This window comes from Paenibacillus xylanexedens (genome assembly GCF_007680605.1).
In the GTDB taxonomy this organism is placed as follows: Bacteria; Bacillota; Bacilli; order Paenibacillales; family Paenibacillaceae; genus Paenibacillus; species Paenibacillus xylanexedens_B.
This window is the reverse complement of sequence record NZ_VEIO01000008.1, coordinates 115343-173013: the sequence shown is the minus strand read 5'-3', so window position 1 is coordinate 173013 and position 57671 is coordinate 115343. Positions and strand designations below refer to the sequence as shown.

Genomic DNA, 57671 nt, shown 5'->3' with positions numbered 1-57671 from the left:
CTTCGGCTGGAATGCGGACAACTTCTCCTGAATCACCGGAAGATGCATGGGTACTCCACCCTCCAGAGCGATACCAATCGTTGCATTATAGGTCTTGGCCAAGCTTGCTGCTTCCGCAGATTGACTTAAGATACCTTCTTTAGGAAAATAAATTTCTTTGCCGAGTTGTGACAGCATGGAGTAGACGTGACTGCTGCCGGCCTGAATACTTTCGTTCAACTGTTCAGCCAGTGGATTCATTCTTTTCATCCTTCCAAGTCTTTGTGATTCACTGCCTAACATTATAACACCTTGACATGGCCCCGTCACGGAAATTACGCAATATGACAGTTATATCACTTCACCGCGTTGTTGCGCGGGGTCAGAATGCAACATTAGCATGAATGTAAGGCCGGATTTGGACGAGTTACTCCTGATGGTACGGGCAATACTTTCGCATCATTTCAGCCGTTTCATGATCCCGGCCTTCGTTTCGTTTATGCAGTTCATCGCTGATATGATCAAATCGTTCAGGTGTCAAATTCTGCCCGAATTTAAACTTGGCACTGAGTCGCTCCGGTACGATTCGAACGACAGCAACAGCTTTGAGTTGCCCGGTGTAGCGTGAGTCCTGTGCATCAATCGGTACATAACCGCCTTGCGGTTGGAGTTTCTCCATAAACCGCTGCAGTACCTTACCTTTAATATCAAGATCTTCTACACGCTCTGCCAGACCGGATGCCATGACACTTTTGAAAAAAGAGGTTGCAGGACAGGCCAGTTCAGGGTCACTGAAAAAAGAAGGAATCAGCGAGAATTCCTCCGCCACGGTAAAGCTGACAGACGAGTTCTGTTTGATCTGTTTCATTTTTTCACCGGCTAAACTTCCATGAAAATAAAAGCAACCATCCATATATACAAAATTCAGCGGTGTGACTCTCGGTTCTCCATCCGGGCTGACGGTACCCAAAAAACCGAATGAGCACTGGTCCAGAAATGTAATGATTGCCTGTTCTTCTTCTACCGAAAACTCTTTGCGTCTCATGTGATTTCCCCCATTATTGTAGAAATTGTTAGGACAGGTCTGAATGTAGAAAGCCATTAGAACATGTCAGAAATATGATTACAGTATTGCATTCCATGAACATAACCATAAAACGAATATTGACAGTAAAATAGATCCAATTTACATTCATTTTTATAGGCCAATTGGAATAGAAGATGATTTTAAGCAGGAAGTAAGACCAGGAAAAGATAGAAGTGAAAATAGAATTAAAGATCAAGAAGACATGTTAAGGGGGGAATCGCATGGAATTGTGGCTACCACTTGATTCATACGAGCTCCAATATCGATACAAATATCAAGCGTTATATCACGCACTGCGGGATGCGATTCATTCAGGTGCACTGGAAGCGGGAGCACGGTTGCCATCTACGCGTTTACTGGCGAAACAGTACGACATGTCGCGCGGGTCGGTAGCCCAGGTATACGATATGTTGCTTGCGGATGGATATGTCCGTGCTTATCCGGGAAAAGGAACCTATGTTACGGAATCCTTGTCCGTGCATTACAACGATCATAGCGAAGCGGTGTTGCCTTTATCTCCATGGGGAGAGCGTCTTCGCGCATTAACGGCAGAACACAATCGTTCACGTGTAGAGGTGCAACTGGCACAGGAATCAGTCATCAATTTTCGGATGCAGCGATTGTTGCCAGAACATTTTCCAAAAGCCGAGTGGAAAAGCGCACTCGCTGCGGTTCATCGTAGTGGCTGGCGGGATGCAGGTGGTGCAGCCGGTGATCCGGAGCTGCGTGAAGCGATTGCCGCACATCTTCGCCGGACACGTGGTATTCAAACGGAAGCTTCACAGATCGTACTGTTCAGTGGATCGATGCAAGGCATTACGCTGTTATCCCAGTTACTCATTGATGAGGGAAGCCCTGTGGTGCTGGAAAGTCCGGGTTATCAAGGCATTGTACATGCGGTCAGATCTTGCGGCGGTCAGGTAATACCCGCAGCGGTTGATGAAGGGGGCATTATCCCGCAGCATTGGCAGGCAAAGACATTATTTGTCACGCCGACTCGTCAGTTCCCGACCGGAGCGGTGTTAGGGCTGGAACGAAGGCGTGCCTTACTGAACTGGGCATCAAAACAAAATGCCGTTATTGTGGAAGACGATTATGACAGTGAGTTCCGCTGGGGTGGACGGCCGATTGAACCACTTAAGGTGCTTGATCGTGAGCAACGCGTGATATATATCGGTTCCTTCTCCCAAACGATGCCCGCTTCGTTCCGGCTCGGTTATGCGGTATTGCCGAGCAGTCTGGTCGAGCCATTGCTGGCTGCCAAGGCTCTGTATGAACCGGTGTCACCTGCGTTGCTGGAACAACGTGCACTAGCCAGATTTATGACACGAGGTGGATACATGCGGCATTTACGTCGATTAACCCGGCTATATGGGGAGCGGCATGACTTTTTTGTGGAGGAGATGAATCGGTGGTTGCCGCAAGCATTCACCATGCAGCCAGGGGATGCCGGTTTGGCCATTTACGCGATCTGGAACGGTGACCAGGCAAGTTATGAACGGTTTACCAAAGAGCTTCATAAGCAAGGAGTTTTGTTCCGGGATGTAGAGCAGTATCGCTTGATTCCGGGGCATGCTGCGATTTGTTTCGGGTTTGCTCATCTGCAAAAAGAGGAGATTCGTGAAGGGATACAGCGGATGCAAGCTGCGTGGGAGAAGTGTACATTTTCGTTTCAGTGAATTCCGCTGTATAATGGGATAAGTGTTTAAAGAGATTAACTGTCAAGGGGGAGTGGCGACATGCTGCAGGCATCGCCGTCATCATTTGTAATTTTGCCCGCTGTCGCCAAAATAGTCTGTGAGCCGGGCTGGAAATGGCAGAAGCGTGAAAAACCGATGCAAAATTATGATTTATTTTACGTGTGGAGCGGTGAAGGCACGGTTATTTTGAATGATCAGCCTTACGAGGTTGGCAAAGGGAGTTGTTTCCTGTTTCGTCCGGGAGACCATACAAGCGCAACGCATAACAGACAGAAACCACTGGTGCTTACATATATTCATTTCGATGTGGACGAGCCTGTTGTGGATGTACCTCAGTCTTACCGTGAAGTGCAGGAGACCGTGGAGTTCGAGCATTTGCTTGCACGTTACGTAAGGCTGTTTTTGTCCGATGTGTATGGACGTGATGAAGAGAGCAGGCTGATTCTGAAGCAGTTAATGATCCATTTGCTGCGTGCGGATACGGAAGAACCTGTGGAGAAAAAGGTAAGTAATCAGTTGTCCGATGTGATTCAGGAGGTCGCGAATTATGTTCGTCAGCATCCCGGAATAACTCATCGCGTAGAGGATCTGGCCGCACGAGCCGGTCTGTCGCCGCGTTATTTTTCAATCAAGTTCAAGGAACTTGTCGGATCATCGGTACAGTCCTATATTATTCGTATGCGCATTGAACGGGCAGAACATCTTCTGGTGCATACCGGTATGAACGTGACCGAAGTTGCGGATGCACTGGGCTATCGGGATATCTTTTTCTTCAGCCGTCAGTTCAAGCAATATACGGGCAAAAGCCCGTCAGAGATTCGTTAAAGACACGCCCACGTCTCGTTCGCAAACATCACAACGTTTCAATGCTGGATGGCTAGGGTAAGTAACTACCATTCCAGATGACCTTACAAGGAGGAACATGTGATGATGAACGGAAAAAGACGGGTTCGTAGCCGTAGAAATTCCATTAAGGGATGCAGTATTTTTCGGAAACGTCTGCGCCGGCTGAAACCCGTTGAGGAACTGCAGGACGTATGGTTCTAACGTTTGCAGATATGGCTATTACCTTCTTATGAACAGGCGATTCAGCCGAAGAGAGGCCACGCCATGCGTGTATACATGAAATGATATTGAGATAAGTATTCAGATGGGTAACATTCATATCATGAATCATAGGCATTTATGATAAAGAATAAAGAGGATGACATAAGACCTGATTGCAGGTGCTACGTCATCCTCTTTATTTTGCGTATGAGATTAAGGTTGTTTGGGTTTCAGACGACCAAGTAAAGCGCCCATTTTAACGGAATCTCCAGGTTTCAAATCAGGGAGTGGTTCGAAGGTATCGGTCTGCATAAGCAACACAACGGTAGAACCGAACTCGAAATAGGCCAGGTCATCTCCTTGAGCCCAAGCTTGGGTGTCGATATCGGCATATTGAATACTGCTGACATTCATTGCACCCACTTTGACGACAGCTACTTCGCCATATTCATGCTGAATATACGTAATAAGCCGTTCGTTGCGGCTCAGCACGGACTTCATATGGGTGAGTCCGAAATCATTCACAGGATAAACTTTGCCTTTGATATGTTCGCTCTCCATCTTACGACCGCTGACAGGTGCATGGATGCGGTGGTAGTCGCGCGGACTGAGATAGAGCACAAAACCATAACCATGCTTGTACTTCTCCAGATGTGGAGAATGGTTTAACAATTCAGCAAGTGTATAATCTTGTCCCTTTACATTCAGAATGGTTCCTGCGGAAATCGGGCCAGCTGCCGTAATTTTGGCGTCGACAGGGCTGATTAACGCATGTTCCGAAACGTCTAGCGGGCGCATCCCGGGTTTTAATTTGCGAGTGAAGAAATCATTCAGGGAACGATATTCTTTCCAATCCTTCTCGGCTTCCTGTACAGGGATGTTGTAGGTCCGGACAAAATAAGGGATAAATGCTTTGCTTCCCCGGCTTTTGGAGAAAGCTCCCACGGTCCGGGAGATCCATTTGCGCGAAGAAAGCTCAGTCATTAATCGCAACAGCGTTTTTGCCATGAATATCCCCCTTAGGGTTAATACAAACTTCAAGGCCGCAAAAGCGGCCATTCTGCATAATATTGACACAAATCACGAATGAAATCAATACAATCCACGATCATAGGTTTGTGGCTGTCTTGGAATGCTGGAGTTGTGATTGACCAGTAGCCGTCCGTACGCCATTGGTTTGTTATATGTCATCTGCCAATGTTCCTGCATGCCAGCTTTGCGAAAACCATATCGCTGATCCCTGCCATTGCATTCAATAAAGTAAATTCCTCCGTTTGGGGTCACGCCGAGGTCGAGGCCCAGATCAGCCAGATGAGGCAAATTGGAAGCCAGCGTGTGAGCAATGCGAAGGGCAACCATGGTTATCCGGGCTTGCAGCTGGAACAGTTCCGTACTCGGTTCAGCCAGACCAAGTGCTCCAGCAACAGTCATGACTTTGCCGCCTTGCGCGATATTCGTAACAAACGTATGCACCGGGGCTGCCTTGGCAAACATGCCAGTGACACTCCATAATCCATCTCTCCCGCGCTGCACGGATACTCTCAGATCAACAGGCCTTCCCTCATACCGGATGAGCGGAATCCGTTCTTCAATCAGATAAGCATGGCGGAATATCCGCCTTAGTGTAGCGGAGGGCAACTGTCCCCGGTTCAACTTGAAGGTGGCCCAGCCTTTACGCGATGCCCTCGTTTCACAGGTTATTCTCCAATTTCCCTCCTGCTGGAAGAGACGCATAATGCCGTGACCGATGCTGCCGCTACACGGTTTAATGACGAGATCCTTATGATGTTCCATCATGTAAGTGAGGGATTCGGGCGTTGCTTTGACCGCGTGAGGCAGATGATCTTTTAAGAAAGGGTCTTGCCGCAGCATATCATGCACATGGTCCTTCCGATAACGATTACGCACGTTATACACCTGTATGCCTTGCAGGAGCAAACGTGTAATCTGTTGCTGCTCCGCACGGCGAAGCTGGAGCGCGCGGTTATGGATCACGGAAGGAAGGGGGATACGTTCTCGGACGTATCGACCTTCTTTTTTCACATAAGCTAGACATGTTTTACGATCCAGATCGATATCCTCCAGCCTTAAAAAACAAGGCGTTAATCCGTAACAGGCTGCAGCCTGTTCATAATTGGCGAGTGATTCCTGACCGGTCCTTCCGGCCGGTATCCCCCGGTACATGCGTGAATCGAACATAATGCCGATCGTTTCTTGGAGCATGACCGTTCCTCCTTCATTGTTATCGCGCAACCATGATTTTTTTCAGTATGCCGGCCTGTCAATGCATGGTTTTAACATCGCGATAACGCAGACCGGTGTGCAGACGCATTTTTATACATCCGTTGATGTCCAGACATCTTATCTTATGAAACGAGCGGATGCGGGGCGTGGACAGCCGCCTTCTCTCTTCACTTCGTACAGCCTAATTACGCCAAGGCAGATGTAACGTTAACCTGAGTAGACAGGAATCTGATCAAGGATGTGCAAAAGTAGGGTCATAAAAGTGGCAGATGCCCAGCTCAAAGCATATGATGCCGGAGATGAACGTTAGGGGAAGGAGCTGGCCTCATGAGTAAAAAAGGCAAGAAAAAGGTTTTGACGCCTAAATTGCGTCATATCAGTCCCAAATTCAGGGAGCTGGATTTGATGGATCGGCGACTGGAATTCAGCAAGCCGGAAAAAACAGTGAAAAAAGAGGAGGTTTCGACTTCCGATAGAGTTGTCTCCAAGGAAGTTATTGCTGATACCGCAGTAACATCCGAACAAATCACGTCCGATTCATTCATTAATAAACCCGATGTGGTAGTTGAAGTGCAAGATGCGGAGCAGAAGCAAAAGCAAGACCAAGACAGAAACCAGGTGCAGGAGCAGCAAATTTCCCCTTTAAATGCAGAAAAAAATAGCGTGGAAAAAGAAAGTGTAGAAAAAGAGCTTCAGATCAGAAGCGTTGCTCACCTTCCATTAAATGAACACGATAACCAAATCCGTTTAACAGGCAAGCATCGTCTTGAACAATTAAACCAGAACCAGATGCCAGGCTATGAAGGGCAGTATATTTATACAGATGACCTCAGTGAGTTTGCCGTCACGGAAAGTAAGCTGGCTCCTTTTTCGGTGGACGCCTCCAAGCTGAAATCAGGAGCTGTAGGAAGCGAGGCGCTTCAGGATTATGCAGTAACAAGTATTCATATCGCGGATGGTGCAATTGTTTCTGCTAAGCTGGCCGAGGCTTCGATTGCGGAGGAACATCTGATTGATGGCTCTGTATCAGGTCACAAAATCAGAAATGCATCCATTGCTGGAGATAAAATCCGGGATGGGAGCATTACCTCACAGAAGCTGGGTAATCAGGTCATTGATGCAGCCAAAATAGCGGATGGCTCCATCGGCACAAGGCATCTGAGTCGCCTGCTCGTTACAGAGGAATTAATCCAGAATCAAGCTGTTACTAGTGAAAAAATCGCGATTAGCGGGATAGAGACCCGTCATTTAGCTGGTGGGGCTGTCCATACCTCGAAACTGGCGGATGATGCGGTCACCAGTGCCAAAATACGTGATGGAGCGGTGACAGGCAGCAAGATTGAAGAGCAATCGATTGATGCACGCCATATTCAGGCCGGTTCGGTGAAACAGTCTCATCTGGCTGAAGGTTCCGTTGGACGTAATCAATTGCTGGCAAGCAGCATCGGTAGCGAACAGATTGAGGATGGCTCGATTCATACAAGGCATATTGCCGAACATGCCTTGAATGGACGACACCTGGTGGATGGTTCGATCGGATCAGTCCAGATTCGAGCTGCTGCTGTAGGGAGCGAACAGATCGGCAATGCCGAAATCGGCAGTGAGCATCTGGTCGATGGAGCCATCATTAGCAGCAAGCTGGCAGATCAATCGGTGGGAACAGCAAAATTGCTGGAGCAAGCGGTGACGGCTTCGAAACTGGCAGATCAAAGCGTTGTCGCTTCCAAAATATCAGATGAAGCCGTGCTCGGGAAACATCTGGCTAAAGGCTCGATTCGCGGAGAACATATTGCCAATCGAGGCATTACACCGGTTCATGTGGATAATGGTGCTATTCATTCCATACATTTGGCGAGTGGAAGCATCGAGACAACGCATCTATCCGAGGGAAGTGTATCTGCGGATGCGCTGGCTTCAGGTGTTGTGCTGGAAAAACATCTGGCGGAATCTGCTGTAGGCTCATTCCAATTGCAGGATGAAGCAGTCACAACCGCAAAGCTGGCATCAGAGAGTGTAACGGCTGATAAACTCGCTCCAAGTGCGGTTACAAGCAAAGCTATAGCCTCAGGTACGGTCAATTCGTCCCACTTGGCCAAAGCAGCCGTATCAACGGCTCATCTGGCTCCCGGCAGTGTTGATTCCGAAGCGCTAAGGCCGTATGCAGTGAAAGCCGAGCACCTGACAGAGCATGCCGTAGGTGCCCCTCACCTGCAGCCGGGCAGCGTTCAGTCCGAGGCCATATCACGTGCGGCGATTACTACCGACAAAATAGCTCCGGGCAGCGTGACTTCAGCGCAGATGGCAGGCGGCTCCATCTTCCCACCGCATCTTACAGACCATGCTGTGACATCACCTAAACTCTCACCGGAAAGTGTCTCTACAGATAAGCTGGCTGATCTATCGGTTACCTCGGCCAAACTGGCTGACGGCAGTATCACTTCCGCCAAAATTATGGCCGAAAGCATCGTTGCCAAACATATCCCTGCGGAAACGATTCGTGGATATCACCTGAAGCAGCATACGATCTCGCTGGAGCATCTGTCCGATGAGGTGCGTACGCCGGAATTATTTGCAAACGGCAGTATCCCTGGCAGCAAGCTTCGTCAAAGAACAGTGACGACAGAACATCTGGCCACCGACTCGGTATCCGGCGAGGAATTGCAATACGGGGCAGTGGGGAGCGAACATCTGCAACGAGCATCCGTTGATTCCATGCATCTCGCCGAAGGCAGTATAAAATCAGATCATTTGACTGCCCAGGCTGTCGATAGTGTTCATCTGAGAGAAGAGGTCATTCGCGGTGAACATATCACCGAGCAGGCGATATCTTCCAATCATCTGATGGCCGGAGCGGTGCACACAGAACATTTGGCTCCGCTCTGTGTAACAGAAGCACATTTACAGCCAGGGCTGATCAGTGGATTGCATCTGCAATTGGAATCTCTGGGGGCTACACACCTGCAACAAGGTGCAGTTCATTCTCGTCATATCCAGGATGGAGCTGTTTTCGCCCATCATATTCAGGAGCGGAGTATTGGAACAGAACATCTGGAGGAAGAGTCTGTCCGATCCGTCAATTTACAAGATGGTGCAGTTACTACGTCTAAATTGGCAGATGGCAGTGTGGACGGCAGTAAACTGACAGAGGGAGCGGTAACCAGCATTCATTTAACCGAAGAGAGTGTGCAGTCTGACCATATAGCAGAAGGTGCAATTCGTGCGGATCATATAGAGGATGGTAGCATTACGGCAAGCCATTTGAGCGAAGAAGCTGTAAACACTGCTCATCTGCAAAATGGTGCAGTCACTGCTTCTAAACTGGCGGATAGAAGTGTGGACGGCAGTAAACTGACCGAAGGAGCGGTAACCAGCATTCATTTAACCGAAGAGAGTGTGCAGTCTGACCATATAGCAGAAGGTGCAATTCGTGCGGATCATATAGAGGATGGTAGCATTACGGCAAGCCATTTGAGCGAAGAAGCTGTAAACATTGCTCATCTGCAAAATGGTGCAGTCACTGCTTCTAAACTGGCGGATAGAAGTGTGGACGGCAGTAAACTGACCGAAGGAGCGGTAACCAGCATTCATTTAACCGAAGAGAGTGTGCAGTCTGCGCATATCGCAGAAGGCGCAATCTGTGCGGATCATATAGAGGATGGTAGCATTACGGCAAGCCATTTGAGCGAAGAAGCTGTAAACACTGTTCATCTTCAAGATGGTGCAGTGACAGCGTCTAAACTGGCAGATGGCAGTGTGGACGGCAGTAAACTGACCGAAGGCACGATATCGTCTGTGCATCTCGCTGATCGTGCTATTGATGGCAGCAAATTAAGTGAGCAAAGTATCACGTCCAGTCACTTAAATGATGGAATTGTTGGTACATCACATTTAAGTGAAGAGATCTGGAATGCGATTCGTCAGGTCAGTGCAGAAACGCTGGAGCAGCTTGCGGAGTTCAAACGGCAGGAAGCGATGCAGGAAGTGCAGCAGTTTATGCAGTCGGTAGGTCTGCCCAATGAAGGCCTGTTTGCCTGGGGAGATGATGCGGAGGAGTCTTCGGATACGCCAGTTGAGCTCCAAGCCGGAAATCTGAATCTTCAGGAGCTGCTCGGGCTGCGCAATGATTTGGAAGTAGATGAAGTATCAATAGAACGCGAGTCAGTTGCGGAAATCACCGAAGCTGGAGATGCATTGGATGGAGAACATGCGTTATCGCTGGATATCGCTGACACAGAATTCTCCGATGCTACTGCGCCTCAACAGTCTGATCCTGAGGTGCCAGCCACCTATAACCTGGAGCCTCAGTCAGTGACACAAGAGCATTTGTGTGATGGTTCTGTAGGCAGTAAACAGTTGCAGACAGGTGCTGTTCAAGCCGAACATCTGGCATTCCAGCCGGTACGTAGTGTGAGTAAACAGCCTGCTGTGCAGCAGTTTGGCATGGAAGCTTTTGTGTTGCCAGAGAATGAAACGTGCACCGAAGTGACCATTGTTTTTGAAGAGTCGTTTGTTTCGGAGCATTATGTCATTGTAGCCATGAGCAACGATCGTGGATTCCAGGTATCCCTGTTATCCCAGAGCGAAGATGAAGCTGTCCTGGAAGTAACGCGAACAGCAGACTGCAAGCATACGTATGGTTTGTTGTCCTGGATTGCAGCCGGGCCATCGGCATAAAAAATAAACAGAAGCGGTGTCCAGAGTTTGTCCCGGACACCGCTTTTGCTTGGCAAGTCTGACCGTTCGGACATGAGGGGTGTCGGAACGATGCTGTTTTTTTAATACAAGGATAATTGCAAAAATAATAAGTTCGGCATTACATTTTTATGGATGGCTATAGGCGCTGCAATGATCGTTAACGATAACGATTACAGTCCTACAGCTTGATAGGCTTTAGTGATTGCCGTTGCCTCGGCAGAATTCGCGCCGTAGAGGTCTTTGGCAGCTTGAATGGTTGCCGTTTTGGCTGCTGCGAATTTGGATGTCGGTGTCAGGTAATTCACCAGTGTGCTGTAGAAGATACGTACCGCTTTATCCCGGCCGATGCCGCTAACCGTTACACCGTTATGTGTACCGCCTTGGGCTGCAAGGTAATAAGCTTTGTTGATAATACCGCTGTTGGTATGCACACCGCCGTTATCCGCACTACCTGTGTAACGGTCACTATATTTGTCGGGCTGACCATACAGCGTAGGGTTAGACAAGGAGCGTAGCGCGTCACCTGGAATGTTAGGGGTATAGATATCGTCACCCAGCAACCAGTTTTTGCTCTCGATGGTGTTCCCTATAATATCGGCAAAAGCTTCATTTAAAGCGCCCGGTTCATTACGATATTCCAGATTGGCCGTATACTCGATGACCCCGTGTGTTAATTCATGACCTACAACATCCAGGTCAGCAGAGAATGAACGGAACAGTGAGCCGTCGCCGTCACCAAATACAATCTGTGCCCCGTTCCAGAAGGCATTATTGTAGTTGGAGCCATAATGTACTGTGGAGCGAATTAACAATCCATTGCCATCAAGGCTGTTGCGGTTAAATTTATTTTTGTAAAAATCGTAAGTAGCGGCAGCATAAGCATGTGCATCTACAGCTGCACGGTCTGTCCATACGTTATCGGAATCTGTGAGCAGCGTGCCTGGCAGAGAGGAGCGATTATTCGCTGTGTAGGTTTGGATGCCTTTACCCCGAGTAGTATCTTTCAGTTGGTAGGTACTGCCGGATTGCGTTGTAGTCAGCGTTTTGGTGTCACCCAGCACGCCTGTACCTGTGCCTGTAGCAAAGTTGATGATATCAAACTGGGATACGATGCTTCCGTCCACGGCGTTAATAAAATATTTGGTTCGCAGCGGGGCAGGTTCAAGTACGTTCACTTCGGTAATGTAAACCAGATAGGTCTGGCCGTCATCTTCATGATGATAAATATTGAGTTCAGCCTTAGGCTCAAGCTCCGGTGCACCTAACTCGCCGATTCGGGATGTTGCTTCTTCCGAAGCCACTTTGATCGCGTCTTCTGCACTGATACCAGGGACTCCATCATTAGGAATCGCTTGTTCTTCAACAGGCGGAAGTTCACCGAGAGCAGAAGTCACAGCACCCGTCTTGTCCAGATGGAGGGTCTGCTCAGCACCGTAGACCGGAATGCCTTTGATGTACTGTTGCAGACGGAAGTGCCTTACACCGGAAGTGTCCGTGTTACGTTTAATGATTTTGAGCTGGCTTTTGATATCAGAGTTCAGGAACTCTTCCTGTTGTCCAAGGTAATTATAGATCGTTTCGTCAGGATTGTTGTTCAAAAGGATGCTCTCCTCGGAGGCATAAGGGGCCTCAAGTGGAATAGATGGATCAGATGGCGCTGCAGTAGCAGAGGATACGGAAGCGAGCAAAAGAGCTCCTCCAAGAATTGTTGGCATAACTTTGGCAAATTTCATTGATAACTCTCCCATTCTCATCTAAATTTTTGTTGAAAAAAAGGGTTTATGCCTAACTCGGCTGGGTTTCCGTCTGCATCTGGCAGGGCGGAGTGAGGGGCTGAAACAGAAGTGTGTTGAAAGAAGCAGGGGTTGTCCCCCTAGTGATTGTGGCAAACCGAAGGTTCTATATAGAACCGGGATGTTCAATCCGTGTGTGGCATGCGCGAAGAAGAAAGCTGGCTTGGGAACGGCATCACTCCTTTCAAGTTCAGGGCTGGGTTAGTGTACAAAACGGAGGAGATCAAACGTCTTAACTAACCGAAGGTCAATAAAAGGATAGAAAGAAACGAAGGGGAACTTAAGTTCTTGGTAAGGTTAAAAATGTAAATTATGTGGCTTGAATCGTATAGTATCACAGTGTAAAAGTTTGGAAAAGATGCAATTTTAATTTTTTTTGAAAATTGTGTCTAAGGACAGGGAAGAAGTGTCATTTTTAAAAATATTGACGAATATTGTCGGATCATAGGGTGGCTGTACTTACATCTCCGCCCAGAAGCTAAGCAGGATAAGGACATACGCCGTTTCCACTGCTCCACGAATACATAGAATAACGTGTACTCCCTTGGCATGATCAGGACGGATTGTGGGAGGTGAATTTGTTGCGGAAACAACGTAATAGAGCCAGTTTTGCAACAAAAACAAGAAAAAAGCGTACCAGACGGGTATCTGAAAAAAGACGAATCCAATCGAGAAGGAAAAAGGGTACAAAGACCTATGTCTTCTCCTTACCACCTAACCACTCATTTCATTCGAACGATCGGAGAGAAGCACATGAGATGGTTGGGGAAGTTACTGAGCAAGACAGAGAAGTTATCCGGCAACCTGTGCTATCAGTAATTATTCCAGCGATGAACGAGGAACGCACCATTGCTACTGTAGTCCGTGAAGCGACACGTATATGCCGCGATGCGGAAGTATTGGTTATTGTAAACGGGTCAACCGATGGCACAGCAAATGAAGCTGAACGGGCTGGCGCACGGGTACTCCATTATCCCGAAGCTCTGGGACATGATGCAGGACGAAGAGTAGGGGCAGCATCAGCCCGAGGGCAGATCCTGCTGTTCACGGATGCAGACATTCCGATCCCGGCCGAACACCTGGCACCTTACGTTCAGGCAGTACTAAATGGAGTCGATGTTGCACTGAACAATTACAACGGTCCAGTGACACGGAGCCCTGTTCATCCGGTCATTGAAGCGAAACATGTGTTGAACAGTCTGCTCTCCAGATCCGATCTTGGTGGTGCTTCTATGACAGCCATTCCTCATGCGCTCAGCAGGCAGGCACTTGAGATCATTGGCGTATCTTCGTTGGAAATTCCGCCACTTGCTCATGCCAAAGCGATATTTGGCGGTCTGAAGGTGCAAGCTGTGCATCATGTGCCTGTAGGCAAATGGAATGCTGTTCGCACAAAAAAACGAGGCGGTGCTGATCCGCTTAGCCAGCTCGTACTGAGCGATCATCTGGAGGCGGTCCGCTGGATTGCAGATACACGGGGGCCACGGGGGGGTTACCCTGATCTGCAACGTGTTCGCAGTCTGGCTCAATAGGAAGTTGTAACCGTCAGAACGGTAAAACTTAAGATCGGTAAGTAAGCTGAACTCATTAGCCTAGCCGTGAAGAAATAAATGATGATGTGATAGAGACGGCAACATGCGGAGGTGATAGCGACGAAAACAAGATCAGGAGTAAGGGCATATAAACTGACGGGAGCCAAGCGAATGGCGGCGACTGGACCCCGGAGCAGAAAGCAGGCTGAGGGGAAGCGCGTGCCACGTACCCGGCATCCCCGGCGGAATGTCCGGAAGGTGATGCCGGATCTGCGTCCATTTTGGCGAGCAGGCCAGCTTGCAGGCAAACAATTCAGGGGAGATACCGACAACCTGAATAAACACGCTTCTGATGCGTGGCAAGTACACGCGGCGAATCTGCCGGAACAGATCAGTTGCGAAGATACATTGCAGGCAGGCAGGGCGTTTATTCAAGGCTATGTGAAGTCCTCAGGCCATGTACCAGATATTGTACCGCTACCCCTCCGACATGTTGCTGCTGCCGTAGTCTGTGCCTGTAATGAGGAACGCACACTTGATCAAGTCTTGGTACAACTAGGGCGTCTACCCCTCCGTGATATTGTAGTTGTACTAAACGGCACGACGGATAACAGTCTGGGGCACGTGCTTCAACATCCCGGCATTACACTTGTGTATGAACCGGAACGAGCAGGGCATGATGTGGGGCGGGCGCTTGGAGCCAAGATGACAGAGGCGGAGACCGTTTTGTTTGTGGATGGAGATATGGTTATACCTGCGGAACATCTGGCACCGTTCCTGTTCGCGATTGACCGGGGGCAGGATGTAGCCTTAAATGATCTGACTTCTTTGCTTCCTCCTTTTTCCAAGCAGGACGAAGTCAGCCGAATCAAAGCTTATTTGAACCATACATTAGGTCGGCGGGACCTTGGTTCGAATTCGATGACCGCTGTTCCCCATGCCCTGTCGAGACGAATGATTCAGGCTGTAAAACCTGCTTCGCTAGCCGTTCCGCCGAAGGCGCAGATGCTTGCAATCCAGCAGGGACTCAAGGTATCCGCTCCATGCCAAGTGGATGTCATCCGCTCAAACCGACTGCGTGCCGGGAACACGGGTAGCGGTAATGATGTTGCCAGATTGATTCTTGGGGATCATCTGGAAGCACTTGCGGCGTGGATAGGAATGAGTGAATATGCCCTTCGGACCAACCTTCCTTCCCGTGCAGAGGTAGCGTACAGGAGGAATGTGAGATGACGCTGACAAGCATCATTATACCCACGTATAACGGCCTCTCATTACTGAGGCCTTGTGTCGAGGCCATCCGAACATACACAGGAGAAGCGACATCGTACGAGATCATCGTTGTAGATAATGGTTCGACGGATGGTACTGCCGAGTATTGTGCCAGGGAGCGCATCCGGTTCGTTCGTTTACCCGAAAATCGGGGATTCCCTACCGCTTGTAATGCTGGACTTCGGGTTGCCTGCGGAGATGAGCTACTCTTGCTGAACAACGATGTTACCGTTACATCACGCTGGCTGGAAAATATGCGCACAGCACTGTACAGTGAAGAGCACATTGGCATCATCGGGCCAGTCACGAATTATGCCAGTGGTATTCAGCAGGTGCATATGACGTTTCGGGATGTGCCACATTTTCAGGAGCTGGCCGCTGTCAATAATGTTTCGGATGTGTCCAGTTGGAAGGAAGTACGCCGAATCGTAGGGCTGTGTATGCTGATGAAACGAAGTGTAGTGGAGGCCGTAGGGTGGTTTGACGAAGCATATTCCCCTGGACACTATGAAGATGACGACTATTGTTATCGGGCAAGGCTTCTGGGCTTCCGTTTGTTAGTATGCGGTGATGTCCTCGTACATCATCAAGGTAGTGCGAGTTTTCAAAAGACAGATCATACGGAATGGAAACAGTTGCTGGAGCGTAACCGTTCCATTTTCATAAATAAGTGGCAAGTCGATCCGCGTGAATTTATGGACATATCCGATGAAGGAGGGAACAAGGAATGAAAGGTGTAATTCTTGCTGGTGGCACAGGAACCAGGCTGTACCCTCTGACCCGGCTTATTAATAAACATCTGCTTCCCGTCGGCAAACATCCGATGATAATGTATGGTATCGACAGGCTTCGTCAGGCAGGGATTGAGGATATTCTGATTGTTATCAACAAACATTCCGCTGGTTTGTATACGGAGTATCTTGGTGGCGGAGCGGATCATGGGGTCAGGCTGACGTATCGTATTCAGGAAAAGGCCGGCGGTATCGCCGAAGCGCTTGATCTGGCATCATCGTTTATTCTTCCGGGTGAAAAATTTGTGGTGCTGCTTGGTGATAATCTGTTCAGCGATGATTTGAAACCGTATGTAGAACGATATGTGCAGCAACCTGCGGGCACGGCGCGTGTACTGCTTAAAGGGGTGGACGATGCACGTCGCTACGGGGTGCCTGTCTTTGATGAGCACCATCCGGAACGTATTGCGTACATCGAAGAAAAGCCAAGCCAGCCGAAGACCTCTTACTGCGTAACGGGCATATACATGTATGATGATCATGTGTTTAGCCTGATTCATAACATTGTACCGTCTGCACGCGGAGAGCTGGAGATCACCGACGTCAACAACCATTATGCATCCGGCGGCGGATTGGAGTATGACATTTTGCAAAAATATTGGAGCGATGCAGGAACATTCGAATCGCTCCAGGAGGCCGCTGTACGTATGAAAGGGCAGCTGCCTTAACCGGAAATAACAAGATAGAGGCGCAGTGCGGTGCCTGAACCGATGATCAGAGCAAATGTTGGAAACAGAAGACGAAGTAAATGCTTCATACCCATGATTGAAGCCAAACTTGCGCCGGAGCTTTCTTCAAGGCTCCGGCGTTTTGCACAGGCAGAAGAAGCGTGTCAATTATTGAGGGTGCAAGAGCATAACGGTGAAAGGAAAGAGCGCAGGGAATTTATGCCGGATGCGCAAGATACGGTGAGAGTAGAGACTAGAAGAGGTCCGGGTCATGCGAGTGGTGTGAAGAGTGGAGGCAGAGCGTTGCAAGTGAATAATGCAGGGAAGTGGGGCATGTGAAAGGTACCGTAAGAGCAGGGAGTAGCGAGGGCAGAAGTAGAGCGGGTGGTGTGATCAGGATAAGTAAGGCAGGCCGTACTGGAGTTGTGTTGAGTAGGGGCAAGGCAAGTACGGCTGGAAGAGTGGGAAAGGACAGTATGGCTGGTAGTGTGATCGTTGCTGGCAGAGCAGGGGTTGGAAATATGGTCAATGTGGGCAAAGCAAGTCGGCCTGGAGGCGGGATTAGGGCGGGCAAAGCTCCGAGGGCCCGGGGTGAGGGGAATGCGGACAAAGCGCGAAGAAGTAGCAGAGCCGCAGGTGAGAGAGCGAGCAGGGCAGGCGGGGCAACGCTCGCCGGCCCTGCAAAGAGCCGCCTGCGCCAAGGCTCCGCCCCGCGCAGGCGCGCTTCTGCGCTGGGCCGGCGCGCCGCGGCCCGCGCCAAGCAGCGCACGGCGATGCGCCGTGCGCCCAAGCCAGCACCGCACGCAAGCTCGCCACAGGCGATGCCTGCCAGCGGTGCTGGCCCCGCCCCGCGCCAGACGACACACCCGCAGGGTGTCGTCGTGCCCGCGGGGCGGGAAGGCGCTGCCGCGAGTGCGAGCAGCGCAAACGGCGTGCCGCCGCCGGCTGCGGAGCATGCCGTGCAGGCGGCAGGGCCCGGCGGTTACGCCGCGGGTTACCGCGACGGCGTATTCGCCGGGGGCGAGGCGCTGGTGGCGCAGCACATCCCGCCGGATCATATTCTGCCCGCTGTCGCGGCGGCAGATTTGATCGCGGCGGGATTCCGCCAGTATGCGCCCAGCCTGACCCGGCTGACCAGCCCTCATGAGATGGCTGGTCACATGATGGCGGCGCTGGATGCGCAGCGCCCCCTGTCTGTCGTTCGCCTCGGGGATGGCGAACTGCTTACGCTGGCAGCAGATACCGTGCTGCCAGCTACGGAAGTGCAAGAGCTGGCACCGTTCCTGCCTTATGCAGGGGTGCCGTGCTCCACGCCCGACATCCGCGCGACGCTCGCGGAAGCGATTCGGGGTGCAGACTGGGTGGGTGTGCCCATCTCACGTGCTCCGACGTTTCAAGGACTATTATTCCCGGTGTTGCGCCATTTCGGGATCGACTGGTCTGATCTGAAATTGACCAGTTCCACGATCAACTACAGTCTGCATCAATCCCGATTGTTGCTACCGATGTTGCAAGGACGGCGTGTGCTGCTTATCGGCAGCCGGGCGGCAGAACTGGGAGCCTTGTTACAACTGCATGGGGTGCAGGTTACAGGCATCATCCCTGCTGTAGCAGGCATGGCCGATATTCCGAGAGTAATGCAGCTAACAGCCGAGCACACCTTTGATATCGCTCTGGTCGCAGCGGGCATTCCAGCAGTTGTGTTATGCAGACGTATTGCGGGCGAACTGGGCAGCGTTGCCTTTGATTTCGGACATTTGGCTGACAAATTAGTGACAGGGGAGCTTCAACTCTAGTGAGTCGTCTGGGGCAGGATCACCGGGACCCTGCCTCTGGCACGAGTGGAATGGAGGAAGCAACATGAAGAAAGCGGAAATACAGTCGCAACGTGCACGAAAAAATACTCAGAGCAGCTTACAGCAGAGCGGTCAGTTTAGAGTAGGTACACAATTATCGGGTAGCCATCCTCATCGTATGAGTACACCTGCTAAGGTTTTTCTTCATGCAGCCGGTGTCCGTAATCGGCGTAACGCCTCACGGAAAGGCAAAAGAAGTCATCGTATTCTTCGAAACACCAAGTTATACAAGCAAGGATATAACCGAGGCTACCAAGATGGCGTTCTTCAGGGGCAAAATTCATTCGGAATTGTGTTTGAAGGGGTCAGCATCATCATTCCCACCTACAATCAGCGGGATTATGTACTGCAATGTGTGTCAAGCATTGAGAAATATACCCCGGCTCCTTACGAAATCATCGTTGTAGACAATGCTTCTCAAGATGGTACGGCCGACGCACTGCTTCGCAAAGGCGGTATGGTGAGGGTGGCTGCATTGGATAAAAATCGGGGATTTGCCGGAGGCGTTAATCAGGGTCTGATGATGGCAAAGGGACGGCATATCGTTGTGCTGAACAATGATACCCTGGTTACACCGGGCTGGCTGGAAAATATGATGACGTGTCTTAACAGCGATCCACAGATCGGTGTCGTGGGTCCTGTAACGAACTACATTGGCGGAGATCAGCAGATTGAAGTACCTTATCGTGAAGTAGAGGACATGTGGTCTTTCGCTGCCAACCAGAATCGTCCCGACCCAGAGAAACATCGATTGACGGATCGGCTCGTTGGATTCTGCTGGCTGTTTTCCAGAGATCTGTTTGAGCGGGCAGGTTATCTCGATGAGGGTTACGCCGTAGGTAACTTTGAGGATGACGACTGGATTGTACGGGTGCGGATGTTGGGATACCAGCTTGCTGTAGCAGGTGATGCCTTTATCCATCATTTTGGAAGTGTCAGCATGAAAGCGCTCGGAGAGCAGGACTTTAACTCAGTGAACAAGGGAAATGAACAATTTTACAGTCAAAAATGGGGAGATCCCCAAGCGCTCATCGCGGAAACCTCCAGACTGGCACAGACTCCGTACTCAGACCCTCAAACTCGATCTCAAGCGAACGTATCTTCGTTAGCGGCAAAAGGTGATTTACGCCAGAGGGCAGGTTCCTCTTCTGAAAACAGTCCTGCAACATCATCTTTCAGACGAAGCAGTGATTTCTATCCCGAAGGTGCATTTCTTGTTGATTTAAAGGGTGATGTCTATGTACTAAGAGGCGGTCAGCGCCGAAAGCTGAACACTCCTGTTCCGCGCGGCATCTCGCCGGTGCTGGTAGCCAAACCTGATCTGCTGGGCATACCTGCGGGTGAACCGCTGGTGTCCGCCGGAGACATTTGGAATGGATCGCTTGAACCTGACCAGCCTCTTGCTGCGACTCCTTCCGATTCCGGCGTGGTAGCTATACACGAAAGCATTGTAGCTACTGTTGACGCACCAGAAAGTTGGTATCTGGTCACCGAAGGCAAACGCAGGAGGTTTGTTTCCACCTATGCAGCGGAACGTTGGGGAATAAGCTCCAGACATGTGCATCAAATATCAACCGAACAACTTCATTTGATCCCGGAAGGATGGCCGATTATTGCTCCGCCCCAGTTGCTGAACCAGGATTTGTGATGAGCACCGCTCGTGGTTTGAAGCAACATGTAAACATGCGGAATGAACAACGCAGCACCTACGCAACTTTTAGGCTGAACGTTCACCCAAATCTGTTTATTCCGCATGAGGTTTCCCGTACAAGGGCTACATAATTAAGCTGATGACTATTCAAGACAAGTCAAGAGAACTGAAAAGAGCCCTTTTGATTGCTTTCTTAATCTTATTCATCCTATCCCTACCAATTTGGAGGGTTCTCTAACGATCAATGAACTATACATGAAATTAACGAATAAAAAATATCAGATTTTGCGAATTGAAATGGATACTGAATTAATAACTCAAAATTTAAATTTATTTTTTCTATTTTGTTATAGGATTGTTCTATTAGCATAACCATTGACGATGTAAAGAGACGGGAGTACATTTATAGCCATAATTCTTATTTAACAGATAGGGATTAAAGGTATAGGTTGATCCGGTCTGTCTGATGATCTGGAACTCTATTATGGAAATCGGAGGTATGTCGATGTCATCATCCCAAAAAGTAGTGTTATGGAGTAAAAAGGGTTGCTATTTCTGCAAAACTTCTGGTGCGGCAGGATGAAGCAATGCTGTCTGAACGGAACGGATGAAGTCTGACAAGGCTAATGTAGCAGGAGCACAGCAGTTATTTTTACATGGGCGCTATATAGAAAAAATCTATTAGAAGCACGGTTGACCGGTTCGCCGGGGCAGTGATAAGCTGTGTGAAATTAAAACAAACCAAACTCATAGGAATAATCAATTTTGATTTTAATGCTCAATTGTTGATTTAGATATGCCACATTTTGGTACCATCAAATTACCTTATTTCAGGGAAGGCGGAGTGTACATGACAGCAAAACGAAGTTTGAAATTTGGAGCGATCATTCATGGTGTTGGGGGAAGCAACACAACCTGGAGACATCCGGAGGTTCTATCCGATGCCAGTGTCAACTTTGGATTTTACAAACGTCAGGCGCTGAAGGCAGAAGAGGGCAAGTTTGATCTGGTATTCATTGCGGACGGCCTGTATATTACGGAGAAATCCATTCCTCACTTCCTGAATCGTTTTGAGCCGATCAGCATTCTTTCCGCTCTTGCTGCGGTAACATCACGTATCGGACTTGTGGGTACACTCTCCACATCTTATAGTGATCCATTTACAGTCGCCAGACAGTTCGGTTCGCTTGATCTGATCAGCGATGGCCGTGCAGGCTGGAACGTGGTGACATCCCCCTTGGAAGGTACCGCGAAAAATTACAGCAAAAGCAATCATCCAACACATCCGGAGCGTTACCGTATTGCTAAGGAATATTTACAAGTGACCAAAGGATTGTGGGATTCGTGGGAAGACGATGCATTTGTAAGAGACAAGGAGAGCGGTGTGTTCTTCGATCCTTCCAAACTGCACACGCTGAATCATGAAGGGGAGTTCTTCTCTGTACAGGGGCCATTGAACATAGCTCGTTCACGGCAGGGACAGCCGGTTATTTTCCAAGCTGGTTCTTCGGAAGATGGCAAAACGCTGGCGGCACAAGAAGCTGATGCGGTATTCACTGGACACGATAACATTGAAGATGCACAAGCATTCTATAAGGACGTAAAAACGCGGGCAGCCTCCTACGGGCGTTCAGCTCAAGATATTGTCATTTTGCCAGGCATCAACCCGATTGTGGGACGGACGGCGGAGGAAGCGGAACAGAAGTATCAGGAGATCGCGAGCCTTGTGACCATTGATAAAGCCTTGGACTACTTGGGACGTTTCTTCGAGCATCATGATTTCTCCCAATATCCGCTGGATGAACCGTTCCCTGAACTGGATGGCATAGGTAGCAACAGCTTCCGCAGCGGAACGGACAAAATCAAAAAAGACGCCAAAGAACAGGGCTTAACGCTGCGCGAAGTCGCTTTACGGGCTGCAACCCCACGGAGTCAATTCCTAGGGACACCGGAGCAGGTAGCGGACAAAATCCAGGCATGGTTCGAGGCAGAAGCGGCAGACGGATTCATCATTGCTTCGGAGCTCCCTAGCGGATTGTCCGACTTTGTCGAGCTGGTGGTGCCGATTCTACAGGAACGCGGCATCTATCGTACGGAATATGAACATGATACGCTGCGTGGCAATCTAGGTGTTCAGGTGCCTGTAAACCGTTATACAGTAGCTAAAACGCAGGAAGAGTCGAACGCCATCTAATCGAATGTCAAATGTCATCTACATCAAACATCATCTAATATTTTTAATTCATGTTAACTCAAACGCGGTGACTCTAACCTGTACTCACAATCCAATACATTCGGATCAAACAGAAGTACAGTCCATCGTTAAAATGAAGCACAAATGCATCTGGATCATAGGGTTAATAGAGTTTATGAAGTCTTCTTGCTCTAAAACCTACTTTTCTCATAGGAAATATAAATTTTATGGTGAGTTTGCTCACCTTAACACATTAATGACACCTGTATACACAGAGGGGGAAGCGATATGAACAGGTCTATCTCATGGACAAAAGCATTGGCGTTGGCAGTAGCATTGGTAATGGTTTTGTCCGGATGCGGAGCAGTATCGGGAGGCAAAACTAGCGGTGCGGCACAGGCTTCCGCCGGCGGGGGGCAGGCTGGTAAAGCAGAAGGGGGGAATCTCACCTTTGCACTGGCGACTTCACCGGATACGCTCGATCCGCACCGCAGCGGACTTGCAGTAGCCGTACGGGCGATTCGTACGATCTACGACAATCTGGTGGTTCAGCTACCGGACGGTTCCATCAAACCTTGGCTTGCCAAGGAATGGAGCATATCGGAGGATGGAAAAAGTTATACCTTCAAGTTGCGTGAAGACGTGAAATTCCATGACGGAACCCCGTTTAACGCCGAAGCGGTGAAGTACAATCTGGATCGGGTCATTGATCCGGCCACCAAAGCTGCCAATTCGCTTGCCCTGATTAGACCTTATAGCTCCTCCCAGGTCATTGATGAATATACGATCAAAGTCAATCTGGATGCTCCTTCGCAGGCATTTCTCGGTAACCTGAGTCAGGCATTGCTGGGAATCGTGTCTCCAACCGCTGCGAAGAAATACGGGGATCAACTGGGCAAAAATCCGGTAGGCACAGGCCCGTATACCTTTGTGAAATGGGATGAAAATGCGGATATCGTTGTAGCCAAAAACAAGGATTACAACTGGGGCCCGGATACGGTCGAAAACAAAGGGGCTCCTTATATCGATACCATCACCTTTAAGATTGTACCGGAAGAAGCAACACGCATCGGAAGTGTGCAAAGCAAGCAGGTGCTCGCGGCAGAGACCGTACCGCCGCAAAATATCGCTGCGCTCAAAAGCGACCCGAACCAGCAATTGCTGCAGGCCAATACCGTTGGACTGCCGTATACCCTCTTTTTCAATCTGCGCAAGGCACCTTGGGATGATGTAAAAGTAAGGCAGGCGGTACAATCCGCCGTAGACGTCGAGTCCATTGTGAAAACCTTGTATCTGGGCAACTACGAGCGCGCATGGTCTGCATTGTCTCCAGGCATTCTCGGCTATGACAAGGCGCTTGAAGGAAGCATCGCCCCGGACCTGAACCGCGCTAACAAGCTATTGGATGAGCAGGGCTGGGTCAAGGGCTCTGACGGGATTCGGGCGAAGGACGGGAAGAAGCTGACTCTGAAATATGTAGATGGCTCCCCGAACCGGGAGAAACGCAATGACATTGCTGCGATCATCCAGCAACAGCTAAAACCGCTGGGTATTGCGGTAGAAGTAGTGATTACCAAAGACATTGCTACCGTGATCTATCAGAACTGGGATTATGATCTGTACGGCAACAGCCAGGCCAACTCCGATCCGAATGCCTTGTATGCCTTCTATCATACCAGTGCGGAAGGACAACGCCCGACATTATCCGGTTTGTCTGATCCCAAGATCGACCAATTGCTGGAGCAGGGAGCGGTAGAGAAGGATTCGGCGAAAAGGGTAGAGATCTACAGTCAGATTCAGAAATATCTCATTGAACAAGCAGTTATTTTGCCAATATACGTATTTCCGTATACCGTGGCTGCATCCAAAAACGTTGAAGGCATCAAGTTCGATTCCCTTGGATATCCGCTCTTTAATGATGTACGTATTCAGCCATAATGCAAGTTGTTTTATCCATTCATCATTCCAACACGGCATACAGCCTGTTCCGGTTTCAGAAAGGAGCCATCCGGTATGATTCAACTGATCTTGTCACGGCTAGCAACGTCGCTTCTCGTTATATTTGGAGCCTCGGTGCTGGTGTACTGCATCATGTATCTTCTGCCGGGTGATCCGGTGCTGCTCATGCTGGACCCGTCCTCGGCTACCCCGGAGATGATTGCCAATCTCCGGGCACAGCTTGGGCTGGATCAACCATTTTATATCCAGTTTGCGAACTATTTTGGCGATATGCTGCGCGGGGATTTTGGTCAATCCATGGTTAACTCCGATCCGGTATTACCCAAAATTCTGGAACATTTCCCGGCAACGCTGGCATTAACGGCACTCAGTTCGCTGATCGCCATCACCATCGGAATTACGCTTGGCGTTCTATCGGCCATTCACCGGAATGGCGTGATTGATGTTGTGGCTCGGCTCGTTGGTTTGTTCGGTATCTCGATGCCAACCTTCTGGACCGGTATTCTGCTCATTCTCTTGTTTTCCGTGCAGCTCGGCTGGTTCCCGGCAATGGGTTCGGACGGATTCGGCTCCTTGGTGCTCCCGGCGGCGACACTTGGACTTGTCGGTGCGGGATTTATTGTGCGGATGGTGCGTAACAGCATGCTTGAAGTGATCAATGAACCGTTTATCGTGGCTTTACGAGCCAAAGGACTGTCTGAACGAGCGATCATGTACGGTCATGCACTGCGTAATGCATTGATCCCCGCCGTTACGGTTATCGGTATGCTAATTGGGGATTTGCTGGCAGGAACCGTGGTGGTAGAAACGGTATTCTCCAGACAAGGAATTGGCCGTATTATTGCCGATGCGTTAATGGCGAAGGATCTACCGGTGGTGCAGGGCGTTGTATTTTTTACATCGATCATCTATGTCGTGTTGAATTTGCTGGTAGACATCTCGTATTCGTACATTGATCCTCGGGTTCGGCGAGCTGTCCGTACATGATCCAGATCAGGAGCGCCGCATCAGGAGCTTGCAAAATGTGAAGAGGCAGGAGAAGGAGGCGTTAATTTTTATGAGCATGAAACCTTTGACGGGACACAAAAAGGCATGGGCAGGAAGCGCGGGAAAAGCTCGCCTGTGGAGATGGAACCGCCTGCCTTGGCAGCATCGCATTTCATCCGCAGTATCGCAATTGTTTTTGTATGCCGCGCTGCTCATCGTCATCTTTACTGTGGCCTGTGCCATCGTACCTGGCTGGATTGCTCCTTATGATCCATCACAGATGATGACGGATGCCATTCTACAGGCTCCTTCTGCTACACACCTGTTCGGTACAGACTATTTCGGCCGGGATATCTTCAGCGTGGTTGTGCATGGGAGCCGGGATTCCTTGCTGATCGGTTTTGCTTCCGTGCTTGTTGGCGGTCTCGTCGGCAGTGCTCTTGGCATCCTAGCGGGATATGCAGGAGGACTGGTTGATACGGTAACGATGCGGGCGGTGGATATTGTTATGGCCGTACCAGGCGTATTGCTCGCCTTATCTGTTGCTGCGGCGCTTGGGCCAGGACTGCTAAATATTGCACTTGCTGTTGCGGTGGCGTCGATACCAGGCTATGCAAGGGTGATGCGCGGTCAGGTGATGTCTGTCAAAAATCTGCCTTTCATTACAGCAACACGCTCGCTGGGTGGTTCCAATGCCCGCATTTTCTGGAAACATGTCTTGCCACACTCCCTCTCTCCGCTGCTCGTGATGGCAACGCTGGGGGTAGGTACATCCATCCTGACTGGGTCAGGACTCAGTTTCCTCGGGCTCGGGGTACTCAAAGAAATTCCGGATTGGGGTGCATTGCTGTCCCAAGGGAGAGGGTATCTGACGGTAGCTTGGTGGATATGCACATTCCCGGGTCTGGCCATTACGCTGTTTGTTCTGGCTGTCAATCTGATTGGGGACGATATGCGTGATCGCCTTGATCCCAAAGTAAAAGGAGCGGCTTGACCGCTATTCCAAGGAGGAAAATAATATGTCACATGTTGTCATTATTGCAGGAACCCCGTCCAAGCGATCACGTTTGACAGGACTTACGGATTATAGCAGCCTTACGTTAAGCAAAGCTGGTATCTCAGTTGAAGTGATTCAGGTGACCGATTTGCCGGCTGAAGATCTGGTACAGGCCAAGTTCGACAGTCCGGCCATTAAGGACGCACTTGCCATTGTCGATGCAGCGGATGCCGTTATTGTGGCTACTCCGGTATATAAGGCAGCCTATTCGGGCGTGCTGAAGCTGTTTCTCGACCTGATTCCCCAAGAAGGACTCCGGGATAAGGTGACCCTGCCTCTCGTTATTGGCGGTTCAATTGCACATTTGCTTGCTATTGATTATGCTTTGAAGCCTGTGCTTACCGCACTCGGCGGACGACATATCCTTGGAGGCGTATACGCAGTCGATCAGGCGATTGAGCGCAATGAGGATGGCACATTCACACTTGCAGCAGATATTACTGCACGTCTGGATCGATCTCTGGAAGAATTAAGATTGACACTGGAAAAGGATGGTATTACGATATCCTAAAACCAAGTAATTTTATAGGAAAATAAGAGGATGCGGAGGCGCCTATGAATATTGAGAACATTGAAGCATTTGTATATATCAATCATTACGGAAGCTTCAATAAGGCGGCTGAAGTACTTTTCTTGTCCCAGCCTTCGGTTACGGCACGTATCCAATCATTGGAAAGGGAGCTGGGATGCAAGCTGTTTGACCGACTAGGCAAGCAGATTGTGCTGACGGATGAAGGCCGCAAATTTTTGCCGTATGCGCAGCAGGTGCTGCAAGTGATCCAGAAGGGTAGACAAAAAATCCAACAGCGTAGAACGACACCTGAGGCACTGCGCCTCGGAAGCACGGTGTCCGTGTCCAATTATGTCATTCCCGATTTTCTGCCCAGAATCAAAGAGTCCTACCCTGAAGTCAACATCAAACTGACAACAGCAACAACGGATCAACTGATTGCCAAACTGCTCGGTCAGGAGATAGATCTCGCGTTTGTGCGCAAGGTCATGCACCCTGCGATCCGTACCGTTGCTTTTTACGAAGATCCGATACAGCTATACGTGTACAGAGGGCATCCTTTCATTGAAAGCGGACATGTCAGCATGGAGGCGATCCGGAATGAAAAGCTGGTCTTTTTCGAGTGTGGCTCATTGGACTGGCTCCGCATTCACCGGGCCTTCGACTCCCTGGAGTATCCGCCGGATATTACATATCATGTGGATAATTCGGAAACAGCGAAAAAATTGGTTATGCAAGGTGCAGGCATCGCTTTTCTCCCGGGGTTAACGGTGAAGAAAGAGGTACAGCGTCAGGAGCTGTTTCCGATTCAAGTCCATGAGGTGGCAGGTGTGTCGCTGCAGATCAGTGTGGTGACTTTAAAAGAAGAATATTCGCCATTTGCAGAGCCTTTTGGAGAACTGCTACGGCAATTATAGATGGACTGACAAGGCGAACCAGATTTCAACGTTATAAATTGGATAAATGAAGCTTGAAAGGAGGGCCCAGGATGAAAAGTGGTCTGGAGCAGACGAGAGGACAGCTTGTGCAGTCGGAGGAAGAGAAGCAGCAAGTTGAGCAGAGCGAGCTACAGCGGGAAGCAGCGCAGACTTTGGATCACCAATATGTGTTGCCATGGGTAGAAGATACGGAACAAGAGAAGGAGTTCGCGGCACATCTGACTGCAATTCGGCGGCATCTTCATCGTAACCCCGAGCTGTCTGGTGAGGAAAAGGAAACGACAGCAGCTATTCGCGGCTGGCTGGAAGAGGAAGGTGTTCGCCTTGCCGATGAGTATAAACTGCGAACAGGGCTTGTTGCTGAGGTAGGGCAGGGAAACGGCCCTGTCGTAGCGCTTCGGGCGGACATTGATGCCTTGCCTATTCAGGAGGAAACCAGGCTGGAGTTTGCTTCGCAGATCCCGGGCCGTATGCATGCATGTGGGCACGATGCACACACTGCCATTTTGATCGGAGCAGCACGGTTACTGAAACGGCGTGAATCCAGTTTGCCAGGTAAAATTCGATTGATTTTTCAACCGTCAGAAGAAAAGGCAACAGGTGCTCGCCAAGTTATCCAGAGCAGAGCACTCGACGATGTTCAGGCTATATTTGGTTTACACAATAAACCGGATCTGCGAGTAGGCACAGTGGGTATTCGCGAAGGTGCATTGATGGCAGCAGCCGATGGTTTTGTGGTTAAAGTGCAAGGCGTGGGTACCCATGCGGCTGTACCCGAGGCTGGCATCGATCCGATTGTGGTTGCTTCACATATCGTCATCGCGTTGCAGGCCATTGTCAGCCGGAATGTAGGTGCTCAGGAGAGTGCAGTACTCAGCGTTACGAAAATGAACAGCGGTACGGCCTGGAATGTCATCCCGGAGGAAGCGATACTTGACGGCACAGTACGCACGTTTGACGAGAAGGTGCGCGCCCGTATCCGGGAACGTTTTAACCAGGTCGTGGCTGGCGTGGCTGCAGCCTACGGCACAACGGCGACGATACGCTGGATTCAGGGGCCACCTGCTGTGGTCAATGATGAATCGCTGGCATTGGACGCAGAACAAGTCGTGAATGAGCTGGGATTGAATCATGTCAGACCGCTGCCTTCGCCGGCAGGAGAGGATTTTTCCTTTTATCAAAAAGAAGTGCCGGGTCTGTTTCTCTTTCTCGGGACATCGGGACCGCACGAGTGGCACCATCCGGGTTTTGATGTAGATGAGCAGGCTTTGCCAATTGGTGCACATCTGCTGGCAGGGCTGGCTGAACAGGCTTTGAAACGTCTGCAAGCTTAACATAACAGTTATAGTTATAATGGCACTGATGTTGAAAAGAAAGTAGACGTTTAATCTGAATTCAGAATCTATTCTTATTCTCGATCTGTAACATTTGCTTAAGAGCTGGCGCTAGTCGTCAGCTCTGTTTGTTTTATTTTCAAAAATCGGGGAATGCGCAGGGACTTTTCAGTTATTCTAACACCGGAGTGTACGCGTAAAATCTTGTTGTACAACAGGCGTAGATGGAAATATTTGTTGACGCCCCCTAAGGAGTGTGCTATATTTTTCTCGTCCTTTAATCGTAATTATTACTATTAAAATCAAAGTAATGCAACGGAGAACTTCAATTCGAGTCTAAAGAACAGGAGCCGCCGCCGCGATGAAACAAGAGATTGATTTTATCAAATGTAATCCGACGCAGAACATGACCCTTCTGGTGAGAACGGATCACGCTGCCGAACATTACAGTGATATCGCTTCCAGCCTGATGTCCTATGATCATGTTCACGCTGAACAAGTCGGGTTCATCAAGCAGCCACGAAGGCCAGAAGCCGTTGCCCGCCTGGAGATGGCAGGAGGAGAGTTTTGTGGCAATGCTTGTATGGCACTGGCAGCCCATATTGCAGCAGAAGCAGGGCTGGAGAAGCAAGCGTCCATGAATATCAAGCTGGATGTTTCAGGCACAGAGCACTTGATCAGCTGTCATGTGAAGCGGCAAGAGCATCGGTATGATTGCCGGGTTACGATGCCTGTTCCCGATCAGATCGAGCGGCGGAAGATTACGTTTGAAGGTATGGAGCTGGATCTGGTCATTGTCCGGTATGCCGAATTCATTCACATCGTGATTGAAGTGCAGGACGTCGATGACCTGATGAAACGAAGGGCAGAACATCTCGCACGGTTACTGGGACTCACGATGGGAGACAAAATGATCGGTGTGTTGTTAGTTCACCCTGCTACGCAAGAGATGGCTCCCCTTATTTATGTCCCGCAGCTGGATAGCCTGATCTGGGAGAGAGGTTGCGGATCAGGTACGGCCTCTGTAGGCGCTTATCAGGCCTGGCTTAGACAGAGCGAAGTCACCCAGTTGGTCAAGCAACCCGGAGGTACGATTAAGGTGACCGCTCAGTGGGAGGCCCAAGGAGTGAAGGCCATTACGATTGAGGGAACTGTTGGCATTGTTGCCTATGGCACGGCTTTCATTGATACCTTACAGGAGCAGAGCAGGAGCGTCGTAGAGGTCTGAGCGAATACCTGAGACTGAGATGTAAGAGGTTGACCATAACAAGGTTCAGGAGGAGAGATTTTGATAACGTTAATGCACTTTGAGACGAGACTTCGAGTGTTTGCTGAACAATTTGGCAAGCTTGCGGTCAAATATGATCAGACGCTTGAGCACAGCGCGGAACTGGAAGCGGTGATTAACGAGTATTCACGGTTTGTGACAGACCCTGATCACAAGATCGCTTGGGGGATGTTGAGGCAAGCCGAACTGCAGGAGCTTGATCCGCTAGTTCAGGCGCTAAGACAAAAGTCCGCTCAGTGCGTCGCGATTTTGGAGAAATATCGGGCATTGAAGTTGCAGGCTGGAGAAGTGCAGATTGCGGATTATTTCAAAAATATCGAAGAGTGCATCGACAAAGAGTTTGGCAGCTTTCAGGTGACACCTGGATCCAAAGTGCTGCTGGTGGGTTCCGGTTCATTTCCGATGACCCCTTTACTAATCGCTAAACGTACCGGAGCCGAGGTGGTTGGCATTGATATCGATGCAGAGGCGATCACGCTTGGGCGAAAAGTGGTGGAGAAGCTAGGGGCAGGCTTGAACATTCGTTTAGAGCAGCAACTGCTGGAGGATCTGGCGTATACCAGGCAGGCGACTCATATTATTTTCAGCTCCACGGTGGCTAACAAGTATGACTTGCTCGATCAATTATACGCATTGACCAATGAACAAGTCGTTGTAGCTATGCGGTATGGCAATGGGGTGAAATCACTGTTTAATTATCCTATGAAAGAGACGGACGGCAACAAATGGAGAGTGGCAGATAACATTCTACGCCCGCATGATGTGTTCGATATCGCGTTGTATCAGAAGGCGTAAGACGTCGAGTGAAGTGTAATTGGGTCTATAATTTGTTTACAGGGAGGTATGTATGGACGGCGTTGAAAAAGTTCTGTTATGCGGCACGGGTCCTGTGTCCATTCAGCTTGCGGTAATCTTGAAAATTCATCTGGGCTGTCATGTGGGTATGGCGGGCAGGCAATCGGTGCGGTCAGCATCGTTCTTTGCATCACTGGAACAGAGCCAGCAACAGGTTCAGGTGACGATTCAAAATGAGAAGCATCGACCCTTCGCCGGGGGATGTACGGTGGATCAAGTATTTAAAGGATTCAACACCCTTGAAGGGGAGTGGGATACACTAATATTGGCAGTCACCACGGATGCTTATATCGATGTACTCCAAGAAATCAATGATGAGTTCATCAAACAACTGAAATACGTTATTTTGGTTTCCCCTACCTTTGGTTCCAGTCTCCTGGTGAGTCAGTATTTGCTTGAGCGGAATGCTTTCCCGGAAATCATCAGCTTTTCCACCTACTTGGGCGATACTCGCTGGATGCATGAACAACCGTCGAATGAAGTGATCACCACGGGGGTCAAAAAGAAGGTTTACATTGGCTCCACGGTTCCCTCTTCAACCTATGTACGGCAATTAAGCGATTTATTCCAGCGGTTGCATATTTCACTCGCCGTCATGTCTTCTCCACTGGAAGCCGAAACAAGGAATATTTCGCTGTACGTACACCCACCGTTGTTTATGAACGAATTTTCGCTAGAGGCCATTTTTGGTGAGCAAGGTGTTCAAAAATATGTTTATAAGCTTTATCCCGAAGGGCCGATTACACCCAAGCTCATTTGTAGTATGCGGTCACAGTGGCAGGAGATCGAGCAGATTACAGACAGACTTCATATTCAGGGAGTGAACCTGCTGCAGTTTATGACGGATGACAATTATCCGGTGCGATTAGAGAGTTTATCACGTCAGGATATCGAGCAATTTGATCGATTAGAGGCCATCCATCAGGAGTATTTATTATACATACGGTACGCCTCATTATTGATTGATCCGTTCTCGGAGCCGAATGCTGCTGGCACATATTTTGACTTCTCGGCTGTGCCGTTCCGACAAATATTTATAAACCGCGAGGGTGAACTCGACGTTCCGAGAATGCCCAAGGAAGACTATTACCGCATCAAAATGATTCAGGGCATCGCGAGACATGTGAATGTCGCCTGTCCAACGATAGATCATTTCATTGCCACATATGAAGCAAAGCTTCAGGAAGTGACGCGTACACATCCAGATCAGCGCCTGTCGACCGCCTTTGTGATCCAGTCGTTTGCGCAGGATGTTCGCATGATCTGTAACGGACTTACGGGCAGTAAGGTCTAAATATAGCTGAAGAAGCAGAGCTGAAAGCTTTAGGAAAGAAAGTCACATCGCAAGACGGTACTGCAATCGAAGTGGCATGCAGTAACAAGCAATGATCTGCTTGAATCTTATTTGTTTATCAAGGAGGAACTATGGTGAGAAAAAGGCGTACTTTTACACGCATTATAACAATGGTCGCTGTCATTGCGATGATATCGGGCTGTGCTCAGAAGGCCACCAAGGAGAACAGCCAAGCGGCATCATCAGTCAGTAAGATCAACAATGAAATTATCTATGCTTCCGCGAAAGATATTAATGATATGAACCCACATCTGTACACAGGCTCGATGCCTGCGCAAGGCATGGTGTATGAATCTCTGGTCGAGAACACGGCTGAGGGAATCAAACCCTTGCTGGCTGAATCATGGGACATCTCCAATGACGGCAAAACGTACACCTTTCATCTGCGCAAAGGGGTGAAGTTCCATGACGGCGAGCCATTTAACGCCGAAGCGGTCAAACAGAATATCGAAGCGGTTCAGGCCAATGCCGAGAAACATGCCTGGATCAAGCTCTCCACCAAGCTGAAGGATGTCAAAGTGAAGGACGAATACACCGTGGAGTTGGATCTGTCCGATGCCTATTATCCGACGCTCGTGGAGTTGTCCATGACCAGGCCGTATGTCTTTATCTCACCAAAGGATTTCAAAAATGGTGGAACCAGGGACGGAGTGAACGGTTTCCATGGGACTGGGCCGTACAAGTTAATCGGGCACAAGGTCGAAGAAAATGCCACCTTTGAAGCCAATGCGGAATACTGGGGCGGTGTGCCTGCCATTCAGAAAATCACGGCCAAAGTGCTTCCGGCCGGAGAAACGACCTATTTGGCACTGCAAAAAGGGGAGATCAACTTTGTCTTCACGGATGACCGCGGGGCAGACAGCATTGACGTAGAAGCGATGGATCAGCTGGCTGCATCCGGCGAGTATCAGGTGGTGCGAAGTGATGCGATGAACACGGCCATGATTGTGGCGAATAGCAGCAGGCAGAACAGCCCGGTTCACGAAAAGGCTGTGCGGGAAGCATTATGGATCGGTATCGATCGGGAGACGATCAGCAAGGATATTTTCAATGGCACGCAGACGGTAGCGAGTACGTTGTTTTCATCGAATGTGAACTACGCCAATGTCGATCTAAAGGTTCGAACGTATGATCCGGAAGCCGCCAAACGTCTGCTGGATCAGGCAGGCTGGACTTTGGCAGAGGGCAAGACGGTGCGTACAAAGAACGGCCAACCTTTAGCGATGAAACTGTATTATGACAGCAACTCGTCCTCTCAGAAAATGCAGGCGGAGTTCATCCAGTATGCAATGAAAGAGATCGGTATGGAACTGGATCTGACAGGCGAGGAGTCCTCTTCCATTGCGAACCGAAGAGCGACGGGGGAATATGACCTGTTGTTCAACCAGACCTGGGGACTGGCGTATGACCCGCAGAGCACCATCGCCGCATTTACATCGGATTCAGCATACAAACATACGACAAGCGGTATCGCCGAAGCGGATGAACTGTACCGGAAAATCGATCAGGTGATGAGCTCGACCGACGATGACTCAACAACTGCATCTCAACATGGAGAATCGAGAAAAGCACTTTATGCGGATATTTTAAACATCGTACATGATGAAGCGGTGTTCATCCCGCTTACGAACGGGCGTGTCACCATTGTTGCTCCGAAACGTCTGCAAGGCATTACCTTTAAACAGACACAGTATGAATTGCCGTTTGAAAAGATGAAATTCGAGTAGAGGGGGAGGGATATGGGAAGTTATATTGCCAAACGACTGCTGCTGACCATCCCTTTGCTGGTCGTTATTTCGTTGATTACTTTTCTGTTGATCAATCTTTCCCCGCTCGACCCGGCTGTCGTAGTCCTGCAGGCTCAGGATGTACCGCAGATCACCGATGAACTGATCGCTCAAACGAATGAAGCGCTGGGTTTTAACCAGCCTTTCCTCGTTCGTTATATGGACTGGATGGCGGCCGTTGTGCAGTTTGACTTTGGATATTCTTACGTGTCCGGTGAGTCCGTGTGGTCATTAATCGGGCCGGCGTTACTGAACACGTTAAAGCTTACGCTGGTATCCTCCGTCTTCATCATCCTGTTATCCATAGGGCTTGGTGTTCTCTGCGCCCTGAAAGAAGGGAAGATGCTGGATCAATCGGTTAGAGGTATTTCCTTTTTCCTGACAGCGATGCCGTCTTATTGGCTTGCGGCCATCCTGATCTGGTATTTTTCGGTGAAACTCGACCTGCTGCCGACCAGTGGCATGGACTCTTATCGCAGCTACATTCTGCCTGTGCTGGTGATCACGGTCAGTTATACGGGCATTTATTTTCGAACCGTACGCAGTGCAATGCTGAGCAACATGAATGAGGATTATGTGTTATATGCGCGAGCGAGCGGCCTTAGCGAGCGGAAGGTCATGCTGCATATCCTGCGTAACTCCTTACAAGTCGCGGTGTCGATCTTCTGCATGGCGATTCCGATAGTACTGGGAAGTACCGTTGTCATTGAAAATGTATTTGCATGGCCAGGGCTTGGCCGGCTGAGTGTAAAGTCGATTCTGAGTCGGGATTTTCCCATCATTCAGGCGTATGTGCTTATTTTGGCGGTAACGTTTGTGTTATTTAACATGCTTTCGGACATGATCAATGCAGCGCTGAATCCGCGTTTAAGAAAGGAAATCTGATGCGACTATTCAAAAATCTGAGCCGTGACAAACTTGCCGTGACCTCGCTGGCCGTTATTGTCGTGACCCTTGTTCTGGGGATCTGTGCGCCTCTCGTTGCCCCTCACGACCCCGGAGCCGTCAACATGAAACTGCGCTATGCCTCACCTTCCTGGCCCTATCTGTTAGGCAATGATCATCTTGGTCGATGTGTCTTATCCAGAATGATCTACGGTATCCGTCCGAGTGTGTTATGGGTGCTGGCGGCACTCGGTTTCTCGGTACTGATTGGTGCGGCGGCGGGATTTGTGGCAGGGTATTTCAAAGGCAAAGTGGATGCGTGGTTGATGCGAATCTGTGACATTATGCTGTCTTTTCCCGGATATGTGATGACGCTGGCGGTGGTTGGTATTTTGGGCGCGGGGCTTGAAAATATTCTGATCGCGTTTGTCTGTATGAAATGGGCCTGGTTTGCGCGTGTCATCCGTACATCCGTGATGCAATTCTCGGACATGGATTATGTGAAATTCGCCAAAGCTTCGGGTATACCGAGCCTAACCATCATTACACGTCACATCATTCCGGTAACCTTTGCCGATATCGCGGTAATCTCCAGTGGCGCGATGTGTTCCATGATGCTGCAGGTGTCGGGGCTTTCCTTTCTGGGACTGGGCATTCAGGCACCCCATGCAGAGTGGGGAATGATGCTGAATGAGGCGAGAGAAGTCATGTTCTCCAGGCCGGAATTGATGCTTGCACCGGGGCTTGCGATCGTTGTGGTGGTATCGGCTTTTAACTTTTTATCAGATGCACTTCAGGTGGCACTGGACCCGAAATTAATGACCTCTCCAGGCAAGCGGGATAGATCTCGTGAAAGAGAGGTGAGAAAGGCGGCCTATGAATATAGTCGAGGTTGAGCATCTGAAAGTGTGGGATACGCATACCAATCAGGCCATTGTTCATGACAGTTCATTTACGGTGCGGCAAGGGAGCTGCATGGCGATTGTTGGGGAGAGCGGCAGCGGCAAATCAGTCACATGCAGAGCGTTGATGCGGCTGAATAAGCCTAATATGCGCCAATCGGGAAAGATGCTGTTTCAGGGCACAGATCTGAATCAGCTCTCCGAAAAGGAGATGCGGCGTCGAAGAGGCAAGCAGCTGTGTATGATTTTGCAGCAGGGTATGAGTGCATTCGATCCTTCCTGTGTAATCGGTGTACATATCCGGGAGACGTTGCAGACGCATTACCATTGGAATAACCGTGAACTGGAGCGGAGAATGCAGCAGGCGATGGAGAGTGTTATGCTCCGAAATCCCACAGAAATTCTGAACAAATATCCCCATCAACTGTCTGGCGGTATGTTGCAACGAATCATGATTGCGCTCGCTCTTGTGCTCGAACCGGATCTGATTATTGCGGATGAGCCAACCACGGCGCTGGACACGATCTCCCAGTACGAAGTGCTGGAGCAGCTGATTCAGTTGCGTGAACGCATGGGGTGCTCCATGATTTTTATCTCCCATGATCTCGGGGTTGTGCAGAAGATCGCGGATGAGGTGATGGTCATGAAAGACGGCAAGATTGTGGAGCAGGGTAGCATGCAGTCTGTTTTGCAGGAGCCTGCACATGCGTATACCCGCTATCTCGTATCTACCCGGTTGGAACTGAGCAATCATTTCAAAGCTTTGATGCAGGAGGGATCATAGATGCTAACGGTAGAGCAGATTGAGAAATCATATGTCCAGGGAGGACTGTTCTCTAAGCATCGGAAGCAAGTGTTGAAAAAGGTGACCTTGGAATGCCGGCATGGTGAATGCCTCGGCATTATTGGCGAAAGCGGCAGCGGCAAATCCACACTGGGTCGGTTGATGCTGGGACTGGAAAGCCCGGATCGCGGCGCCGTCCGGCTGGAGGGAAAAGATGTGAAAGATCGGCGCGTGCGGAGGGGCCGCATCAGCGCGGTTTTTCAAAACTATACCTCCTCGATCAATCCGTTTCTTACGGTACAGGATGCGATTATGGAGCCGATGAAGGCACTCAAACCGTCAGGACAAGGACAGCAGATTAACGCAAAAGTAGATATATTGCTTGCCCAAGTTGGACTGGACTCATCTTATCGTCTTAAGTATCCGCATGAGCTGTCCGGCGGGGAAGCACAGCGAGTCTGCATCGCGAGAGCGGTGTCGACAGAACCGCAGTACCTTGTGTTGGACGAAGCGGTCAGCTCGCTGGATGTGTCGGTCCAGATTCAGGTTTTGCAGTTGCTAAAATCGTTGAAAAGCCTGTACAAGATGAGTTATGTCTTCATTACGCACGACATTCAGGCGGCAGCTTATATTTGCGACAGGTTTGTTTTTTTCAGAGAAGGCCAGATTGAAGAAACGGTTTCGGTTGATCAGTTAAAACATGTGCAGTCCGACTATGCGCAACAATTGTTGAGCCATCTCATTTCATTGTAGCGTGGAGAAGTGGGGGAGACGGTTGTGACTGAAAGGGAAAAGACGTGTTTTGAGTGGAAGCGGGAGGAGCCGCCTGCGTGTGCAAGTTGGGAGAGCATTATAAGTAAGGGGGAACATTTGTTGTGAGTGGGGCAATGTCATGGCCTTTTTTGCGTTTATACATTTTGGTGCTGCTCTACTTCAGTGCCAATGCCATTCTGAATGTGATTATTCCATTGCAGGGGGCCTTCCTCGGTGCGAGCAGTACGACGATCGGGCTGATTATGGGTGCGTATATGTTTACAACGATGTTTTTCAGACCGTGGGCAGGTAAAATTATTCAAAAGCACAGGCCGATCAAAGTGTTACGAATTATTTTGATTATCAATGGGTTTGCGCTGATTCTCTACACGTTTACAGGACTTGGCGGTTATCTGCTTGCCCGTATTTTGCAAGGGGTATCGACGGCCTTTTTTTCCATGGCGCTACAGATGGGCATCATTGATGCACTACCGGAGAAAGACCGTTCTCAGGGCATTTCTTATTATTCGCTGTTCAGTTACATTCCTGGCATTGTTGGCCCGGTGCTGGCTTTAGCCATTTGGCAGACCGGAGGCATGGATTATTTTACAGTGGTGCTGATCGGGATTGCAGTTTGTACCGGGATCTTCGGCTATACTGCCAAGATGGAGAAAGATAAGGAGGGGCCGCAGTCCGCTGCAGATGCATCCGGGCAGAACGTGAGTATGTGGGAGTCCTTCGGACAGCTGGTAAAAAATCCATTATTGTTCCGCTGCAGTGTGCTGATGCTGAGTGCATCGGTGGTATTTGGCGCGGTCACTACATTTATTCCGCTGTATGCAAGTCAGGTTTCTGGCGGCAATGCTGGCGTATACCTGATGTTGCAGGCGGGTACAGTGGTGCTGGCTCGAATCGCACTCCGCAAACGCATTCCTTCGGACGGGGAGTGGCATTCACCGTTTATCATGACCACGATGCTGTTGCTGGCTGTTGCGGCACAGTGTGTGAGTTTTTCCGTTACGGGAGGTATGCTCTTCTTTTATTCGGGTGCAGTTCTGATGGGGATCGCTCAAGCCATTTTGTATCCAACGCTCACGACGTATCTGTCCTTTGTTTTGCCTCAGCCGAACCGCAATGTACTCATGGGTTTGTTTATTGCGACGGCTGATTTGGGCATTTCGCTGGGTGGTGCAGTCATGGGGCCAATCGCTGACATGTCTTCCTATTCATTTATGTACACGATCTGTGCTATTCTAGGAGCGGTAATGATCGTTTTTGCCTATGAACGGCGTAAAGCGACTAACCGGAACTTCATGAGCTGACGGCCAGGGAACGGGAACGTGGGTACGTGGGTACGTGTCAGAGAAAGCAGGTATGAACGATTGAAATCTTCTATAACAACAACATCCAGTGGAAAATTAGACCCGGTATCTTTTTCCTTTATCGGGTTTTACATACTGGCTTTTTTGTTTTTTGCGGCGAATGCGGCGTTGACGATTATTTTGCCTTTGCGCAGTGAAACGGCCGGGTTAAATCAGGCTGAAATTGGTCTGATGATGGGCAGTTACATGTTCACCTGCATGCTGCTCCGACCATTTGCCGCACAGTTGCTGGGCAAGTATGGACCGCTCCGGGTTATGCGATGGCTGCTGATGTTACATGCCGGGACGCTGCTACTGTTTATTGTATCCGGGGTGGAAACATACCTGTGGCTACGGGCATTGCAGGGCGTGGCGACCGCATTTTTTTCAATGACGATGCAGGCAGGCATTGTAGAAAGACTGGAGGATAAGGATCGTGCGCAAGGCCTGGCGATGTACACCTTGTTTACGATGGTGCCTTCGCTAGTCATCCCGATTCTGGCTGTGCAAATCTGGCAAAACGCCAGTGAGCTTGCGTTTACGCTGTTGATGATTGGACTGGCGGCATTACCCTTGTTGCTTGGGTACAAGGTGGATTTACCACAGAGCACGGTGCAGAACAAAACGTATACGCTGGGGGATATGCTTCGCTCGTTCAGTGGCATCTGGCGCAGTACACCCCTGCTCGTCAGCAGCGTGGTCATGTTGTTTGCCTCCTGTGTTTTTGGAGCCACAGCGACGTTTCTTCCGCTCTATATGGTATCGACAGGTGTAGCGAGTGCAGGTATCTTTTTGACGATTCAGGGTCTGGTGGTGATCCTGTGCCGATTCATTTTGCGTAAAAAAATACCGTCAGACGGTAGCTGGAATACGTGGCTTATGGCAGGTCTGATGTTATCTGCCGCACTGGGGACACAGCTGCTTAGCTTGATGGATATGCTGGGGCCATTTGTGTATATTTCTGCGGTGTTTAGCGGTTTTGCGCTGGCTTTACTGTATCCAACGCTGACCACGTATTTGTCCTTTGTATTGCCTGCGGATTCAAGGTACGTGCTTATGGGCATATTTATGTCCTCGTATGATCTCGGTTTTTCACTAGGCGGGCTGGCGATGGGCGTTGTGGTGCAGATCAGCTCTTATTCCGTGATGTTTACCGTTTGTACATTGCTCTCTGTTGCCGCTTTGATCGTGGTGGTACTTTTCAGACAGCGGATGGAGGCCGGGAATCAGTCTATTACTGCGCCAGTGACTTGAGTTGGAAGGCAGAAGGAAGACAAAGGTACGGTGTAGATTTAGATAAAAGTATTGGAGAAGGTAAAGTAGGCATTACAGGTCGCAAGAAATAGGATTATGCAAAAAGAGCTAGAGATGAAGAGATACAGCTAGAGAATTACAAATGAATAGTTACAAATAAAGAGTTACAGATAAAGCTTTTGGTTCTTCTGCGAAGCGCATCACGAATGCGAATGTGCAGGGGATTCACAAGCTTTTTTCATTGTTTTTTTGCACGAGATACGAAAAAAAGATTTGACAACGACGCCAAGCAGGATTATAGTCATTGTTGTTAATCGTAATTATTACTATTAAATTCGGAAATCCACCGATTAAGGTGAACTGTACCTATAAGGAGTAGATCTAATTGACACAAAAGCAAATACCGGTGACCGTTCTTAGCGGTTACCTTGGATCAGGCAAAACAACGGTTCTGAATCATGTGCTGCACAATCGCCAAGGGCTGAAAGTCGCTGTAATCGTGAACGATATGAGTGAGGTCAATATTGATGCGGCTATGGTGAAAGGGGAGGCAACACTCTCCCGTACCGAAGAAAAACTTGTGGAAATGTCCAACGGATGCATCTGCTGCACTCTTCGTGATGATCTGATGCAGGAGATCGAAAAGCTGGTAAACGAAGGCAAGTATGACTACATCCTGATTGAGTCGACAGGCATCAGCGAACCTGTTCCGGTGGCACAGACATTTACATATGCCGATGAAGAGACAGGCATCGATCTGACACGACTGGCGAAGCTGGATTGTCTAGTGACTGTCGTTGATGCCAACCGTTTCTGGCATGATTATGCCTCAGGGCAGAGCCTGCTGGATCGAAATCAGGCGACCGGGGAAGACGATACTCGTGACGTAGTGGATCTGCTCATTGATCAGATCGAAACCTGTGATGTGCTACTGCTGAACAAGTGTGATCTTGTGGAAGAGGCAGAGCTTCACAAACTGGAAGGCATTATCCGCAAGTTGCAGCCGAGTGCCAAAATCATTCGTACGGTGAACGGACAGGTGAACCCGGTGGAGATTTTGAATACGGGACGGTTTGATTTTGAGAAAGTGAGCATGTCGGCCGGATGGATTCAGGAGCTGGAAAAAGAGTCCCACACGCCAGAGACCGAAGAATACGGTATCGGATCATTTGTGTACCGCCGCAGGAAGCCGTTTCATCCTTCCCGTCTGGCTGAATTCATGAGCTACTGGCCGGAAGAGGTTGTACGTGCCAAAGGGCTGGTATGGCTTGCCGCTGAAGGAGATGTGGCTGCCAGTCTGAGTCAGGCGGGGCCGTCCATTCAGTTTGGGCCTGCCGGGCATTGGGTTGCCGCGCTGCCGGAAGCGGACAAGGAAGAGATTTTGCGGACAGAGCCGGATGTGCTTGCAAAATGGGATGCCGAGTGGGGCGACCGCCAAACAGAACTGGTCATGATCGGCATTGATATGGAGCGTTCCATCATTGAGGATGAACTGGATCAATGTCTGCTCAGCGATGAAGAGATGCTGGCGGATTGGGGACATTTTGAGAATCCGTTACCGTGGCCTGTAGAGGCTATGTAAGAGAGGCTTGACGGTGTAAGGAAAGCTAGTGTGTAAGAGCTTAAGTGATCTGGGCTTTAGAGTAGGACAACCTGATGGAGTTCGTCGGCCGAGATACTTTTCATGAATCATCTAAAAAATCTAACAAAGGAGCTGTAGAAGATGGCTAAAAAATCAAAGGTTGTGCGTGAGAAACAACGTCAGGCAATCGTGGCAAAGTATGCGGAACTGCGCCGTGAACTGAAGGAAAAAGGTGATTATGAGGCGCTGCAAAAGTTGCCTCGTAACGCTTCACCAACACGATTGAAAAGTCGTTGCGAGATCACTGGCCGTCCACGCGGATATCTGCGCAAATTCAAAGTTTCCCGGATCAAATTCCGTGAACTGGCTCATCAAGGTCAGATCCCGGGAGTTACCAAGTCCAGCTGGTAAGCATGATAAGCGGAGTTTTTGATAAGGAGGTCTCTTCCATGTTGGATATGTTTACGCAGCGACGCATTGTATCCTTGATGAACGGTTATGTCCATGAGAAAGTACCAGCAGAGCTACGGACGATGGTGAAGTTAACCTATGAGATGAAGGATCATGAGTTGATTCTGAGCGAAGAACGTCCTGCTGGACAACGACATCAGTGGGAGCGAATGCCGATTGCTCGCTTTTATTGGGAGGGAGAGCAGTGGAAGGTATACGCTAGCGATGATCAGCACAGCTGGAGTCCGGCGGATATGGTTGTGCCATGTTTCGATTTCGAGGATGTGTTGGAGCAAGTGGAACGAGACGAATCCGGGGTATTTTGGCGCGAACGTGATTAAAAACATAGTTGTTATGCATCTGGTGGTAGAACTGAAATAACTGAAATAACTGGAGAAGCGCGCATTGCTATACGGGGATCGAAATCGTGACAACGATTGAGGTCCTCTTTTTGTTTTATCGTGGAAGATTGCACATACGGAGATGGAACACCATAATGAATAGACACTGGAACAGGAAGGAAGAAGGAAGAGAAGTGTGAGAGTAGGTGGAATAGCCGGGTGGTGCGAATAAGTGATGTATGTGAATGAAACTGCTGCAGCAGGCCCGGCTCGTGCCCCTGAAATTTTCTAGTCCAAAATTCTAACGATCCCCAGGAACGCTATTCATCCCAAAAAAAGCGGGTTTGAAATTCTAACGATCCGTAGAAGCGTTATTTTGCTAGAAATAGCGATTTTGGTGGGGGAATCGGTGATTTTCAGCCGAATAAGCTCTGTGGTGATCGTTAGAATTTTCAAACTGAGAAATGTGGCTAAATAAGCTCTCTGGTGATCGTTAGCGTTAGGAAGTGCAGGTGGAGTAGCAGTCATTTGTTGAGAGCAAACAAACTGCTGAAGAGCAAAATTAGATGGAGTGGAATATACTGGATCCCTACCCCCGTAGACCGTTCAACCGTGCACCGTACAGCTCTAGACCAAACCGAACAGCCCATACACCGTACAACCTGTTACCCTGCTGCCATCCTCACCAACGCTCCTAACCCTTTCCTCCGTTTACATCGTCCTTCTCTCTTTCATCTCGCACACACTCCAGGCTACTCCAGGCTACTCCACTCTCCCACAGCTAAGCCTCGAATAACACTTCACCCGTACGCGATACGTCATACCCCTCAAATGCTCGCAGCTCTTGCCTGAACTCCGGGGAACGAAGGATGTGTAAAACCGATTCAATCCAGGCCTCGTTCCCCTGTTTTCTCAGCATGACCAAGTCGTAGCGCTCCTGCACGAGCGGAATGAAATCGACTTGCCCGACAAGGCGAGCGGCCTTCTCTATACCGACACCTACATCGGCTTCGCCGGAGCTGACTTTGGCTGCGACGCCCATATGACTTGTTTCCTCCACCTCATATCCGAGTAGTTCGGCAGCAGAAATCCCGTGTAGCCGTAATTGCTCGTCCAGCAACACTCTGGCGCCAGATCCTTTTTCCCGATTCGCGAGGCGCAGGTCGGATTGGTTCAGATCGGTCCAGTCGTTCAATTGACGGGGATTCCCGCGTGGAACATATAGACCGGCAGGGCGAGACAACAGATTGACAACGACATAGGACCAGCCTGTTAAAATTTTGCGGATATACGGCAGATTATACTCCCCGGTGTCGCCATCGAGCAGATGAGTGCTGACCAGGTCGGACTCCCCCCGATACATCGAGATTAGCCCATCCAGACTCCCCATGAAAGAGCGCAGTGGACGAATATCCCGGGATTGCTTCTCCATATGACGCATCAGAATATCCAGACTGACATCTTGCCCCGTTATAACGAGATGTCGCGCCGCACCCGCGATGTTCTGACTGTAGCTAGCCGTAGAACTAGCGAATGAAGGTGCGGCAATCATTGGAGAAGGGGACGCTATCCTATGATTAGATGTCATCGCATGCTGAGATTCGACATGATCCGTTACTGCGAATGAGCCAGCAACTGGATTATGCTTCTGGACAGCCTCGGTTGAAAGTTGCTCGGTTGTTGTCGTACCCGGCAATGCATTTTGTTGTGCCTGTGCCGGGGATTGGAGTTGCTTGGAACGGCGTTTGTAAGCATCCAGATCGGCAGCATCGATGCGCATCTGTTTGCCCACACGGTAGGCGACAAGGTCTCCCTTTTTGATCAAATCATAGACGGTTAGTTTGGATATTTTAAGCAGCTTGGCTATTTCTTCGGTTGTGTAGGATTGCTCCTCCGTCATTGGTGAAGAACCTCCCTCTATAATATAAAGGCGTTAAAATTTTATATTGAAGCCCTATATGTGTAATCCACTCATATTCTAATTCTTATTCCCTTCGATACAATGGCGTTTCTTGTACTATACCATTATTTGAAGACACGCATAAACCTGAGAACGTATCATAAAAAAGCTGACATATTGTCTCGAATGTAGAATGTGAATAATCTCACCTTCCTATTTCGTACGTTCTGTGTATAATTAGTTATAATCAATTATATCTAGTTATAACTAAACATAATATTAAACGTGGAATATGGGGGAGAACGAATGAACAAACGAATTACATATGTGCTTGGAACGATGTCGCTGGGACTGGCGCTTGTACTGGCTGGTTGCGGAGCTGACGCAGACGCGAACAAGCAAGATGCAGCGTCTTCCACAAATCAAACAGCTTCTGTACCAGCTACATCTGGTGAAAATACAGCGCCAGCAACGACAGAGCCACAGGAAAAAGTCGAGCTGACGATATCCGCTGCAGCAAGTCTGACCGATGCAATGAAGGAGATCCGGACGAACTTTGAACAATCCAATCCCAATATCAGCCTGAGCTTTAACTTCGGTGCGTCCGGTGCATTACAGCAGCAGATCGAACAGGGAGCACCGGCAGATATTTTTGTATCGGCGTCTGCGAAAAATATGAAAGCCTTGGTTGATGAGAACCTGATTGAATCAAGCGACCAGAAGAACCTGCTTCAAAATTCATTGGTAGCTATTGTACCGGCGGATGGGATAAGCGCAGTAACCAGTGAGAAGGATTTAACGAATGATGGTATCAAAACGGTAGCCATTGGCATTCCAGAAAGCGTACCTGCAGGTACTTATGCCAAAGAGGCCCTGACCAATGCGAAGCTTTGGGATCAGCTTGAGAAAAAGCTTGTTCAAGGCAAAGACGTAAGACAGGTTCTTCAATATGTAGAAACAGGTAATGCGGATGCAGGGTTTGTGTACAAAACCGATGCACTGACTTCCAAGCAGGTAAAGATTGCGTTTGAAGTAGATAAGAGCAGTTACACACCTGCCAATTATCCGCTAGGCATCATCGAAGGTACGAAACACCGCTCAGAAGCTGAACAATTCTATGCTTATCTGCAAACACCTGAAGTACTTGATATCTTTGCGAAATACGGATTTTCGATTCCGAAATGAATATGAACGCAATCGACTGGTCCGTGTTCTGGCCCCCGGTGCGTCTGTCCCTTCAGGTGGCGCTGTTATCCAGCGTTATAGCGGTTGTGGTGGGGGTAGCTGTCGCCTGGAAAATGTCACGAACTGCATTTCGCGGCAAAATTTTTCTGGAGACCGTTCTGATGCTTCCGCTTGTGCTTCCTCCAACGGTGGTTGGATTCCTGCTACTGGTTATTCTAGGTCGGAGAAGTTTGCTCGGACGCTGGATCGAGGCAATCTTTTCGGCCCCTGTCATTTTTTCGTGGTGGGCTGCGGTCATTGCTTCTGTCGTTGTCGCCTTCCCGCTGGTGTATCAGACGATGAAATCCGGTTTTAACGGGGTGGATCGAGACCTGGAGGATGCTGGACGGTCTATCGGAGCAGGTGAATGGCAGGTGTTCCGCTATATTACGTTGCCCCTGGCAGGTAGAGCATTGATGACAGCATTTATTTTGGGCTTTGCCCGCGCGCTGGGGGAGTTTGGCGCAACACTGATGATCGCTGGCAACATTCCGGGCAAAACACAGACGGTGCCAACGGCCATTTATGTCGCTGTGGATTCAGGAAATCGGACGATGGCCTGGGCTTGGACGATATCGATTGTTATCATCTCTTTTCTGATGTTACTTATGACGAGACAGCAGCGCGACAGCAAAGCATCTTTTTAGTTTCTAATTCGTTTCTAAATGGGAAAAATGTGATGAAACCCGCTAAGAGAATTTATTCTCGGATTGCGGGTTTTTATTATGAATCTGATGACATATGTCCTCAAAAGGGATGAAAATGATCATTATGGAAAAGTAAAGCCCTTTTGAGCGAAAAAAAACAAATATTTTCCCGAAAATTTACCTTTCAGCACTCGCTTTCCATGGGCTTGTTCCTGTAAAATAGGAGGTAACTGATTCCAGCCAAGCATTGAAATAAGGAGAGACGACGATGAAGACTAAACCTGATTGCGACATATCGTTGCAAATCGATGATTATCTGGATCTTTTGCATTTTGCCATCCAAATTCAAGATCAGGAATGGCGCCAGTCCCTTATCCAGCAACTCAAAATATTTCAAACGGCACCGGAGCAGCAACATACTCCTGAAGAAGAATTATGGATGAGATTCGATTATATCAACAGCAAACTAACAGGTCTGTGTCATCAGATCCACGCCGCTCATTCTGTGGATGAACGCAAGAAGTTTGAAGAACGTGTCGGCGTTCTGCAACTACAGCGAGTGGAAGTGGCGCGTAAAATCAAATGGGCCAGTCGCAGATAGCACGAAGTGAACAACATTGAAACACTACTTTGAAGTACAACGATGAATGACCAAATTCAAGAACAAAGCCATTCTCCGGTGCAGTCCGGGAGAGTGGCTTTTTTGCTTATGAATAGAAGCTTGCCCGGTTCATTTCCGCAGCTGTTATTTTCCTGACTGAAGTATGTATTTTGAGGGCATCGAGGCCAAGGAATTCATAGGATATGGGAATTATGCAATTTAACGATATAGGCGCAAGCTGGAGTAACTGACGCTCCCGGCCCGGCATATGCTGTAGCAGGCAAATGCTGATAGGCCGGTTTTTTCTATGGGTGAAGCAGGCCTTAACCGAAAGGAGGAGCACCATGCAGAGTAAAATCGATGAAATAATTAACCATATCGCGCATTCCCACCAGCAGATTGCACGGGTATTGGATGCCAAACGCCAGGTTGCTGTACGCATGTCGGAGATCATCCACCATTTGCCGGATAACGAGCCGGAGCTGGATGGGGTTGAAGGTTTGCTGGACAGCTCGGGACAGATTAATAAAAGCATTATCTCCTACCTGGGAGGGCTTGCTGATCTGGAAGAAGCTGTGGCTGAGACGCTGACCCAGGTTATGCGGGAGATCGCGGTACAAGAGGAAGAATAAGCCCGGAAGGCGGGTGATGAAACATGAGCAGAGAACAAAGTCTCATTTTGATGCTGGATGCTGCAGCCAAGATGCAGTGGAACATTGCGTTGATTCTGGAAGCCAAAGCCATTGAGGCGGAAAAGGTACGGAATTGGACGCTGAATCATCTGAACGGGGACAGCTTTTTAACTCATGGCGATCAGGTTGGTGAACCGCTTAAAATGCATGAGCAGCTGGTGGAGCTGCTGGAAGGATTAACGCGCATGGAAACGGGACTGTGCAACAACCTTAAAGCCGTGATGGTCCAGAATGACAGCGAAGATGGCGGCGGCATGGACGGGGGCATGTTTGGCGGCATGGATCTCGGGGATCTGGGAAAATGAGTTTGTTGCAGCGTGAGCAGGAGGTCAAACTGGCACTCATCGAATCGATTGCACATAGCCAGCAGGCACTCGCCCGCATTCTGGACAGTGTAGCCAGTGTGTCTTCTCATTCGGAAATATCCGCCCGAAGTCTCGCGGAGAATATACGTCTGCTTAGTCGTTATCAGGAAGAGATGTCTCGCATGATTACGGGGATCAGACTGACCCGAATTCGCCATGGAGAGCCAGGTCTGCCTTGGCTCAAAGACCCCGGATGTGTCGTTCGTACCGCCGGGGACCTACAGGAGGAATGCTGATATGTTAAAAAAGAAGTCCAGATTGAAATCCAAACGTGCTTTATTAGCGCGTGGCGCCCGCTTGCGTAAGATCCGCAAGCTGCGTGCGCTGAAATCGAAACGTGTTGTCCACAAACGTACAGGCAAAGGACGCAGTGCGTGGCTGAAAAAAAAGAAACGTGCGGTGCAGAGGCACCGGAACAAAAAAATTGTTCGACCTGTCGCCCCGGTTACCCCTACCGATCCAAACCCGGACAGCGCGTACAGTCAGGGGTACAACGAGGCGTACAACGAGGGATTCAACGCGGGTTTCGCCAAGGGATTCGAGGACGGACATCAACTGGCATACAAAGCGCAGTAATCGATGGAGCTGTTCAAGACACAGCTGATATTGACAATGTTATAAAAGATACAAATGATGCGGATATTTCGGTTAAAGAAAACAGCGAATGACAACCATATCTCGATGATTGCTTATGGCGAACATACAGGTTAAGGCTACAGCCCGGAGGGACAGATCCCTCCGGGCTCTTTGCATGACCACAATAGCGGACATGCCCGTGCAGGCGAACATGGAGGGCAGACGCCAATTTTGAGCCTTGCAGGACACCCGTCCATGATGCATCTGACCCCGAGGCATATCCTTTAGAGGGAAGACCAATCTCGTGGAGAGTCAGGAATGAGATCTCCTTGAAGGAAGACAGGGTGAAGAATGTGGCAAAACGAAGACACCGCCCGCTGACTGAAGCGGAGGCGGCCTACCGCGGCGGATATGCAGAAGGCCGCAGGTTTGGCGGCTGTCAGGCCATCATGGAGCGGGTGCAGCCGTTTGAACCGACTCTGCGGGACATGAAGGTACTGTATATCCCGCAGGGATTCGATGCCATTGATCAGGGTGTCATTCTGGCACTGCAACAGTCGGTTCGAGAATGCGTTGTTGGATCGCCAGCAGCGATGTTGCAAGAAGCCAGTCAGCACCGGCCTGATGTTGTTCTGGTGATGAACGGCCTGCACGTATTTCCCGAGGATCATCTGGAGCAGGTAAAGGGAATACGTGTACTGGGGATTCGGACGGCCGTGTGGTTTGTCGATGATCCCTATTTCACAGAGGATACTGCAACCATCTGTCAGCATTACGACATCGTGTTTACGCATGAAGAGGCGGCTGTGCCCTTCTACACAAACCAGGGAGCAAGGCGGGTCATTTACATGCCGCTGGCTGTAAATCCAGGCATGTATCATCCGCGACGCACAGAGCCCCAGTTTCAGTACGATATTTGCTTTATTGGCACGGGATTCTGGAACCGGATTGATCTGTTTAATCAGCTTGCGCCTTATCTTGCAGATAAGAAGGTGTTTATTGCCGGAAGTCAGTGGAACCGGCTGGCACGGCTGGATGTACTGGGGCAGTTTATTCACGAAGGGTGGATTAACCCGGAGGCAACCGTCGATTATTACAATGGCGCCAAAATCGTGATTAACGTACACCGAACCTGCGAGAATGGTGAGGATAATCGAAACACCCACCATCTACAGGGACGATCGATCAATCCGCGCACCTATGAGATCGCTGCCTGTGGCACGATGCAGATTACCGATACTCGCGGAGATTTGCCCCGCTATTATCAGCCGGGGTATGACATTGAAACATTTAGCACGGCGGCAGAACTTCAACGCAAGATCCACTATTATCTGCATCATGAAGAAGAGCGCCAGACTATCGCTTGGCGAGGTCTGCTCACCACCATGAATCGTCATACATTTAACCGCCGCATTACCGAGTTGTTAGGACATCTGTAGTTTCCCTTCTGTGAAAGAGAAACATCAGGAAGCAACGTTATCCCAAATAAAAAGGAGTGGCGGTATGCCTATCAAACACCGTAAAACGAGAAAGGTTCATCAACCACCTATACTCAGCCTGGCAGATCAGGCTCGTAAAAATGGACGGCAGGCCGGATTTGACGCAGGCAAAGAAGAAGGGTATCTGCGGGGCCGCGCCAACTATATTGTAAATTGTGCGCAGGAGCCGCTACCTTTCCGGCAACTTCACGTGCTCTATGTTTCTTCGGGTAAAGGTTTCCCTTACTCTCCGCTGGATGAGGCCATTATGTCTACGCTTCAGGGGATGGTTGCTCAGGTGACGCTGTCTGATCCCCGTCAGCCGGTCTCTCAAGTTGCGCTGGAAACCCGTCCTGACCTGGTGCTTGTGCTTGACGGGATGGATATCCCTATCGAGCATATCGATGCTATACGCCAAGCGGGCATTCAGACGGCGATCTGGCTCACCGATGATCCGTATTATACCGACATGACTCTGGAGATTGTGAAGCATTATGATCATGTGTTCACACTGGAACTGAATTGTGTAGAACTATATCGCCAGCATGGCTGTGCATCCGTGCATTATATGCCTTTCGCCGCCTTTACGAACCACTACTTCCCAATTACAACCCCATCCCCACTGAAAAGGGACGTCAGCTTTATCGGCTCGGCATACTGGAACCGCGTGTATTTCTTCAACCCGATTATGCCACAGCTCATGTCGCATAATACCGTCTTTAACGGTATCTGGTGGGATCGATTGCCTGACTATACGGCTTATGGCGAGAAAATTGAGCTGGGTCGCTGGATGAGTCCTCAAGAAACCAATGAAGTTTACAACGGCACTAAAATCGTTATCAATCTGCATCGCTCCCATGAGGATGATTCGGTCAACAATAATCAGATCAAAATTCCGCCAGCTTCACCAAACCCGAGAACGTTCGAGATTGCAGGTAGCACAACATTGCAGTTGACCGATGCACGCGACGATCTGGCTCGTTTCTATAAACCGGGGGTAGAGATCGAAACGTATTCTTCACCGCAAGAGATGCTGGAGAAGGTCGAGTATTACCTCACCCATGAGAAAGAGCGGCGCGAAATTGCCCTGCGAGGACTTGAACGGACGTTGAAAGACCACACGTATGACCGAAGAATCAATGAGTTGTTAAGCATTATTTTCCCTTAATCTCGGCCAGGAGGAGGTGTGCACAGTACCCCGTATCTGCTTGTAAGTTGTATACGGGGTCCGTGTGCGGCCATGGCAATGAAACCCAAACTGATGCTGTTTTCCCATGTGTGTAATACCCGCAGTATTACAGGGGCGGAGAAGCTTTTGCTTCATTTTATGAGAGAGATTGGCACGATCTTTGAATGTGTGCTTGTTGCCCCGCAGGAAGGGAAACTTACCGGACTCGCACGAAGGTTTGGCATCCAGGTTCATATATGTAATCTGCCGATGCTTCACGGTGTATACACACCGTATCAGGGGATTGCACAAGATGCGGAACATCTGCGGAATACCCCGGCATTTCAGGATGCGCTCTGGCTAATCCGCAGTCACGAGCCGGATATGGTTTTGACCAATACCTGCGTGAATGTCATGCCTGCTGTAGCGGCAAAATCGCTCGGGATTCCAGTCATCTGGAAAATTACCGAGATTATTCAAACGAATGAGCATACAACCGAAGCGATCCAGATGATTGGCCGTTATGCAGACTGGATTATCGGGATTTCCGAGACGGCGGCGTTACCGTTCAAACAAGCAGGCATGAGTGACAGGGTGACGATTATTCCTCCGACATGGGAGCCTTCCCTTCCTGCACCTGATCGATGGCTTCATCTGCGTGAGCGAAAACGGTTGGAGCTTAGATTCAAGTCTTCGCATACCTGTATCGGTTATATTTCTTCCTTTATATATGATGCCAAAGGTTTAAAGCCTTTTGTTGATATGGCGCTGAAGCTGTGTGAGACCCATTCACGTTGTCGCTTCTGGATCATTGGCGCACCGTCAGACAAAAAGTATTACGACGAATGTGTTTACCAGGTGAAACGATCCGGGTATTCAAGGCGCTTCACGTTTACCACGTTTGAGGAAAATGTATCGCTGGCTTACTCCGCAATGGATATCGTGGTCATTCCCAGCATGGTCAAAGAAGGCTTCGGCATGACTGCGCTGGAGGGGCTTTATTTTGCCAAACCAGTCATCGCTTTTGCCCAGGGTGGTCTCAGTGAATTGATGGAATCCGTAGGCAGCGGTGCATTTCTGGCTCCGCCCGGGGATAGCGATGCGCTCGTTACGCTGGCTACGACGTTGCTGAATGATTCCGAGCTTGCTTCCGATACCGGATGGCGTAACCGGACAGAAGCGGAAAAGCTGTACGGAATCGAAACCTACCGGGTGAAGTTGCATACGATGGTCACACAGTGGTTATTGCGTTTTCCCGGATGGTTCACGTATATCCAGCCACCGAGCGGTCCTGTGCTGGCGTGGGGAGAAGGCGGACTGCGTACAGTGCTTAATCCCGATCCGGCCCTTATTCGAACGTTGTTGCTTCCAGAGAGTATTGTACAGCTTCTTCCTCGTTCTTCGTTGCCTCCAGTCACCGTAACACAGCAGGGGGAGGGAGCCGGGAAACCCCGCGAAGAGGATCAACGGACCGAGCCGGAAATTCATGTAGGTAAACGCCATCGTAAAAGAAAGGTTCCCGCTTCTCGCCGCAAGCTCAAAAAGCTGAAACGGACGATTCGAATCGGGAAGAAGAGCCGTTCGGCTCGTACTCGTAAAGTGAAAAGGCGGCACACATCAGCCTCGAAGTTGTCCACTCGCAGACGATCTACGAGGAACAAGGGACGTAGCCGGATGGCACGTAAAGGTTCCAAGTCACGGTAATCAAAACCGTTTTTTATACTCGATAAGCACACGGGTTCCAATATACGACAGAAGGCAGGGATGACGATGAAGATCATGACGGTGCTGGGTACGAGACCTGAGATTATTCGGCTCAGCCTGATCATTTCCAAGCTGGACCAGTATGCGTCCAAACATATTCTGGTGCACACGGGACAGAACTTCACAGAAAGTCTCAGCGGTCTTTTTTTCAAGGAAATGGGTCTTCGTGCCCCGGATTACGTTCTTCAGGATGAAGCCGCCTCATTGGGGCGACAGCTGTCCTCGATGTTTACTCAGATGGAAGATTTGATCCAGCAGGAGAAGCCTGACAAATTGCTCCTGCTTGGTGACACCAATAGCGCTTTGTGTGCGGTACTTGCTGAACGTATGGGCATTCCGGTAATTCATATGGAGGCTGGCAATCGCTGCTTCGATCTGGATGTACCAGAGGAGAAAAACCGCCGCGTGATTGATGCGATCTCGACCATCAACATGCCTTACACCGAACAAAGCAAGAAACATCTTGTCAGTGAAGGCGTGCCCAGCCGCCGCATTGTGCTTACGGGCAATCCGATCTACGAGGTGATGGAACATTACGGTCCGCAGGTCAATGCCAGCAAAATTCTGAAAAAACTCAAGCTGAAGCCCGGACAATATTTTCTCGTTACCGCTCATCGGGCTGAAAATGTCGATCACCCTCCTCATCTGCTGGAGATTATGAAAGGGCTGAATCAAGTCGCGGAGGAACACGGGCAACGCGTGATATGCAGCATTCATCCGCGAACGGCGATTCGCATTGCCGAACATCTGCAGCTGGAGATGCATCCGCTGGTGGAATTCCATGAGCCGTTTGGATTTTTCGACTTTGTCATGCTGGAGCGACATGCACGCTGTGCGCTCACAGACAGCGGAACGGTTCAGGAGGAATGTTGCATCATGGGGGTGCCTACCGTAACGATGCGTCGTACGACAGAACGTCCGGAAACGGTAGACTGTGGCAGCAACGTGGTTTCCGGCCTGGATGCCGCGCGCATTGCGGATTGTGTGAACGTGATGACCAAACTGCCAAATGACTGGGATTGTCCGCAAGGTTACAAGGCAACAGATGTGTCCAGTAAAGTGGTCAAATTTCTGCTTGGAGGGAAAATGCATGTTTGAAAATAAGCGTATACTCGTGACTGGCGGTACGGGATCATGGGGGTATGAGCTTGTCGCTCAACTGTTGCCCCAGCAGCCAAAAGAAATTATTGTGTACTCTCGCAACGAGTCCAGCCAGGTAGCGATGAGTCGTGATTTTGAAGATCCGCGCCTTCATTTCCGCATTGGTGATATTCGTGACAAGGATGCCTTGACGGCGGCCTGCCAGCATGTGGACTACGTTTTCCATCTGGCAGCACTCAAGCATGTGCCGGTATGTGAAGACCAGCCTTATGAAGCACTCAAAACAAACGTGATCGGCACACAGAATGTCATCGAAGCGGCGATTGAAAATAAAGTGAAAAAAGTCATCTATATTTCGACCGACAAAGCGGCCAATCCTTCGAACTTCTATGGAATGACCAAGGCGATCGGTGAGAAATTGATTGTTTATGCGAACCTGCTTCATAGTGATACGAAGTTTGTCACGGTACGGGGCGGCAATGTGCTTGGCACGAACGGCAGTGTAGTGCATCTGTTCAAAAACCAGATTCGCCAAAAAGGTCAGGTATCCATTACGGATATGGGCATGACCCGGTTCTTCCTTACACTTAAGGATGCGATCAAACTTCTGTTCAAAGCCTCGGTAGAAAGTGTTGGCGGTGAAATCTTTGTGATGACGATGCCAACATGCAAGATTGTCGATCTTGCCGAGGTGCTCATTGAAGATTCCGGTGTGGAAAACGTAGCGATTGTAGAACGTGGCGTTCGTCCGGGTGAGAAAATCCATGAAATTCTGATGAGTGAATTCGAGAGCATGACAACGGTTGTCTACGACGAACAGTATCTGGTCATTTTGCCTACGCTCGGCATTCCAGGATTGCGTGAACATTACACCAACTGCCCACCGGTCCCATACAGCAGCTTTAGTTCCGAGCACCAACTTATGACCAAAGAAGAGATTCGTGAAATTCTGAAGCGCGGAGGGTTTCTATCATGAAGCTGCTGATTCTTGGGGGAAACGGAATGGCCGGCCATATTCTGGTCGACTATTTCCGCCGTCAAGGTGTGCACAGCGTCTTCTACACCACGCGGGACGTGACTGACCCGAACGGGTTGATCCTGGATGTGAATGACAGCTTTATGGTCGACAGGCTTGTAGAAGCAGTGCACCCGGACGTCATCATTAACGCGGTTGGTGTGCTGAACAGCTTCGCGGATGAGGATAAAATTGGCGCCTATCACATCAACGGTTTTCTGCCTCATCGTCTGCGGCGGATGGCCGATTCCATTGGTGCACGCCTAATCCATATCAGCACAGACTGTGTATTCAGCGGTGATCGCGGAGCATATCGGGAGGATGATGTGACAGATGGTACGTCCTCCTATGCGATTACGAAAGCACTCGGTGAGGTGCAGGATGAAGGGCATCTGACGATACGGACGTCCATTATCGGACCTGAAATCCGGCAGGGTGGTATTGGTCTGATGCAGTGGTTTATGTCCAGTACTGGTGAGGTCGGCGGGTACACACGTGTCTTCTGGAATGGCGTAACCACACTTGAGCTTGCCAAATGGGTAGACCATTATCTGGATTCTCCAGTCAGTGGGCTGATCCATCTTGCTCATCCTGCACCCGTCAGCAAACATGACCTGCTTGTGCTGTTCCAGCAAGTCTGGAACAAACAGGATGTGAAGATTATACCGGACGATAGCATGGTTCAGGATCGCACGCTGGTATCCACCCGTGAGGACGTGAAGACAAACCTGCCGGACTATTCAACTATGCTGAAGGAGCTGGCATTATGGATGGAGCAGAGCTGACGGGCAAAAAAGTACTGATTACAGGCGCGTCCGGTTTTACAGGACGACATGCCGTAACCTATTTTCAAGGTGCCGGCGCGGATGTTGTAGCCGTTGTAAGGCGGCCGGCTGTGTATTCGTTTGATGAAAATGTAGGTGTATACACCTGTGATCTCAACAATAAGGAACAAGTTCGTGAACTAATTCAGGAGATCGAGCCGGATTATGTGCTTCATCTCGCTGGCAAAAACTCGGTACCGGATTCCTGGGCTGATCCACTGTTAGTGCTTGAAACGAACGTAATGGCGGTGCTGTACCTGCTGGATGCTTTACGCATCTGTCCGAAGGCGCGGACGGTGATTGTAGGGTCCAGGCTCAAGTATACGCCGAAACCTGGGCGCATACCCCAGCCACCACATCCATACAGCTTGAGCAAAGCGCTGGAAGAGATGGTGTCGCTATCTTGGAAGTCCCTGTTCGGTCAGCAGATCATGCTGGCCGAACCGGGCAATCTGATTGGTGCTGGGCCCTCTACGGGCATCTGCTCTCTGCTTGCCCGCCATGTGGTTGCTTGTGAGCAGACGGGTAAAACAGAAGCGTTTCGTCTATCCGGGCGCGATAATACACGTGATTTTCTGGATGTACGGGATGCGGTTCGTGCGTATGCTACCTTACTAGTGCATGGCACCAGCGGCACGGTGTATCCGGTGGTGTCTGGGGTGGAACGGAGCCTTGGCGAGATCGCTGATCTGCTGATGATGATGACCGAAGCCAACGTACCGATCCGCTGGGACGGCACTTCATCCGGGCCGGACGGAGCAGGGAAACAGGAGGAAATGTCGGAACTGCGCAAATTGGGCTGGCAACCGCAGATTTCATTTGAGGCATCGCTACGCGATATTTTGAGTGATGTTCGTATCCAGCAAGGGAGGACGACAGGATGAATCCGCGTGTATCCATTGTGATTCCGTTCTACAATTGCCCTTATGTGCCGATGGCGATTCAGAGTGCGCTGGATCAAACCTACCCCGAGGTCGAGGTTATCGTTGTCAATGACGGCTCAACAAGACATGCGGAGCTACTCCAGCCGTATCTGCCCCGGATTAATGTGCTTGGCAAAAGCAACGGCGGCACCGCCTCGGCACTAAACCACGGCATTCGGCATGCCTCGGGTGATTATGTGGCTTGGCTGAGCTCGGATGATTTCTTTTATCCTGACAAAATTCGTTACCAGCTTGAATTCATGCAACGTGAGAATGTGCTGGTCTCGCATACGAATTTTCACTATATCAATGAACATTCGGCGGTGACCAAAATGCATGGCGGGCCCGAGCCGATGTCTGAACTGGATAGTTTACGCCGTTTTAACGGGGGGAATCCGGTCAACGGATGCACGGTCATGATCCGCAAGGATCTGTTCAGCGGCGTAGGGCTGTTTGATGAACTGTTGCCTTATACGCATGATCTGGATCTCTGGCTGCGAAT

52 protein-coding genes (2 of these 52 running past the window's edge) are annotated in these 57671 nt (G+C 49.7%); 46 read left to right on the top strand and 6 right to left on the bottom strand.

Features of this window, described 5'->3' with window-relative positions; translation table 11 throughout:
- On the bottom strand, positions 1–240 hold the beginning of the coding sequence (locus tag FS818_RS24340) for an aminotransferase class I/II-fold pyridoxal phosphate-dependent enzyme (protein WP_145335588.1). It extends 1059 nt beyond the left edge of the window; only the first 240 of its 1299 coding nucleotides appear in the window; the start codon lies at positions 238–240; its stop codon lies beyond the left edge, outside the window.
- A gap of 166 nt (positions 241–406) precedes the next feature.
- On the bottom strand, positions 407–1024 hold the full coding sequence (locus FS818_RS24335; protein ID WP_145335494.1) for a pyridoxamine 5'-phosphate oxidase family protein: 618 nt from the start codon (positions 1022–1024) through the stop codon (positions 407–409).
- 263 nt (positions 1025–1287) lie between these two features.
- Here FS818_RS24335 and pdxR point away from each other — a divergent pair, with 263 nt between their 5' ends.
- Both pdxR and FS818_RS24325 read left to right on the top strand, forming a co-directional pair.
- The gene (gene pdxR, locus FS818_RS24330; protein WP_145335492.1) at positions 1288–2745 is read left to right on the top strand and encodes a MocR-like pyridoxine biosynthesis transcription factor PdxR; all 1458 of its coding nucleotides are present in this window, start codon (positions 1288–1290) and stop codon (positions 2743–2745) included.
- Between the two features lie 60 nt (positions 2746–2805).
- The gene (locus tag FS818_RS24325; RefSeq protein ID WP_090919385.1) at positions 2806–3591 is read left to right on the top strand and encodes an AraC family transcriptional regulator; all 786 of its coding nucleotides are present in this window, start codon (positions 2806–2808) and stop codon (positions 3589–3591) included.
- A gap of 435 nt (positions 3592–4026) precedes the next feature.
- On the opposite strand, the gene asd is transcribed toward FS818_RS24325, so the two are convergent.
- Entirely contained in the window at positions 4027–4821 is a 795-nt protein-coding gene (gene asd / locus FS818_RS24320) for an archaetidylserine decarboxylase (protein ID WP_145335490.1), read from the bottom strand.
- 84 nt (positions 4822–4905) lie between these two features.
- On the bottom strand, positions 4906–6036 hold the full coding sequence (locus tag FS818_RS24315) for a YheC/YheD family endospore coat-associated protein (RefSeq protein WP_145335488.1): 1131 nt from the start codon (positions 6034–6036) through the stop codon (positions 4906–4908).
- A gap of 61 nt (positions 6037–6097) precedes the next feature.
- On the opposite strand from FS818_RS24315, the gene FS818_RS28975 reads away from it, so the two are divergent.
- Together FS818_RS28975 and FS818_RS24310 are read left to right on the top strand one after the other, a co-directional pair.
- Positions 6098–6262, top strand: coding sequence for a hypothetical protein (locus FS818_RS28975; RefSeq protein ID WP_186375584.1), 165 nt, complete (start codon positions 6098–6100; stop codon positions 6260–6262).
- A gap of 122 nt (positions 6263–6384) precedes the next feature.
- Positions 6385–10731, top strand: coding sequence for a WIAG-tail domain (locus FS818_RS24310; protein WP_145335486.1), 4347 nt, complete (start codon positions 6385–6387; stop codon positions 10729–10731).
- Positions 10732–10922: 191 nt separating this feature from the next.
- Here FS818_RS24310 and FS818_RS24305 read toward each other — a convergent pair whose 3' ends face one another.
- Positions 10923–12485: a M4 family metallopeptidase gene (locus tag FS818_RS24305; RefSeq protein WP_145335485.1), complete on the bottom strand. Its 1563-nt coding sequence runs from the start codon at positions 12483–12485 to the stop codon at positions 10923–10925.
- 818 nt (positions 12486–13303) lie between these two features.
- Between FS818_RS24305 and FS818_RS24300 the strand changes: the two genes are divergently transcribed.
- From FS818_RS24300 to FS818_RS24170, 27 genes are all read left to right on the top strand, one after another.
- Positions 13304–14077 (top strand): glycosyltransferase family 2 protein, encoded by a 774-nt coding sequence (locus tag FS818_RS24300; protein WP_260989961.1) that lies wholly within the window; start codon positions 13304–13306, stop codon positions 14075–14077.
- A gap of 171 nt (positions 14078–14248) precedes the next feature.
- Positions 14249–15310 carry a glycosyltransferase family 2 protein gene (locus FS818_RS24295; RefSeq protein WP_260989960.1) on the top strand — a complete coding sequence of 354 codons (1062 nt, stop codon included), beginning with the start codon at positions 14249–14251 and terminating at the stop codon, positions 15308–15310.
- Positions 15307–16080: a glycosyltransferase family 2 protein gene (locus tag FS818_RS24290; RefSeq protein ID WP_145335481.1), complete on the top strand. Its 774-nt coding sequence runs from the start codon at positions 15307–15309 to the stop codon at positions 16078–16080. Before FS818_RS24295 ends, FS818_RS24290 begins: the two co-directional genes overlap by 4 nt.
- Positions 16077–16808, top strand: coding sequence for a sugar phosphate nucleotidyltransferase (locus FS818_RS24285; RefSeq protein ID WP_145335479.1), 732 nt, complete (start codon positions 16077–16079; stop codon positions 16806–16808). Before FS818_RS24290 ends, FS818_RS24285 begins: the two co-directional genes overlap by 4 nt.
- A gap of 93 nt (positions 16809–16901) precedes the next feature.
- Complete coding sequence (locus FS818_RS24280) at positions 16902–17147, top strand: hypothetical protein (RefSeq protein WP_145335477.1); 246 nt, start codon at positions 16902–16904, stop codon at positions 17145–17147.
- Entirely contained in the window at positions 17144–18604 is a 1461-nt protein-coding gene (locus tag FS818_RS29435; protein WP_260989959.1) for a GT-D fold domain-containing protein, read from the top strand. The genes FS818_RS24280 and FS818_RS29435 overlap by 4 nt, the downstream gene beginning before the upstream one ends.
- Positions 18605–18668: 64 nt before the next feature.
- The gene (locus tag FS818_RS24270) at positions 18669–20312 is read left to right on the top strand and encodes a glycosyltransferase family 2 protein (protein ID WP_260989958.1); all 1644 of its coding nucleotides are present in this window, start codon (positions 18669–18671) and stop codon (positions 20310–20312) included.
- Between the two features lie 853 nt (positions 20313–21165).
- Complete coding sequence (locus FS818_RS24265; protein ID WP_145335475.1) at positions 21166–22509, top strand: LLM class flavin-dependent oxidoreductase; 1344 nt, start codon at positions 21166–21168, stop codon at positions 22507–22509.
- A gap of 288 nt (positions 22510–22797) precedes the next feature.
- Positions 22798–24447 carry an ABC transporter substrate-binding protein gene (locus FS818_RS24260; RefSeq protein WP_145335473.1) on the top strand — a complete coding sequence of 550 codons (1650 nt, stop codon included), beginning with the start codon at positions 22798–22800 and terminating at the stop codon, positions 24445–24447.
- A 75-nt stretch (positions 24448–24522) separates the two neighbouring features.
- Positions 24523–25455, top strand: coding sequence for an ABC transporter permease (locus FS818_RS24255; RefSeq protein WP_145335471.1), 933 nt, complete (start codon positions 24523–24525; stop codon positions 25453–25455).
- A gap of 70 nt (positions 25456–25525) precedes the next feature.
- Positions 25526–26449, top strand: coding sequence for an ABC transporter permease (locus FS818_RS24250; RefSeq protein WP_145335470.1), 924 nt, complete (start codon positions 25526–25528; stop codon positions 26447–26449).
- Between the two features lie 25 nt (positions 26450–26474).
- Positions 26475–27023, top strand: a complete 549-nt coding sequence (ssuE, locus tag FS818_RS24245; protein WP_145335468.1) for an NADPH-dependent FMN reductase — start codon at positions 26475–26477, stop codon at positions 27021–27023.
- Between the two features lie 44 nt (positions 27024–27067).
- Positions 27068–27940: a LysR family transcriptional regulator gene (locus tag FS818_RS24240; protein ID WP_090919340.1), complete on the top strand. Its 873-nt coding sequence runs from the start codon at positions 27068–27070 to the stop codon at positions 27938–27940.
- A 71-nt stretch (positions 27941–28011) separates the two neighbouring features.
- Positions 28012–29295: an amidohydrolase gene (locus tag FS818_RS24235; protein WP_145335466.1), complete on the top strand. Its 1284-nt coding sequence runs from the start codon at positions 28012–28014 to the stop codon at positions 29293–29295.
- Positions 29296–29656: 361 nt separating this feature from the next.
- The gene (locus FS818_RS24230; RefSeq protein ID WP_145335464.1) at positions 29657–30523 is read left to right on the top strand and encodes a histidine racemase CntK family protein; all 867 of its coding nucleotides are present in this window, start codon (positions 29657–29659) and stop codon (positions 30521–30523) included.
- A gap of 60 nt (positions 30524–30583) precedes the next feature.
- On the top strand, positions 30584–31378 hold the full coding sequence (locus FS818_RS24225; RefSeq protein WP_397351812.1) for a nicotianamine synthase family protein: 795 nt from the start codon (positions 30584–30586) through the stop codon (positions 31376–31378).
- 52 nt (positions 31379–31430) lie between these two features.
- Positions 31431–32732, top strand: coding sequence for an opine metallophore biosynthesis dehydrogenase (locus tag FS818_RS24220; RefSeq protein ID WP_145335462.1), 1302 nt, complete (start codon positions 31431–31433; stop codon positions 32730–32732).
- Between the two features lie 134 nt (positions 32733–32866).
- The gene (gene cntA / locus FS818_RS24215) at positions 32867–34519 is read left to right on the top strand and encodes a staphylopine-dependent metal ABC transporter substrate-binding lipoprotein (protein ID WP_397351811.1); all 1653 of its coding nucleotides are present in this window, start codon (positions 32867–32869) and stop codon (positions 34517–34519) included.
- Positions 34520–34531: 12 nt separating this feature from the next.
- Positions 34532–35464 (top strand): nickel/cobalt ABC transporter permease, encoded by a 933-nt coding sequence (opp1B, locus tag FS818_RS24210; RefSeq protein ID WP_145335460.1) that lies wholly within the window; start codon positions 34532–34534, stop codon positions 35462–35464.
- Positions 35464–36360, top strand: a complete 897-nt coding sequence (cntC, locus tag FS818_RS24205) for a staphylopine uptake ABC transporter permease subunit CntC (RefSeq protein WP_145335458.1) — start codon at positions 35464–35466, stop codon at positions 36358–36360. Before opp1B ends, cntC begins: the two co-directional genes overlap by 1 nt.
- Positions 36341–37150 (top strand): staphylopine uptake ABC transporter ATP-binding protein CntD, encoded by an 810-nt coding sequence (gene cntD, locus FS818_RS24200; protein ID WP_145335456.1) that lies wholly within the window; start codon positions 36341–36343, stop codon positions 37148–37150. Before cntC ends, cntD begins: the two co-directional genes overlap by 20 nt.
- The gene (locus FS818_RS24195) at positions 37151–37903 is read left to right on the top strand and encodes an ABC transporter ATP-binding protein (RefSeq protein ID WP_145335454.1); all 753 of its coding nucleotides are present in this window, start codon (positions 37151–37153) and stop codon (positions 37901–37903) included. It abuts the gene before it with no gap.
- A 122-nt stretch (positions 37904–38025) separates the two neighbouring features.
- Entirely contained in the window at positions 38026–39225 is a 1200-nt protein-coding gene (cntE, locus tag FS818_RS24190; protein WP_145335451.1) for a staphylopine family metallophore export MFS transporter CntE, read from the top strand.
- Between the two features lie 60 nt (positions 39226–39285).
- The gene (cntE, locus tag FS818_RS24185; protein ID WP_260984823.1) at positions 39286–40518 is read left to right on the top strand and encodes a staphylopine family metallophore export MFS transporter CntE; all 1233 of its coding nucleotides are present in this window, start codon (positions 39286–39288) and stop codon (positions 40516–40518) included.
- A 385-nt stretch (positions 40519–40903) separates the two neighbouring features.
- Positions 40904–42100: a GTP-binding protein gene (locus FS818_RS24180; protein ID WP_145335448.1), complete on the top strand. Its 1197-nt coding sequence runs from the start codon at positions 40904–40906 to the stop codon at positions 42098–42100.
- 141 nt (positions 42101–42241) lie between these two features.
- Positions 42242–42511, top strand: coding sequence for a 30S ribosomal protein S14 (gene rpsN, locus FS818_RS24175; RefSeq protein WP_145335446.1), 270 nt, complete (start codon positions 42242–42244; stop codon positions 42509–42511).
- Positions 42512–42549: 38 nt separating this feature from the next.
- The gene (locus tag FS818_RS24170) at positions 42550–42891 is read left to right on the top strand and encodes a DUF3024 domain-containing protein (protein ID WP_186331874.1); all 342 of its coding nucleotides are present in this window, start codon (positions 42550–42552) and stop codon (positions 42889–42891) included.
- A 781-nt stretch (positions 42892–43672) separates the two neighbouring features.
- On the opposite strand, the gene FS818_RS24165 is transcribed toward FS818_RS24170, so the two are convergent.
- Complete coding sequence (locus FS818_RS24165) at positions 43673–44791, bottom strand: substrate-binding domain-containing protein (protein ID WP_145335442.1); 1119 nt, start codon at positions 44789–44791, stop codon at positions 43673–43675.
- 306 nt (positions 44792–45097) lie between these two features.
- On the opposite strand from FS818_RS24165, the gene modA reads away from it, so the two are divergent.
- From modA to FS818_RS24090, 15 genes are all read left to right on the top strand, one after another.
- A complete protein-coding gene (gene modA, locus FS818_RS24160; RefSeq protein WP_145335440.1) occupies positions 45098–45976 on the top strand; it encodes a molybdate ABC transporter substrate-binding protein in 879 nt (292 codons plus the stop codon).
- Positions 45973–46662: a molybdate ABC transporter permease subunit gene (modB, locus tag FS818_RS24155; protein WP_186331873.1), complete on the top strand. Its 690-nt coding sequence runs from the start codon at positions 45973–45975 to the stop codon at positions 46660–46662. The genes modA and modB overlap by 4 nt, the downstream gene beginning before the upstream one ends.
- A 268-nt stretch (positions 46663–46930) precedes the next feature.
- Entirely contained in the window at positions 46931–47263 is a 333-nt protein-coding gene (locus FS818_RS24150; protein WP_090919294.1) for a hypothetical protein, read from the top strand.
- A gap of 344 nt (positions 47264–47607) precedes the next feature.
- Complete coding sequence (locus tag FS818_RS24145; RefSeq protein WP_090919291.1) at positions 47608–47895, top strand: nucleoside-diphosphate sugar epimerase; 288 nt, start codon at positions 47608–47610, stop codon at positions 47893–47895.
- A gap of 23 nt (positions 47896–47918) precedes the next feature.
- Complete coding sequence (locus tag FS818_RS24140) at positions 47919–48260, top strand: alpha-helical endospore appendage domain-containing protein (RefSeq protein ID WP_145335438.1); 342 nt, start codon at positions 47919–47921, stop codon at positions 48258–48260.
- Entirely contained in the window at positions 48257–48556 is a 300-nt protein-coding gene (locus tag FS818_RS24135; RefSeq protein ID WP_145335436.1) for a hypothetical protein, read from the top strand. Before FS818_RS24140 ends, FS818_RS24135 begins: the two co-directional genes overlap by 4 nt.
- Position 48557: 1 nt before the next feature.
- Complete coding sequence (locus FS818_RS24130; protein ID WP_145335434.1) at positions 48558–48896, top strand: hypothetical protein; 339 nt, start codon at positions 48558–48560, stop codon at positions 48894–48896.
- A 344-nt stretch (positions 48897–49240) separates the two neighbouring features.
- The gene (locus tag FS818_RS24125; RefSeq protein WP_145335432.1) at positions 49241–50335 is read left to right on the top strand and encodes a CgeB family protein; all 1095 of its coding nucleotides are present in this window, start codon (positions 49241–49243) and stop codon (positions 50333–50335) included.
- Positions 50336–50399: 64 nt separating this feature from the next.
- The gene (locus FS818_RS24120; protein WP_260984822.1) at positions 50400–51542 is read left to right on the top strand and encodes a CgeB family protein; all 1143 of its coding nucleotides are present in this window, start codon (positions 50400–50402) and stop codon (positions 51540–51542) included.
- Positions 51543–51620: 78 nt separating this feature from the next.
- Positions 51621–53246 carry a glycosyltransferase family 4 protein gene (locus FS818_RS24115; RefSeq protein ID WP_222128838.1) on the top strand — a complete coding sequence of 542 codons (1626 nt, stop codon included), beginning with the start codon at positions 51621–51623 and terminating at the stop codon, positions 53244–53246.
- Positions 53247–53312: 66 nt separating this feature from the next.
- Positions 53313–54404, top strand: coding sequence for a non-hydrolyzing UDP-N-acetylglucosamine 2-epimerase (gene wecB, locus FS818_RS24110; protein WP_090919756.1), 1092 nt, complete (start codon positions 53313–53315; stop codon positions 54402–54404).
- Positions 54397–55383: a polysaccharide biosynthesis protein gene (locus FS818_RS24105; protein WP_090919276.1), complete on the top strand. Its 987-nt coding sequence runs from the start codon at positions 54397–54399 to the stop codon at positions 55381–55383. The genes wecB and FS818_RS24105 overlap by 8 nt, the downstream gene beginning before the upstream one ends.
- Positions 55380–56207 carry a dTDP-4-dehydrorhamnose reductase family protein gene (locus FS818_RS24100; protein WP_145335428.1) on the top strand — a complete coding sequence of 276 codons (828 nt, stop codon included), beginning with the start codon at positions 55380–55382 and terminating at the stop codon, positions 56205–56207. The genes FS818_RS24105 and FS818_RS24100 overlap by 4 nt, the downstream gene beginning before the upstream one ends.
- Positions 56189–57130, top strand: a complete 942-nt coding sequence (locus FS818_RS24095; RefSeq protein WP_145335426.1) for an NAD-dependent epimerase/dehydratase family protein — start codon at positions 56189–56191, stop codon at positions 57128–57130. Before FS818_RS24100 ends, FS818_RS24095 begins: the two co-directional genes overlap by 19 nt.
- Positions 57127–57671: the 5' portion of a glycosyltransferase gene (locus FS818_RS24090; RefSeq protein ID WP_145335424.1), read on the top strand. 172 nt of this gene lie beyond the right edge of the window; 545 of the gene's 717 nt are visible here — the first part of the coding sequence; its start codon is at positions 57127–57129; its stop codon lies off the right edge, out of view. The genes FS818_RS24095 and FS818_RS24090 overlap by 4 nt, the downstream gene beginning before the upstream one ends.

Excerpts from the sequence above, each read along its gene's own strand:
- FS818_RS24335 (WP_145335494.1), bottom strand. The coding sequence starts at position 1,024 with ATGAGACGCAAAGAGTTTTCGGTAGAAGAAGAACAGGCAATCATTACA.
- pdxR (WP_145335492.1), top strand. The coding sequence starts at position 1,288 with ATGGAATTGTGGCTACCACTTGATTCATACGAGCTCCAATATCGATAC.
- FS818_RS24325 (WP_090919385.1), top strand. The coding sequence starts at position 2,806 with ATGCTGCAGGCATCGCCGTCATCATTTGTAATTTTGCCCGCTGTCGCC.
- asd (WP_145335490.1), bottom strand. The coding sequence starts at position 4,821 with ATGGCAAAAACGCTGTTGCGATTAATGACTGAGCTTTCTTCGCGCAAA.
- FS818_RS24315 (WP_145335488.1), bottom strand. The coding sequence starts at position 6,036 with ATGCTCCAAGAAACGATCGGCATTATGTTCGATTCACGCATGTACCGG.
- FS818_RS28975 (WP_186375584.1), top strand. The coding sequence starts at position 6,098 with ATGCATGGTTTTAACATCGCGATAACGCAGACCGGTGTGCAGACGCAT.
- FS818_RS24310 (WP_145335486.1), top strand. The coding sequence starts at position 6,385 with ATGAGTAAAAAAGGCAAGAAAAAGGTTTTGACGCCTAAATTGCGTCAT.
- FS818_RS24305 (WP_145335485.1), bottom strand. The coding sequence starts at position 12,485 with ATGAAATTTGCCAAAGTTATGCCAACAATTCTTGGAGGAGCTCTTTTG.
- FS818_RS24300 (WP_260989961.1), top strand. The coding sequence starts at position 13,304 with ATGGTTGGGGAAGTTACTGAGCAAGACAGAGAAGTTATCCGGCAACCT.
- FS818_RS24295 (WP_260989960.1), top strand. The coding sequence starts at position 14,249 with ATGGCGGCGACTGGACCCCGGAGCAGAAAGCAGGCTGAGGGGAAGCGC.
- FS818_RS24290 (WP_145335481.1), top strand. The coding sequence starts at position 15,307 with ATGACGCTGACAAGCATCATTATACCCACGTATAACGGCCTCTCATTA.
- FS818_RS24285 (WP_145335479.1), top strand. The coding sequence starts at position 16,077 with ATGAAAGGTGTAATTCTTGCTGGTGGCACAGGAACCAGGCTGTACCCT.
- FS818_RS24280 (WP_145335477.1), top strand. The coding sequence starts at position 16,902 with ATGATTGAAGCCAAACTTGCGCCGGAGCTTTCTTCAAGGCTCCGGCGT.
- FS818_RS24270 (WP_260989958.1), top strand. The coding sequence starts at position 18,669 with ATGAAGAAAGCGGAAATACAGTCGCAACGTGCACGAAAAAATACTCAG.
- FS818_RS24265 (WP_145335475.1), top strand. The coding sequence starts at position 21,166 with ATGACAGCAAAACGAAGTTTGAAATTTGGAGCGATCATTCATGGTGTT.
- FS818_RS24260 (WP_145335473.1), top strand. The coding sequence starts at position 22,798 with ATGAACAGGTCTATCTCATGGACAAAAGCATTGGCGTTGGCAGTAGCA.
- FS818_RS24255 (WP_145335471.1), top strand. The coding sequence starts at position 24,523 with ATGATTCAACTGATCTTGTCACGGCTAGCAACGTCGCTTCTCGTTATA.
- FS818_RS24250 (WP_145335470.1), top strand. The coding sequence starts at position 25,526 with ATGAGCATGAAACCTTTGACGGGACACAAAAAGGCATGGGCAGGAAGC.
- ssuE (WP_145335468.1), top strand. The coding sequence starts at position 26,475 with ATGTCACATGTTGTCATTATTGCAGGAACCCCGTCCAAGCGATCACGT.
- FS818_RS24240 (WP_090919340.1), top strand. The coding sequence starts at position 27,068 with ATGAATATTGAGAACATTGAAGCATTTGTATATATCAATCATTACGGA.
- FS818_RS24235 (WP_145335466.1), top strand. The coding sequence starts at position 28,012 with ATGAAAAGTGGTCTGGAGCAGACGAGAGGACAGCTTGTGCAGTCGGAG.
- FS818_RS24230 (WP_145335464.1), top strand. The coding sequence starts at position 29,657 with ATGAAACAAGAGATTGATTTTATCAAATGTAATCCGACGCAGAACATG.
- FS818_RS24220 (WP_145335462.1), top strand. The coding sequence starts at position 31,431 with ATGGACGGCGTTGAAAAAGTTCTGTTATGCGGCACGGGTCCTGTGTCC.
- opp1B (WP_145335460.1), top strand. The coding sequence starts at position 34,532 with ATGGGAAGTTATATTGCCAAACGACTGCTGCTGACCATCCCTTTGCTG.
- cntC (WP_145335458.1), top strand. The coding sequence starts at position 35,464 with ATGCGACTATTCAAAAATCTGAGCCGTGACAAACTTGCCGTGACCTCG.
- cntD (WP_145335456.1), top strand. The coding sequence starts at position 36,341 with ATGAATATAGTCGAGGTTGAGCATCTGAAAGTGTGGGATACGCATACC.
- FS818_RS24195 (WP_145335454.1), top strand. The coding sequence starts at position 37,151 with ATGCTAACGGTAGAGCAGATTGAGAAATCATATGTCCAGGGAGGACTG.
- rpsN (WP_145335446.1), top strand. The coding sequence starts at position 42,242 with ATGGCTAAAAAATCAAAGGTTGTGCGTGAGAAACAACGTCAGGCAATC.
- FS818_RS24170 (WP_186331874.1), top strand. The coding sequence starts at position 42,550 with ATGTTGGATATGTTTACGCAGCGACGCATTGTATCCTTGATGAACGGT.
- FS818_RS24165 (WP_145335442.1), bottom strand. The coding sequence starts at position 44,791 with ATGACGGAGGAGCAATCCTACACAACCGAAGAAATAGCCAAGCTGCTT.
- modA (WP_145335440.1), top strand. The coding sequence starts at position 45,098 with ATGAACAAACGAATTACATATGTGCTTGGAACGATGTCGCTGGGACTG.
- modB (WP_186331873.1), top strand. The coding sequence starts at position 45,973 with ATGAATATGAACGCAATCGACTGGTCCGTGTTCTGGCCCCCGGTGCGT.
- FS818_RS24150 (WP_090919294.1), top strand. The coding sequence starts at position 46,931 with ATGAAGACTAAACCTGATTGCGACATATCGTTGCAAATCGATGATTAT.
- FS818_RS24145 (WP_090919291.1), top strand. The coding sequence starts at position 47,608 with ATGCAGAGTAAAATCGATGAAATAATTAACCATATCGCGCATTCCCAC.
- FS818_RS24140 (WP_145335438.1), top strand. The coding sequence starts at position 47,919 with ATGAGCAGAGAACAAAGTCTCATTTTGATGCTGGATGCTGCAGCCAAG.
- FS818_RS24135 (WP_145335436.1), top strand. The coding sequence starts at position 48,257 with ATGAGTTTGTTGCAGCGTGAGCAGGAGGTCAAACTGGCACTCATCGAA.
- FS818_RS24130 (WP_145335434.1), top strand. The coding sequence starts at position 48,558 with ATGTTAAAAAAGAAGTCCAGATTGAAATCCAAACGTGCTTTATTAGCG.
- FS818_RS24120 (WP_260984822.1), top strand. The coding sequence starts at position 50,400 with ATGCCTATCAAACACCGTAAAACGAGAAAGGTTCATCAACCACCTATA.
- FS818_RS24115 (WP_222128838.1), top strand. The coding sequence starts at position 51,621 with ATGAAACCCAAACTGATGCTGTTTTCCCATGTGTGTAATACCCGCAGT.
- wecB (WP_090919756.1), top strand. The coding sequence starts at position 53,313 with ATGAAGATCATGACGGTGCTGGGTACGAGACCTGAGATTATTCGGCTC.
- FS818_RS24105 (WP_090919276.1), top strand. The coding sequence starts at position 54,397 with ATGTTTGAAAATAAGCGTATACTCGTGACTGGCGGTACGGGATCATGG.
- FS818_RS24100 (WP_145335428.1), top strand. The coding sequence starts at position 55,380 with ATGAAGCTGCTGATTCTTGGGGGAAACGGAATGGCCGGCCATATTCTG.
- FS818_RS24095 (WP_145335426.1), top strand. The coding sequence starts at position 56,189 with ATGGATGGAGCAGAGCTGACGGGCAAAAAAGTACTGATTACAGGCGCG.